The following is a 57671-nucleotide window of genomic DNA, read 5'->3' on the forward strand; positions in this document are numbered from 1 at the left end:
TTATGAAAGCGACTCTGATGCGGAGTCGTACTCTTCTTTTTATTTTGAATAAATATATTTAATTATTTTTGAAGATATTAATGCTATTTCATAATTTCGTTAGATGCTTATACATTACTTTTCTGATGATTGATGCTTTTTATCCTATGCTTTTTGCATGATTGGAAAATCTTTACAGTACCTTCAATGCTATCATAAAGTGTGATGAGTAATAACACACTCTCTTTATGAATATATGGTAAATCATTTCTGCTATTTTATAGATTTCCAGCGTATTGTCACTGTAGTTTCTTCATCATTTGAAGATTACTTTATATGTCTTATAGTATGAAAAATGACAATATGTAATGAAAAATTTGTGAATATAAAAGAGTATAAGAAAGTATAAGAGAATATAAGACAGTTTAAGCTGAACGAGAGCTAAGATTATGTAGAGCTTTAGGCAAAATCTTACATCGCATGAAGACGTAATTGTTAGAGATTTATTTATTGTTTACTCAAATTTGAGAAGATATTCGCTTCATAAGATATCATCTAACTTCAAATAGAAGTCCTTTTTAAGTTAAGGACAATTTTTGATACTTCACTATGCGCTTCGAAAAAGAATATAGAACAAAACACTTTTTTGAACTTACTCAATGCATAGATAAAGCATATTAAAATGCATTTTTAATACTTGTATAAAATATATCAGTGATAAAATTACGAATGTAAGAAAAGGATTTTTCTAGATATTTCTGCGCTTTTTATATATTTTTGCGTGAAGGATAGCGAGAAGCGCTATAGTTTCTACTCTTCAAAGAAGGGTATGCCACTTTTTTGATATCTGTTGAGGATGTATCTTCGATTTCGCATCGAGAGAAACGTTATCAAAGCTGAAGTAGAAGTTGAGATTTAAAGATATTCTTCAAAACAAGACATAACCATCACTAAGCTTCTATTTGGTGCCGTTAGTGAGAATCGAACTCACGACCTCTTCATTACCAATGAAGTGCACTACCACTGTGCTATAACGGCTACTATTACTTTATAGCCTTTGCTTTTTCAATCACGCTATCGATTGTACCAGCCATGAAGAATGCGCTTTCAGGCATATCATCAAATTCTCCATTCAGCAATCTTCTAAAGCCTTTGACGGTATCTTCTAATGGCACAAAGACCCCCTTTACATTTGTGAATACTTCTGCAGTATGAAATGGTTGAGAGAAGAATCTTTGTATTTTACGCGCTCTATTCACTACAGTTTTGTCTTCTTGTGACAACTCATCGATACCGAGTATTGCAATAATATCCTGTAATGCTTTATAACGCTGTAAGACTTTTTGCACATCTCGTGCTGTATTATAGTGTTCCTCTCCTACTATTTCCTTTGACAAAATTGTTGAAGTACTGTCAAGAGGATCGACAGCAGGATATATTCCTAATTCAGCTATCTTACGACTAAGGACAGTAGTAGCATCAAGATGCGCGAAGGACGTAGCGGGTGCAGGATCGGTTACATCATCAGCTGGTACGTATATTGCTTGTACTGATGTAATAGAACCGCTTACTGTAGAAGTAATGCGCTCCTGCAGCATAGCCATCTCAGTAGCTAGAGTTGGTTGATATCCTACAGCTGATGGCATTCTTCCAAGTAAAGTTGATACTTCACTTCCAGCTTGAGTGAATCTAAATATGTTATCGATAAAGAGAAGTATATCTCTTCCTTCATCTCTGAATTTTTCGGCTATCGACAAAGCTGAGAAAGCAACAGTAGCTCTAACTCCTGGCGCTTCATTCATCTGACCGTATACAAGAGTTGCTTTTGACTTTGTTAGATTCTTCTCGTCTATCACGCCAGAATCGATCATTTCATGATACAAGTCATTACCTTCTCTCGTACGTTCTCCAACTCCAGCGAATACTGAAAAGCCACCAAGTGCTTTTGCAATATTATTAATCAATTCCATAATGATCACAGTTTTACCTACGCCTGCGCCTCCGAAAAGGCCTATTTTACCTCCTTTAGGGTATGGCGCAAGCAAGTCTATAACTTTGATACCAGTAACTAATATTTCAGTATCAGGCGACTGTTCGGTAATGGAAGGCGGAGGAGAATATATCGATCTTCTTTCTGAAGCTGCGATTTCTCCTCTATTGTCCATTGGCTCGCCTAAAACGTTCATCAACCTTCCAAGTACTGCTTCACCTACTGGTACTGTGATTTGTGTGCCAGTATCTAAGACTTCCATACCTCTTGACAGCATTTCAACTCCTCCTAGTGCGATAGCTTTAACAACATTATCGCCAAGGTATTGCGCTACCTCCAGTACGAGAGTCTTACCATGCACTTCGCAACGTAAAGCATTTTTCAAATTCGGAAGAGTTCCTCCTTCGAACGAAACGTCTACGACGGAATCGAGTACCTTTACGATTCGCCCTTTATTCTTTTCCATCAGCAGATAGTAAAATTACTTAGAAATTCTTTATCTCTATTTCTTTGATGAAGTTTCTGATTCCAATTTTGCACGTGCTTCATCAAAATCCAACTTCACGTAAGGGACTTTTTCATTGAGTTTAGCTATCAATTTATCTGTTACATCTACTTCTGGTGCAGACCATAATGGTCCTGCAACTATAACTTTCTTCTTCTCTTTCGAAGCTACCTCTTTCAAAGCTTCATCCCATGCTTTTTGCATCGTACCCATACCCTTTTTAAAAGCGTAATCTATTATCCTACTATTTTTTACAAGCGTATTTTCATTTGCGCTTATTTTCTCTGAAAGCTTTGCTATTTTAGCGTCATTTTTAGAATCACCTGCTACTTTTGATTTATTCAAAGATTCTCTTTCTTTGGATAGATTCTGTATTGATTCTTTTATCTTAGCATTTAATTCTTTGTCTTTTTCTTCCATTTGACTGATAATTGCCTTGTATCCACTGGATGATTGAAATATTTTTGATGGATCTGCAACGGCCACACTAGAATCTTCAGAAAAGGCAAGTGCAGGTTGAACTGCGAGGAAGCAAACAGTTATAACACCTAAGAATTTGTTTTTCATGTTTTTATATAGAAGATATATATGTGCAAAGGCTATATATTTTCCGTTTGAAGTTCAAGCTAAATGATTTACATTACGTGTTTATTAATAGAATTTTGGAAAACCGAGCGTACTCATAATGGTATCTTCGGTTGATTCCATTTTATCAGCATCATTTTGATTATCATGATCGTAACCTATAGTATGCAATATTCCATGCACGACTAATTGAGTAAATCTATGCAGAAATGTCATATTTAACTCATGTATCTCTTCCTCAATTGACTTATAGCATATGTATATATCTCCTACGATTTCATCGCTATTTTCATCATTTTTTATTACTTGCGAGAACGATAGTATATTTGTACTTTTATCGAGATTTCTATACGTCTTGTTTAAAGCGTGCATCTTCCTTGTACCGCACAGCACTATCGCTAATCGTAATTGATGATGATGCGTACTGATGCTGTTTAAGTGTTTGAAGGCGAAATTTACTACCTCATAGGTATATCTCTTAATGTCGCTGAAGCCCGTACTAGAAAGTTGTAAGTTCTGAAAATCCTCCGATTTAAGTATAACTTTCTTACGCCATGCGCAGCACGTGACATGTACGTCGATTTCTTTTAGCATATGACTTAAAATTCGTGGCACGCCTGAAAGGATTTGAACCCATGACCTTTAGATCCGTAGTCTAACGCTCTATCCACTGAGCTACAGGCGCTACATACAAGAAGCGAATCGAAACTTGATTTCACCGTAACATAGTATTACGCTCTGCGATGTTAAAGTAAAGAGTGATAAGTATTGTATTTGAAGTTTTGAAAAGTTGATGAATTTGATACTGATTGATAGTGCTTCAGAGCACGAGTGTAGAGTTGCTGTATGCAAAAAAAGCGGAACTGAAATGGTACTTGAGGCTTTATATCAGCAAAATACTCGAATCCAAAACATAAAAGGCAATATATACTTAGCGAAAGTAGTACGAGTAGAGAACGCACTGCAAGCAGTTTTTGTGGATTATGGAGGGCAGTATAATGCTTTTCTGCCTTTGTCTAATGTGAGTAATGAGTACAAGACAAGAAGTGCGCACAATAAGCATCTGAAAAAGGATCAGTTGCTAATAATACAAATTGTGAAAGAGCAGAAGGATGAAAAATGTCCGCTAGCAACGACTTATATTACGTTAACTGGTCGTTTTATATCTGTGATATCGCACTCTTCTCAAGAAAGAATAAGGTTCATGAGAAAAATTGGCAGTGATAAAGAGAGATTGAAAAATATAGGCAATGAGCTATTGAATAGCGTAAAGAAGAATGATCGAGGACTGTCGATAGTATTCAAGAATGAGTCTGAAGGAAGAACGAAAATTGAGTTAAAGAGAGATTTTCAATATCTTGTAAAGTTGTTGGATAGTACTTTACAGCACTCAGAGAATAAAAAAAGTCCTGTCTTTCTGCATGCTGAAGGGAGTTTTGTCGAATGCGTTATTAGAGATACATATAATAACGATATCAAATCGATTATTGTAGAAGGAAAAGAAAAGTACAAGCAAGGACTAGCATTTATGAAAATGTTTTTGCCGACGCACGTAGATAAGATAGAACAGTATGATCGTAGTACTCCAATCTTTAAGTACTATGATATAGAGGAGAAAGTGACAGCGTTATATAGTAATAAGGTACTTTTACCTTCTGGAGGTTCGATTGTCATATCGTATACGGAAGCAATGATTACCATAGATGTGAACTCAGGAAAGAACATCAGCGAAAGTAATGTAGAAAATACTTCTCTCAAAACGAATTTAGAAGCGATTAAGGAAATTATTATTCAGATAAAGCTACGTGGTTTATCCGGTACTATTGCAATAGATTTTATAGATTTGGAGTCTACCAAAAATAGAGATCTGCTTTTTAAAGAAGCGCTTCAGCTTGGCAAAGATTACAATTTATCTCTTAGAATATTGCCACTGAATGAGCTTAGTATAATGCATATTACAAGGCAAAAGACACATAACTCTTTTTGTGAAATCAATTTGACAAAGTGCGATAACTGTAGTGGTACGGGATATATTAGAGCGGAGCATGCTACCATAAGCGCTATATGCAGAGCGGTGAAACAAGAGATATCTAAGAATGCTGAATTAACTAATATCACTGTTGTTGTAGGTGCGAAGCTAGCAACTCAGATCTTGAATTATACTGCTGTGTATGACGATATTATCAGAAAAACCTCTGATCATGATATTACTTTTCGTTTTATGATAGATTTATCAGTACCGGAAACGATGTTCTCACTTACTGCTTCTTCTGAGGTACGGCAACTTGCAAATGCGGTAGTGCCATTTTCCAAGCTGGAAGAGCAGTCGTATTTTGATGAAGAGAATGGCAGTACTGCAGTACGTGCAGAAAGTACTGAAAATGTTGTATCTAGAAATAAGAAGCGTTTCAGTAAATTTGGAAAGAAAAAAGCGAAAATTTCTGCAAAGGATTCTATAAAAGAAGAGGCTACTAGTGGATTACGTACAGTTATGCGAAGAATTTCTTCTCTTATAAAATCAAAGAGTTCAAATTAGCTTTGTTGTCGTTTTTTTATGATATTTATGTGAATTGATATGCTAAAGATCACTGATAAGGCTATAAGCAGGATAAATGAGCTTATAGAGTGCGAGGAGCGTAAAGATGGTACGCAGAGCTATTCTTTTAGAGTAGAAGTGATTGGAGGTGGATGTTCTGGCTATCAATATAAATTTAGTATTGAAGGCAGAGAGCGAGATATGGCAATAGATGAAGGAGATTTTACGCATCAAGAATGCCATGCTTTGATAATGGATAGCGCATCGATGAAAATGTTAGATGGCAGTACTATGGATTTTATAGATGAGCTTGGAGGAGCGTATTTTACGATTAGTAATCCTAACGTAAAGGCAAAATGTGGATGCGGTAATTCTTTTTCTATTTAAGTTCGCTATAATAAGAAGCGATGCTATTGTAAAAGAAAAATGACTTAAAGAGAGTTTCTCTTTTTGACGATTTCGTCTCAAGTATTTATATTGATCAATTTTACGCTTGCGGATAGAGTAAAGTCTGATGTTATTAGCATTCAGTTATAAACTTATCTAAGTACGAATGTCACTTGATTCAGCTGCGATTGAGATAGAGAAGAGGTACGAGCATATATCAGCTTCATTAATGCAATCTTCTTTGCTGCCGATTGATGAAATGGTGAAGTTAAATCAAGAATATGCCACCTTAGAACCTGTAGTAGCAGTAATCAGAGAAAGAAGAAATTTGCAGAGGATGAATGAAGAGATCGATGCTGAGTTATCTGTTACAAATGATTCTGAATTTAAAGAAGCTTTGCAAAGTGAAAAAGCTTTGCTATCGCAGAAGCTAGAGAAAATAGAACATGACTTCATGCTACTTCTCATCCCGAAAGATACTGATGATGAGAAGGGAGTTATTATGGAGATCAGAGCTGCTGCAGGTGGTGCGGAAGCTGCGCTATTTGCATATGATTTGATGAGGATGTATTGTAGATATGCAGAGCGTCAAAGTTGGAAGGTGGAAATATTATCTATGAGTTCAACTGGAATAGATGGAGTAAAAGAATGCGCAATATGTATAAGTGGACGCGGTGCTTTTGCAAGACTCAAGTTCGAAGCAGGAGTACATAGAGTGCAAAGAGTGCCAGATACGGAAAATAATGGCAGGATTCATACTTCTACTGTTACTGTAGCTGTGCTACCTGAGATACAAGAAGTAGATATCAATATTAAGGAAGAAGATCTGAAAATAGATGTATATAGAGCAAGTGGCGCAGGAGGGCAGCATGTCAATAAAACGGAGAGTGCAGTGAGGATAGTGCATATTCCTACCGGAATAACAGTCTGTCAGCAGGACGATAAATCACAGCATCGAAACAAAGATAAAGCAATGAGGATATTAAGTGCAAGACTCTACGAGTTAGAAAAGAGTAAAAAAGAATCTGAACGTTCTCAGAACAGAAAAGCACAAGTAGGTACCGGAGAACGTTCAGAAAAAGTAAGAACTTACAATTATCCTCAAAGTAGAGTGACAGATCATAGAATCGGAGTAACGATACATAATATTTTAGATGTAATGGATGGTAATATACAGAATTTCATCGATCATCTAATATCTCTTCATAATGCAGAAAAGTTAGCGAATTTTTCGGAAAAAGAGTTATGATGCGTTGTCATCTTTAGCAAGTTGAAATAAGTGCTTTTTCTCCTCCATATCGCTGCAAATTTTGGTATTTAACTCGTACTTAGCTAATCTATAAGCTACGCTTAGTGCATTAGTTATCCCTTCTATATCAGCACCACTATGACTCTTGACCACGATACCATTCAATCCTATTAGCATAGCGCCATTGCATCGAGATGGATTGATAGTTCTAAAGACTTTTTTCAGATGTGAACGTAATAAAAAGCTGCCTATTTTACCTAATAAGCCTGCTTCGATCACAGTCTTTTTCATGATCTTTCCGATAAATTTTGCAGTACCTTCGGCTGATTTTAGAAAAATATTACCTGAAAATCCGTCTGTTACTACCACATCGACATCGCCATTAATTACTTGATGAGGTTCTATAAATCCACAATAATTGATGTTTGAATTTTTCAGCAATATATGTCCTTTTCTCTCAATAGTACGTCCTTTATTATCTTCATTACCTACATTAAGCATACCTATTCTTGGAGATTTAATGCCATACTCTATTTTTGAGTAAGAGCTTCCCATAATTGCAAATTGTAATATTATCTGTTCATTAATCTCAGTATTTGCGCCAAGATCTAGTATTACAATATCGTTCTTATATGTAGGGAATGGTGCTATTATTGCGGGTCTATTGATGAAATTCAGCGTATGTAGCAACATCTTTCCAGTTACCATAAGTGCACCAGTATTACCGCATGATAAAGCCGCATTGGCATTATTCTTTTGCACTTCTTCTATTGCTAATCTCATGCTTGAATTCTTCTTAGCTCTAAAAGCATGAATAGGATCATCATCATTTTTCACTGATTCACCAGAATACACGATATTCACAATATGTTGAGATAGAAGTGGATATCGAGATAATAAAGGAGATATTTCCTCTTTAATACCGCACAGTATGAAGCGAATTTCCGAATTTTGCTTTGCATACTCGTTCATAGCACTAATCACAAAGTGTGGTGCGTTATCACCTCCCATAGCGTCTACACTAATTACTACGTGATTTCTGCTGTTCATTATCTCATCCTATGTTTTTCTTAGTAACTAGATGATAATATGATAAAGCTGTCAGTTAGTACAAATAAAATTTCTGCGTATATCACCTACTTTTTATTGGATGAATTTGAAAGTATTGTAATGGCTTCTTTTATTGAATTCATATTTAGATCTTTTTGTTCGATTAAATATATATTGCCGTGATGTGCTTTGATATATCTTGCATTTAGAAGCTGATGTTCGTCTGTCGAATTCGGCAATGGCACAAGTATGGCTTTTTTATTTAATGTTAAAATTTCTCCTATGGTAGAGGAACCTGCCCGTGATATTATGATATCTGATTGTGCCATTATGCTGCAGCAATCAGCGAAAAAATGCCTAATATCGCAAGATTGAATCGCTTTATTTTTAGCGTATAGTGCTTTGATAGTTTCGACATCATTATACTTTGATATTTGCTGATATACGCGAATATCGGTATCAATATGAAGTTTCGATATTATTTCCGCCAATGTCATTGTGAGAGTAGCTGCGCCCTGACTGCCGCCGAGCATGAATAATCGTAAGCAGTCATCGAGCTTCGAGTGCGTTGTTTCCTTATAATGTTTAAATTCTTCACGTACTATGAATCCGAGATGTACTACTGGTACATTGGTACGCGGTAGCACGATGTCTTTGTAAGTAGTGAGCAATGTAGTATTTGGAAGGTAATTTGCAAATACTCGATTGACTTTTCCGAGTGTTGCATTTTGTTCGCACAGCAGAATATTAAAAGTACTGAAGCGTAGTAGATTGCATAATGTGAATGCAATAATAGGCATTGCAGTAGCATATCCTCCCATCCCTATGCATACGGAGTAGTTATATTTGATAGCAATGCGCACTCCGATGTAAAGCTGCTTTATTAAGTCGAAAATAAATTTCAGCTTCGCAGAGTGATGAAGAGTAGTGACGTTGAATACAAATTTTCTATCGTATTGTTTCGCTATTTTTTTTAGCAATTCTAGTGTATTCTCTTCGATATATGCATGACCTCTTCTGTCTACCATTAATACTACATCGCAGTGTTGTAGGGCATGTTTCGCTATTTCAAGTGCAGGAAATACATGTCCACCTGTGCCACCAGTACTTATTATAACACCTTTATGTAAGAACTTGTTTATGATGGAGAACATGATGAAGGAAGTACACTCGACTCTACAGCTTAAAAAATACTTGATTAAATCACAAATCTCAATATAACAGTATGTACAGTTTGTTGTATTATCTTAGTTTGATGTGTCTCGTATAGTAGGTGTTGATATTCCGTCCGGTAAGAAACTCTTTATCGCTTTGACTTACATATACGGTATAGGTTTGTACAGAGCACGTGAAATATGTAAAGCCGCTGGAATAGATGGAGAAATGAGAGTCAGTAGCATGACAGAAGATCAGTTGGCTAAGATCGGAAAGTACGTCTCTGAGTATGAAGTAGAAGGTATGCTAAAAGCACGCGTTGGTACTTCCATCAAGAGATTGATAGAGATCAATTGCTATAGAGGACTACGTCATCTTAGAAAGCTACCGTTAAGAGGGCAGCGTACTCGCACTAATGCGAGAACGAAGAAGGGCAAGAGAGTACCTATTGCAGGAAAGAAAATGGCTACAAAATAGAGTATTTATTATAATTATTGTTAATCAATTTATCCTATGGCGAAAAAAGTTGTGTACTCCGGTATTGTTCACGTAGTGGCGTCATTCAATAATACTTATGTCTGCGTGACTGATCTGAATGGCTGCGTGATAGCGTGGTCGTCATCCGGCGCTAACAATTTTAAAGGTTCAAAGAAATCTACTCCGTATGCCGCACAGATAGCTGCACGAAGTGCGATAACGAAGGCTTACGATCAGTACGGATTGAGAGCTGCAACGGTGAAGATCTCCGGTCCTGGTGCGGGACGTGAATCAGCAGTGAGAGCTGTGGCTGAAAAGGTGATTGTGACGGCAATAGAAGATAGAACGCCTGTGCCACACAATGGTACACAACCACCTAAAAGAAGACGTATTTAACGGCTAGATGTCTGTTTTGGTTAATTTTTTCATTTAAGTAGTCATGCAAGAAATAAGCAAGTCGCTTACGCGTAATTGGAAAAGTTTCCCTGATGCAGTATGTACTTGTACATATATGCACCAGGGAACTTCTATATTTCAGATTTCTCCACTCAGAAAGGGCTTTGGCATTACTATCGGAAATGCATTAAGACGTGTTTTGATGTCTTCTATATGGGGTAGTGCTATGATTTGCCTCAGAATAGAAGGATTGGAACATGAATTCTCTCAAATACATGGAATGAGAGAAGATACCGTGGATTTCATACATAATTTGAGGCAACTCAGCTTTATTGTAAAAGATGGAGGTACACATAAATGCAGCTTGAAAATATCTAGAGGAGGAGATGTGACTGCGCGTGATGTATCAACTCCTGATGATGTTGTCATAGTTAATCAAGATGCGCATCTGTGTACACTTGCGCCGACGTTTAATGGCGTATTGGAAGTGGATTTCGTAATAAAAGGCGGTTATGGCTACTCTACATCTGATGAAAATAGAGCATTGCATCCAGACCTTTTTCAAGATACTCCGATATATTGCGATTCTTCTTTTTCTCCGGTACGTAATTGTTTCTTTGAGATAGAAGAGGAGATTTTGCATGATACTCTGAAAATTACCTTAGAGACAAACCTTAGTATTGCTGCGGATATTGCTCTTGGAGTAGCTGCTCGTATACTACAACATAATTTTGCGCCAATTATCAATTTTGAGGAATCTAAGAGTGAAGAAAGCGTTTCTAAAACAACTGCGACACAGACATTTGATAAGAAGCTTTTTACTCTTGTGAGTAACTTGCAATTATCTGTAAGATCTCATAATTGTCTATCTCATGCGAATATCAAGTATATTGGAGATCTCGTGATAAGAAGAGAAGCAGATTTATTAAAGATGACTAATTTTGGTAAAAAATCTCTATCTGAAATAAAAGGTGTACTACGTCATCTCGGCTTAGATCTTTGTATGACAATAAGTGGTTGGCCTCCAGAAAATGTGGATGCTATCGCTAAAAGTGCTTCAAGTGACAATAATATAGATTTGTCTATACTATAGGGAAGGTCTTTTGCTTATTGTGGTAGATGCAGTTCTATTTCCGTGGCGAAAGCGCGGCGTGTGTGTAGATTTGTACTTTTCGATAAATTAATGCGTGATTGATGCGTATTTACTCATGCTATAAGAGATGTCTTCTGCAAGCTAATTGCGTTGCTGTATAAATGTAGTGCTATTTCCATAGCGAAAGCGCAGCGTGTGTGTAGATTGACTTTTCGATAAATTAATGCGCGATTGACGCGTATTTACTCATACTATAGAGAAGGTCCTCTGCAAGCTAATTGCGTTGCTATGATAGATGTAGCTCTATCTCCGTAGCGAAAGCGCAGCATTGACTTTTCGATAAATTAATACGCGATTGACGCGTATTTACTCATACTATAGAGAAGGTCCTCTGCAAGCTAATTGCGTTGCTATGATAGATGTAGCTCTATCTCCGTAGCGAAAGCGCAGCATTGACTTTTCGATAAATTAATGCGTGATTGATGCGTATTTACTCATACTATAAGAGATGTCTTCTGCAAGTTAATTGCGTTGCTATGATAGATGTAGTGCTATCTCCGTGGCGAAAGCGCAGCGTGTGTGTAGATTGACTTTTCGATAAATTAATACGCGATTCTAAGAAGAAGATGTTGCAGAAATGTATCGCACAGCGGCTTTGTATATTTTTATCTCTCAAAAAGTGCGATGTTATTTATCACGCGCGATTTTCACTTGATAAAAAGCACTGCATCGTCTTTTCTCATTTGAAATTATGTCATCCTTGAGATTATATACCTACCTTAGACTATGCTTCATATCTTTTTTTAGAATATGTTCTATTACTTAAGATTCTTTCGATGAAAATAGTCTTCTCATTGTATTTGTTAGATGCTAATTAAGAGGATTATGCTGTAATCTGCATAGTTGCTAATATTTGCTCTATAGTACCGTTATAGCATCATAAAGTAGTTTTGGATAAACAGCATTATGTTAGTAAAAATATTCATTTTTTATGTATAAAAGAGAACGCACCGCTTCTAAAGAAAGTATGTTATATGCAGATCTGTAGAAGAGAAAAATTCAAGATTTTTAGAGTTGGAAACTTTAATGAATGTCTCGCGATTCAAATCACAGTGATTTCTATGTCGAATGAAGAAGCGCATATTGTCGCTATTATTGAGTAGATTACTTTCCTTCGTTGAAAAATAAGACAGTATCATGAGTAAATGCGAATTACTTAAGAATTTTTCAACGTCTATAATGCTTCTTCATATGATGCTTTGTCGTACTTTATATAGACAAAAGTACTAAGCGCACAATTATAGAATATGCTTTATATATAGTTGTAGTAATTAGCTTTTCCTAAATTCTTCTTGAATTTGAAATGTTTTCAATATAGACGTAATATCAGTGTAATTATTTTTTGCCGCGACAGACATAGCTGTTTCTCCAGCTTTATTAGCTATTTTCAGCTGTTCTCCACCATATTCAAGTAGTAACGACACCATTTTAATATCTCCGTTCTTTACTGCTAATATTAAAAGAGTATTTCCATTTTCATCCGTAATTGTTGGCTTTATGCCACTTTTGATTATGTACCTAACGCTACTCAGCAGTCCCATTCTTGTAGCATCGATTAAAGCTTTTTCCTTGTTTGTATACATACTAAATACTTGTATACAAAAACTTGTATCGCTTCCTCTCAGATATGAGAGTGGCGTTTTACCATCTTTATCTTTAATCAGAACATCAGCATTATAGTACAATAGCAAAGACGTACATTCTAAATTTTTAGATTTTATAGCGATATGTAACGGTGTTTCTTTATAAGAATTTTGTAAATTTATATCAGCACCTTTTAATACAAGATATTTAGCTGCTTCTACTTTATTATTCTTTACCGCGTACAACAATACGCTATCTCCGCCAGTAAGTTGCGCGTTTACATTACCTCCTTTCTGCAAAAGCGCTGCTATCGCAAAGCAGTCATTCTGAGAAACAGCATGAAACAACATCGTTGAGTATTCTATGCTATAAAATGGACTGACGCGTTGCTCACCAGAAGGTGATACATCATTACTATAGTATTTTCTCGAACTTATATTCTCTAACATTTTTACTTCTTGGCTTGAGACTACGAAATCTGGTAGCGGTTTTGAGTGATTTTTATTCTTAAATCCTACTTTAGGTTTTTCTTTTCCATGAGGTTTCTCTTCTCTATTTGATGTGATATTTCTATCTTCATGCTTAGTAGTATGTTGATGATTCTGTTCTGATTTTGTCATAGAATCAGTTCTATTGACATGTACTGAATTACTTAGCTTTGATTCTTTGCTATTTTTCGCGCTTATTTGCGCATCTGAATTTACGCTTGTGTGATCATCTGTTATTTTTGGCTGCTCTTTTAGATCAGCTTCGATATTGGATGAGTGAGGAACTGCGATAGTAGTTTTCTGTGTGGAAATAATAGTATCGCTTTTTTCGGTAATATTTTGCTTGTGACTTTCTGTCTCTTTTATTTTGGAATCTTTAGCTTCAATTGCGTTGTTATTATTGTCTTTATGAGATTCATCTATTTTTGTCGAATCTTTTGCAATACTATGATCTATTTTTAGTTTTTTTTGCATTTTTTCGTCAATCTGCGTGTCTCTTTTAGAGTCTTTTGCACTGGAACGATCATGAACGTTTGATGCGCCAACTTGCTCCTCGTGGCCAAACTTTTCTCTCATGGATTCTATATTCATGTGCACCTTCTTATGTTTCCGCTTTTCTGAGAAATGTTTTCTTTCTAGATATCTTTTATACTCGCTTTTGCTTTTTGTTGCATTCTTATGAATTTTCTTTATTTCTTGAGGTGGTACATCTTCAGCACAAGCAAATACTGTGAAAAATAAGAAACACAGTTGTAATAATAGACATCTTTTCCACACTACCTTTTTTGTATCTGTTTAATGAATACTGAAACTATTATGAAGTGTTTTGATGTAAAATCAATTATATGTGTGCTTATAGGTAGAGAAACTAATAATTGCTATCTGAAGTCTTATACAATTCCAGCAATATTAAGCATTCTCCGTTATCCATTTTTATTGCGCCGCTGGTGACATCAAATGCAATAACATCACTTGTATCAGTGCGTGCAACGGTAAGGTTCGTATTTACTAGGGGTGCTATGAAATTTTCATGATTATCCATTATTTCCATTGCACCGTTCAAACTTGCAAAACTTACTTTAGATGCGGTGCATTCTGCTATTTTACCATGCGGAGAAGAGATATATATTCTCATGTCGATACATGCCTACGTACTCAGTTCATAATGTAAGCTTATAGCAGAGTACTATAATAATCCACATTGTTTTATATAACTCATAACTTCGTCATATTTGATAATGCCTTCTCTTATTAGTATAGGATTTTTATCGTTCGTAATGTCCAATATTGTGGATGGTATACCATGCACAACCAATTCTTCATCAAGAGTGTGATAGTGCACATTCATATTATCACCGATATGGTGATGCAGCGTTATTTGTTTTTTTAAGTCTTTTAATGAAGTTGCTGGTGTAGCACCAGAGAGATTTGCGCTTGTGCCTACGATAAGCATATTCTCCTTCATACTTTTTAAAGCACGACTGCTATTTGGTATTCTAACTGCCACTTTTTCCTCTGAACTTATAATGGAAGTATGAATGTAATCAATAGCCGCAGGATTAGTTTGTCTTCTTGGAAGAAGAAGTGTGAGTTTACCTGGCCAGTACCGATGGATTAATCTTTCAGCAAGAGTGCTTATTTCAAAGTGTTTAGCAGCTACTTCTACTGATGGTGCGAAAATTGGCACACTTTTATCATGCAGTCGTTTTTTTAGATAGAACAGTTTTATGACTGCATTTATATTTGTCGCATCGCATGTTAGTCCCCATGTTGTATCTGTTGGAAGGCAACATATTTCACCATCCTGTAAATGCAGATGCAAGTCTTCACATGCGCTGAATGAAACTTTCACAGTAAGAAAAAATATGAAGACTCTCGCATCATAGCGCTATATGTGAAAATTTACGATTCTAATCTAAAGCTTCTTCTTTCATTGCAGTTTTACTATCGGTGCTACTGTCCTTCCATGTACTCAAGAAAACTTTTACATCTTTTCCAGTGATAATTTTATTATTATTTGCGAGAAGAGATTGTACAGCATCCATGTACATTTTAGTTTTGATAATATTTTTCGATGCAGCGTACTGCTTTTGCATTAACTCGAATCTTATTTTTTCGCCTAAAGCCGCTTTTATTGTTGATTCTTTATATCCAAGTGAATGTTGTTCTATTTCATCTGCATTTCCTTTTGCTCTATGAAGAGCATCGTTTCTATAAGCTTCAGCTTGGTTAATTAACTTTTGTTGATCTGCTTTTGCAGCTTGTACATCTCTATATGCATCACGCACTTCAGGTGCAACATAACTGTATAAAATACCTAGACTTACCACTTCAATACCACTTTCATAAGAGTTTAAAATATCCTGTAACATGTTATGCGTTTGTTGCTCTATATAACTTCTCCGTTCAGATAGTGCATCATAAAGGCTTACAACTCCTATCACTTGCCTCATAGCGCTTTGTGCTGCTAGTTTTACAGTTTCATTCTCTTTTTCTGTTGTGTTTTTGATTTTGAAAATATAATTTACCGGATTTGATATCTTCCATTGCACAAAAAAGCGCAAATCAACCACATTTTCATCTCCTGTTAGATGGTAACTTTCGCTTGGTAAGCTTTCGTTATTATCAGTATCAGATGTGGTATCAGTTCTTCTTAGTTTCATTATTGTCAGCATTGAGTCTCTGTCTTCCTCTGAACTGACGCTTTGAAATCCTATATGCTCTCTTCTTATTCTCGTAGTATTGACGACATCCAATTGTTCTATTGGTGCAGGTATTTTCCAGTGTAAGCCAGGGCCGCTTATTCTATCATATTTTCCAAATCTCACTATTACTCCTATTTCGTTAGGTTCTATGAGATATAATCCGCTTCCTACAAAAATTATGATGAGGAGTAACGCAATTCCAAGCCAAAATCCGCGCATTCCAGTCAGATTTGGCGCATTCTTTTTGAAGGAATCGTATATCTCATCTAAGAAATTTTTTTGCGAAGACTTAAAATTTGACTTATTATTGTCACTCTTGTTGTCAGTCCACGGATTATCAAAGTTAAAAATTGCGAACATGCGTAGGTATAATTGAATTATTCAGAAGAATAGTATCAATACTGCATACGTGCAACTGTATCTTTAAAATAGTTGACATATCCGCTAACAGTTGTACCATTCGTGGATTGATACATTCAATCGGTAAAATGCTGAAATTAAGCAATCTGTGTAAGTTTTTTTCCGAAGAATTGGTACTTGATAATGTGACGCTTGAAGTAGAAAAAGGAACAATATGCGCTCTTATGGGCGCTAATGGTTCTGGTAAATCTACATTAATGAAATGTATTTCAGGTGAGTATGAGGTTAGCAGCGGAAAGATGTTATTTAGCGGGTGCGATGTTACGAAATCGAATACATTCAGAATGTTGAACACTAGTACCGTAACGCAGGATATTGCTAGTAGTTTAGTTGGTGAAATGACTGTGTTTGAAAACATCTTACTCGCTGTTGGTAAGAATCGAAGTGCAGGATTAAGATTTATTTCTCAAGATAAAGAGATGATATCTGATATCTTATCAGAAGTTGATATGGGGCTAGAAAAACGCATTTATGATAGAGTAGCAAATCTTTCTGGAGGACAAAAACAAGCGATAGCAACTGTTATGGCTATGATTAATATGCCTCCTTTGATATTGTTGGACGAGCATACAAGTGCACTTGATGTCAATACTCAGCAGAAAATACTCTCGTATACACTTTCGAAAAGTAAGAGAAATTCTTGTACAGTTATTATGATAACGCATAGCATTATGGAAGCGATGGAATATGGAGAACGCATTATTGTATTAAGCAAAGGAAAATTGAAGCACGATGTCTCGTTAAGTGAGAAAAGCTCTCTTACTTTTCATGAGTTGTCAGAGTTGTTGCGTGAGTACTGAAAATGACATATATGATTACCGATTTATTAAGTGTAGGTTTCCTACAAAGTTTAATCTTAGCAGTAGTATCGATTGGACTTGCTATTCCGTTTAGATTCATGAAGATACCTGATATGACGGTAGAAGGTGCTTATTTGCTTGGTGGAGCGTTGTGCTGTTCTTTTATAAGAGCACATGTTAATGAGTATATCGCAATAGTTGGATGTTTTATCGGTGGTGGTATTGCAGGAATGTTAACATGTACGATGATATTAAAATTGCGAATTGCATCACTGCTTGCCGGTATTATTACTAGTACAATGCTTTACAGCATATCGTTGTATATTCTAGGAGCGCCGAATGTACCGCTATTTCACTATCATACATCTTTAATTGGTGGAGATTACTGTATGAAAATTGGAATTGTAGCATTTATTCTAATTGCAATATCTGTTGCTTTGATAGCTTTTTTATTTACTGAAAAAGGGCTTAGAATGCGCGCTACGGGCTATAATATAAAATTTGCTAAAAAATACGGAATACCAGTGTCGCAATATTATATTCTTGCACTATTTCTAGGTAATGGGTTAAGTAGCGTCGCAGGCGCTATCACCACGCAAATTCAGTTATATAGCGATATTGGAATGGGCTTCGGCATTTTAGTACATGCACTTGTGTCGTTAATGCTTGGAGAAGTGATAATAGGAGGTATAGGGATTGTTAGACAAATATTAGGACCAATAATCGGCGCAGTCGTATATCAACAAATACAAGGAGTGGCAATGTTAGTTGGAGTTGCGCCATCATGTTTGAAATTGTTGACGGCTTTAATTTTGATACTACTTATTGCAATAAAGAGAAAAGATAAACTACTTCAAGTATAATCGGTTACTGGTGAGCACTGAAAAGTGGTACCTCATTAAAGAGGCTTTTCTTGCATGATGCGTGTTTTATCAAAGTTTCTACGAAATTTAACACTCTGTCATACTGCCAAAGACACCATTCACTTGTGAAATGTGGTATCGCATATATATCAGAGATATATAGATTTTCCTTTTCATCTATAAAAAAGCGAATTTGCGCAGTATCACAGAGTTTATACGTACGACATATGATTTGTACGCTGCGCTTTAGTTGTTCTAGAAGATGTATTGAGAGGTTAGGCTGATACGATAGAACTTTATAGGGTACGTTATTATGAGAGTGAGTAATCCCACCTCTTATTTCAGATTCTACATAACTCATACTAATGATAGTAACTTCTGAATCTAAAATATGAAGTACTACATCAAGTTCTTCCCAGTGATGATATTTCTTCTCTAAACATAACTTATAATTTCCCGTGGTAATGAAAGCTTTCAGTTTCTCGAACTCGTTATAATTATCAAAAGCGTAAAATTGCTGCGATATTTCACATTTCAATGATCTTGCGATGATGATACCTGCACCGAGTAATGTATCGACATCTTCATATTTCGTCTCTTGATCAAGTATGACGTACTTTTTGCTTAGCACACCGAATGTACCCAATACTCTGTACATTATATCTCTGTTATAAAGTCCTAAAGTATCGCAGAGATTGTTTCCAATGTATTTCGTATTTGTGCACTCGATGATACTTTGTAGCATCATTGCGCCTTCATCATGCGGAGATATTAAGGAAAAAACTACTTCATATTTAAGAAAATGAGCGCCTGCAACGAACTTTAAGCCATCAGAAATGAATAACTGTACCTCTTGACAGTTCAACATATTAATATCATTGAACTCCCTAAAAATGTTTAACTCAGAGTGATTGAGAAGATAGCATTTCTTAGAATGTGTAAGTGATACTATTGCAAAATTGATGCCTCCTTTTTGCATGAGATTTGCAACGTTCTGTGCGGAAGCTATAGAAGTGTGATGATTAGAGTTAAAGCCTCCGCACAACAATAGTACGACACCTTGCATCCCACAAAATCACCTATAAAAAGAGTACAATAGTTACATACGTTAATCAAAACATTCGTGCAAGAACTTTCGAACATATGGCCTTGAGAAGAGTGCGTCACTGATATCACGATGTTATGGTATATCCACAATACGTTACGTCATTTTAGATATACTGCTTCATACTAATCATTAAATTAGAATTATGTTATTGTACAATCATTACCATATTCATCAGTTGCAGATACATTGCATTATCTCGCTAAATACCATCAAAATCGGTAATTACGCTAGTACTCGTATGCTACCGGTGCGTAACTTTATCACTGTGCGTTTATGATTCTCCTCAACTTGTAGAAGCATTTCTCCCGCCATATTTATGCCGAGAAATTTCCCTATCTTCGTCGTGTTGTTATTATTTCTCCATGTAACGTCTTTTCCTAGATATTCTGCTCTTTGCATCCATAATTTTTTTATTGGTGTAAATCCGTGTTCTTTCCACAGTTTATACATTTTCCTTAACTCGTATAGTATCCTTTTCTCAAGTTGAATTTTATTTACCTGTAGGCCTTCGTTTTCAATTGATGTGGCTTTATACGGCATATTGCATTGTTCGTGTAATTCAACAAGATTTGGAAAGTGCTTTATATTTATACCAATTCCAACAAGTAGAAACTGATTTCGATATATCTCGCATAATATGCCGCAGCACTTTTTATAATTTAATAAAATATCGTTTACCCATTTATACGATAATCTTATATGTTCTAATGCGCATTCTTGCGCTATTGCTTCTCCTACGGAGATTGCACCAATATAAGAGAACTGCGGTATAGAGTCTGTACTCATACTCGGATCTAAGCGAAAAGCGACAGTCATGAACAAGTTACCGTTCTTTCCTATCCAGCTATTGCTTCCTGTGCCAATGCCATCAACTTGTGCATCTGCAATTACCACAAATTCACGCTCTACCTCGCTGAAAGCAATAAGCTTCCTTGCATACAGTTGCGTGCTATCTACAGTTTTTAACCTAAATATCTGAAAATCCGCATCATACACTACATCGTCAATCTCGGTACTCATATATATGCTACTCCTTCAGTTGCATGCGTACGAATTTTGCTACTTTTACGTTTCCTTTTATATCTGACAGAACTTCAGAAATCTTCTTAGAGTTATCTACGATAAATTTCTGTTCTAGTAGTACTGATTCTTCATACACTTTTTGCATTCTCCCTGCGACGATTTTTTGTATAATACTCTCAGGTTTTCCAGCTTTTTTAGCTTCTTCTTCTGCTGTAGCTTTCTCTTTTTCGATGAAATCGGTAGGTATTGATTGAATATCTACAGAGACAGGAGACGCAGCTGCTATATGCATTGCGATGTTTTTTCCAAGTGTTTCAATTGCTTCGCTTTTTACATCAGAATCGATAGCAACGATGGAGCATATCGTACCGCAATCACTACCCATATTACCGTGAATATATTTGTATAATTTTCCTGAACTATTGGCAATAAAAGTCACTTTACTTACTACGATATTTTCTCTTAAAGAAGCTGCTAATTCTTCAAGAATGTTTCTTACTCCTACTCCGTTATAGGTATATCCAAGAATTGTATCGATGTCGTCGCTAGGGGCATTATTAAGTACTATGTTTGCAATTTGAGAGGCGCCTTTTAGAAAAGCTTCGCTTCTCGCGACGAAATCAGTTTCACACTGTATCCTTGCTACTACCGCTTTCTTTCGATCTTCACTCATGCTAAGGCATACTACTCCTTCCTTTGTTGCTCTATCGGCGTTCTTTGATAGTATCGCAGCACCGCTTTTCTTCAAAAACTCTGCCGCTTTGTTGAGATCGCCATTACATTCTTTTAGCGCTTTTTGACACTCAGAGATTGGCGCTTGAGTCATACCACGGAGAGTCTTGATTAGATCGTTTATATTCATATGCGTTCTATTGACATGTCATAAGTATAGTTTAAGTATAGCACTAACTGCAAATAGTCAAGTATTCTTGAAAAGTGAGCAAGTATAGAAAGTTGTTTTTACCCGCGCAAGATTTCTCTTTGAATGAGAATATACAGCTATCAGATTTGGATTCTAATCATATCAAAAATGTTTTAAGACAGGAGATTGGTGACGAGATACTAGTGCTAAATGAGACTGGAGATAGATGGCTTGCTTGTATCGAGGAAATAAGAAAAAAAGTCATAATTCGGATAACTGAAAAGCTTGAAAATCATAGTATTGGCGCTGTATATGGTAGTACTCATATAATATTCTGCCCTATAAAATCGTATAATCTTCAGTTTTTTATCTCTAAAATTGTGGAATGCGAAGTGGAGAAAGTGACAATTATGTTATCAGAACGTACTGTTTGCAGAAAAATACCGGAAAAAAAGATACCTATTTATGTTAAAGGTGCGGTAGAGCAGTCTGATAATATTAAGATACCTATTGTAAGGATTTCAAATACTTTTGCCGAAGCTGTTAGCGAAGTGATATCTTCTGATGTGCTGGTAGTGTTATTACATACTCAGTTGTTGCAGTACCAACATGTTCATCAGTTTCAAAAATTTCAGCACTTGAATGAGTATGTAGTAGAAAATCATATAAAAGATGTCGTTTTTATCGTAGGAGCCGAAGGTGGATGGTCAGAAAATGAAATGCGTTCCTTTGCATCTTTAGCAAAGCAATCTCCTCATATTGGCGTATGGAAAGTTGGCAATAGTGTAATGAGAGCTGAAACAGCTTTCATGTCAGCGTTGTGTGCTTCCAACATACTTATGAAAAAATGGTAAAATTAGTTCGAATGCGTAATGACTTTAATTACGTCATTTTATAGAATTCAGTCATAATTTTTGAATTGCTGAATTATGGTAAGGACTGCAGTATACCCTGGTACATTTGATCCATTTACAAACGGGCATCTCGGTGTCTTGTTACGTGCCGTTAAACTTTTTGATAAGATAATAGTAGCAGTAGCATCGGATACTGAGAAAAGATTGCTTTTTTCAGTGGAAAAAAGAGTATCTATGGTCAAAAGTACGATTGCGCCGTATCGTGAGATAAATGTCGAAGTCTTACCTTTGCCGCCAAAAGTTTTGGTAAATTTCGCTTATGAGCATGACGTTATCGCGATTGTACGCGGAGTTAGATCTTCGATTGATTTGGAGTATGAGTTTAAGATGGCGCATGTGAATAGCGTTTTAAATAAAGACATCATTACTGTATTCTTACCCTCTGCGAGTGACTCAAACTTCGTTTCGTCTTCCGCTGTCAAGGAAATTGCGAGGTTTAATGGAGAATTAAAGCCCTTCGTTTCAAAGGAAGTTGAAGACGAATTGAGAAAAGCTTATCAAAAATAAAATTAAGTTTTTACAGATTATGCAAGAGTTTCTAGAGCTATTATCCGAAGCACTATCAAATTTTAGAGAAGAAATATGCCGTGTTACGACAACGGAGGAGGTAGAAGGTATAAGAGTGAAGTATTTAGGTAGAAGTGGCGCTATTTCAAGCATTGCATCTTCAATTGCGAAAGTGCGCGATCAGGACAGAAAGCAATTCGGACAGGCAGTTAATACTGCTATCAAAGAGGTAAATGATGCCATTTTAGAGCTGAAAAATCGTTTGAAGGTTTTGGAAGCAGATGTAAAAATGAAGAAAGAAGAAATAGATGTGACAATTCCTGGTAGATTAAGCGGTAATTATATAGGTAGCGAGCATATAGTATCTTCCACAATACAAAATGTGACGGAGATATTTAAAATTTTAGGATATGGCATGTTAGAAGGTACAGAAGTAGAAAATGATTGGTATAATTTTACTGCGCTTAATATGCCAGAAGGACATCCTGCGCGAAATATGCATGATACTTTCTATGTATCACATTCAACTAATGGACTTTTATTACGTACTCACACTACTACTACTCAAATTAGATACTTAAGTGATGAAAAGACTTTACCTTGCAAGAAAGCTTCAATTGGTAAAGTCTATCGTTCTGATTACGATGCAACTCACACACCGATGTTTCATCAATATGAGTGCTTCAATGTACAGTGTGAAAATGTAAGCGTTGTAGATATGATACGATTTGTAAAAGCATTTTTATCAATGTTTTTTCAGACTTCTGATCTTCCAATTAGATTTCGCTCATCTTACTTTCCGTTCACAGAGCCGTCTTTTGAGGTAGATCTAAAATGCTTTATAGATCAGGATAGCGGATCTATTCAGTATCACAAAGAAGGTAATAAATGGATAGAGCTTTTAGGCTGTGGCTTGATACATAGAAATGTACTTACTGCATGTCAGATCGATTCGAAAAAAGTTCGCGGCTTTGCGCTAGGAGGCGGTATAGAAAGGCTTGCGATGCTAAAGCATCAAATTTGCGATATAAGACAGTTCTTCAATTCTGATTATAGGTGGCTTACAGGGTTATAGTAACGTTAGCGCTAAATTCTACTATCTCCGAAGTTTCTTTTCCTTGTTCTGTAGTACAGAATTGCTTCTTCTAGTTCTTTACTACTGAAATCCGGCCATAACGTATCTGTAAAATACAGTTCAGAGAAAGTTGAAAGCCATGTCATGAAACCGCTTAGTCTTTTATCTCCTCCAGTGCGGATCATTAGATCCATTTCGGGGATGTTATGCGGATTGATATATTTATTCAAATCTTCCATTACGAGATTATCATCTCGATGCTTTGCTAGTAATGTTTTTACACCATTGTAGATTTCATGTTTGCCATCGTAGTTTAATGCGATATATAGTCGCATGCTTCCTTCATTTCTAGTTTTCTCCGCTAAAGCAATCTTACTTTTGATAGAATCGCTTAAGCTGCTAATTTCTCCTATAAAGGTGATTTTCACTGTTAAACATACGTCTAGAAGGTTATCGATAAATTGTTCGCCTATACTCATTATCAGATCTACGACGCTTTTATTACGTTTCCAATTATTTATGGAAAATGCAAAGAGAGTAAGATGCTTTATTTCGATTCTTATACATTCTTTGATAGTGTTGATTGCGACTTCCGCTCCTCTCGAATATGAGTCTTTCAGATTGATGCAATTTCTCGTACTCCATCTGCCATTTCCGTCCATTATAATCCCTACGTGCTCAGGAATGCTGTTCATATTATCGTGAGAAAAATGCTTGCATGGAGTAAGTGGTGCGATCGAAAAGACTCGAACTTTCAATTCCTTGCGGAAACAACGACCTCAACGTTGCGTGTCTACCAATTCCACCACGATCGCATTATCTCAGATACTAACCATAAGACTTCAATTCTTCAACTATGATTTTAGCATGCAATCTCTCATTGTGAGTTATGACTTTATAATGCTGTAAAGCGATTGGTATCAGCTTTGTATTCTAGCATTTCACCTGTTGCAATATCAAAAAGCCATCCATGTATGAATAGCTTTTGCTGCATTACTCTTTCTTTTATCCAAGGAAATGTATGAAGATTTTGTATAGATTTTACAATACCGCGTTCTTCACATAGCAAAATCTTCTCCTCTATCGACATCGAAATACCATCATTTTCTACTTCTCTTTTTACATCTTCGAAAATACTCATCCATTTTTCCAAAAATGCCATGCTGTTGTTATTACGATACTTGGTAGTCATAAGTTTTTCGATACCTCCACATTTTCTATGTCCAAGTATTAGTATGTGCGCGATATTTAAAGCAGTTACTCCGAATTCTAATGCTGCACTAGTACCGTGATAATTTCCATCTTTCTCATACGGCGGTACTATATTAGCTACGTTTCGTATTACAAATATCTCACCTGGTGAGCATTGCATTATAATAGATGGCTCTACTCGAGAGTCTGAGCATGATATTACTAACACGCTTGGATTTTGATTTTGTTGATATAACTTACTAAATAATTCTTTATGTTGCGGTAAATAGGTGTTTTTAAAAATGTGATATCCTTCTCTGAGATTCTCGATATTTTTCCTTCTGTTCATACTGTTATGATAATATGATATCTTCGAAACTTTATAAATTTGACCGTGCTTACAGATAGTAGTAGGCTATAACAATAATTTTCGTTTAAAGTCAAATATGTTCTTTATAGATGAAGTGAAGATACATCTGAAAGCTGGTGATGGAGGTAATGGAGCGGTGAGTTTTCATAGAGCAAAGTTTATTGAGTTTGGCGGACCAGATGGAGGTAATGGAGGTAGTGGAGGCAACATAGTTTTGATTGCAGATGATAGTATGACTACGTTAGCTAGTTTTCGTTATAAGCAACATTTCATAAGTACTAATGGTGCTAATGGAAGTGGTAATAATAAGACTGGTGTGAGTGGTGATGATTTAATTATTACAGTGCCGACAGGTACTCAAGTATTTGATGACACATATTCATATTTAATGCATGATTTAGAAAAAGACGGAGAGAGAGTGATGATAGCTAAAGGTGGTTTAGGAGGTGCAGGTAATGCGTGTTTCAAGAGTTCTACGTCGCGCGCACCTACGAAAGCAATAAAAGGAAAAAAAGGTGATACATTTTCAATATGGCTTAGTTTAAAGCTTCTTTCAGATATAGGTATTATTGGACTTCCTAATGCGGGAAAGTCCACATTTCTTTCAATGGTGACTGATGCAAAGCCGAAAGTACGCGATTATCCATTTACTACTCTTTCGCCTCAACTTGGAGTATTTAGAATAGATATGAATACAGAAGTTGTACTTGCTGATATACCTGGACTAATAGAAGGTGCGAGTGAAGGTTTAGGCTTAGGAGATAGATTTTTGAAGCACATTGAAAGATGTAATGTGCTAATACATGTTGTAGATGCCACAGATCAGGATCCAATTGCTTCATATTATACCATACGTAATGAGCTTGCAAAATACTCTCCAACTCTTGTGGAGAAGAAAGAATTAGTAGTGCTTAGTAAATGCGATCTGATTTCAGAGGATGCAGTTACCGTATTGCAAAATACTTTTATAAATAGTATCTCACGTGAAGTAATGCAGTGTACGTATGTAGCACGTGATACAATGCGTAAAGCAATTCTGAAAGCTATAGAATTAATTGAGTGCCATGATTAATAAAATACTTGTAGCGAATAGAGGGGAGATAGCGTGTCGCATAATACGTACTGCTAAGCGTATGGGTATTAAAACAGTTGCAGTCTATAGTGAGAGTGATTTCGATAGCATGCATGTATCAATGGCAGATCAAGCTGTATATATAGGCGCTTCTACAGCGCAGCTAAGTTATTTAAATGCAAAGAAGATATTGTATGCAGTGAAAAGCACAGGTGCAGATGCAGTCCATCCAGGATATGGCTTTTTGTCCGAGAATGCAGGATTTGCAGAGTTAATGCGAAAAAATGGCATAACATTTATAGGTCCTTCTTCGGAATCTATAAGAAAAATGGGAGATAAAGTACTTGCAAAAAAGATAGCTGCAGAAACAGGAGTCAACATAGTGCCAGGTGGACAAGGGCAAGTAAAGAATTTGGAAAATGCATTAAAGATAGCGAAAAAAATAGGCTATCCGGTAATGTTGAAAGCTGCTGCGGGAGGAGGGGGAAAAGGTATGAGAGTAGTCAGTACTCCTGAAAGTATGGAAATGGCTTTTGGCTCTACCAAGAATGAAGCAAAGAATAACTTTGCAGATGAGAGAGTGTTTATAGAAAAATATATTAAAAATCCTAGACATATAGAAATTCAAGTAATTGGAGATACGCATGGAAATTACGTATGTTTATATGAAAGAGAGTGCTCAATACAGAGAAGGCATCAGAAAATTATCGAAGAAGCGCCGAGTATTTTTGTAGATGAGAAAATGAGAAAAAAGATGTATGGACAGTCTATAGCACTTGCTAAAAAAGTTGGATACTACTCGGCAGGAACTGTTGAGTTCATTGTAGATGAGAGGAAAAATTTCTATTTTATGGAGATGAATACTAGATTACAGGTAGAACATCCTGTCACAGAGTTGATCACCGGTGTAGATTTAGTGGAGTTGATGATAATTGTAGCAAGAGGTGAGAAACTGAACATTAAACAGAGTGATATAAAATGTAACGGATGGGCACTAGAGAGTAGAGTATATGCTGAAGATACTCTTTCCGGGTTTATTCCATCTACTGGTAAAATACTAACTTACGTAAAGCCGGAGAAAAAGGATTGGTTAAGAATCGATGAAGGCGTCAGAGAAGGCAGTAGTGTCACTCCTTTTTACGATCCTATGATCAGCAAGGTATGTGTATGGAGTGAAGATCGAGAGAGTGCAATAGAAAAGATGAGGATCGCGCTAAGCGAGTACGTAATCACGGGAGTGTCTCATAATATCAGCTCATTTCTACAAAAAGTGTTCTCTCATCCGAAGTTTATTACTGGCGAGATATCTACGAATTTCATAGATGATGAACTATTTATACAGGAAGATACTTTTTCTATAGAAGATGAGAGAAATGCTGTTTTATTAAGCGCTGCAAGCTATATATTTCTTACATACCATAAAAGAAATCTCGCAACTGCGTATAGAAGAAAGCACGGAGATGTCACTTGGATTGGTACAAGATGGGTGATTTCCATGCGCAATCATCTGTATCCAGTAGTAGTGCATGAGATTCAAGATGGCTATAAGGTTTCCATAGAGAATCGTAGATTTGATATTTCCGCAAAATGGATGGTAGGTAGCCATTTGTTTCAATGTACCGTCAATGAAAAAGAGTATAGTTTACAGGTTATTTCTCATTATAATTCTTCTAGTGTTCAGCTGACTTTCATGGATTTTACTGTAGATACCAAGATATATACTCCGTATGCAGCGGAAATGCTAAAATATATGAAAGAGCCTAAGAGTGATGAAGATTCTGGCAATATTATCGCAAGTATCTCCGGTATTGTAACGAATATCTTGATTCAAGAAGGAGATGATGTTGTGAAAGGGCAGCCTGTAATAGCTTTGGAAGCTATGAAAATGGAAAATGTGTTACATAGTGCAGTAGATGGATGTGTCACTTCAATTAATGTTGAGGTAGGTGATTCGGTTTCAGCTGGAGATATATTGGTAGAGTTAGAGAGTAAAAAGTGATTTGAAGGACTTCCAGTATAGAGTAGTAGCTGTTACAGCTATGAAAGTGCATGCATATTTTATACATCGATAATAGCTACTAAAAAGAAGTTTTTTGATACACAAGTGCAGATGTATGAAAAAATATCAGAGATTAGCAATAGGATATGTGCTATCTTGTTTAAAAATATCACTGCTGCAGTTAACGATGATAGTGGAGAGCAGGTATGTTATATTGCTTCGATAGTGGAGATTCTTGGTAAGCTTTCTGCAGTTCAATGCAATTTCTATAAATCACTCTCTAATAATAAGGATTTCGCGCCAGAAAAAAGTGATTGTAATAATGAAATTAATTACGATGATATTAAAATCTTAAAAGAATATTTAGAAAGATTAGAGAAGAATTCTTGAGATTTCCGCGCATTATACATTTTATAAGTAAAAATTTCTAGACAATATTAAGATAATATATTAAGATATTACTACAATATATCTTTTTATGTTAGAAAATTCAGTCGTACTATATAGAGAGATATATACTATTTCGTAGATGTTAATTATTTTTCTATATTTTTTATATCATGTTTCTTTCTACTACTAAAACGCTTTCTTTTACACTTCATCACGATAGTAAACATTCTCCATGTAAAGCTTCGATCTTTGAGACACCTAGTCCTTATTTGAGAAATATAAATGAGAAGCTGTCTTCGATTTACTGTGATAGTTTATCGTATCGTGATTCTTCTATTAACGTGAAGCAACTTCAGCATTTACTGAGTAAGCATTACAATGAATTGAATGATTTTAGTGATGGTACAATATTCTCGCGTATTGTGTCTAACGTATATCAATCTCAATATTATGCGCATTTAAGAGGCACATTTGATTTCGCAATATTTGAAGCAAAAAATTTCGAATTTACTCAAAGTGGCGCTCTATCTAAGATAACCACTTTTGTGCAGGATCTTTATAAAGAATCTCTGAGTAAAGAATTAAATGTTGCTGGCAACATGTTAGACGCATTAGGTGATAGTTATGGATTGTCTGCATTTAAAAATCCAAAGAGTACCGCACAGAAAGTACGTGATTCTGTTTCAGTATGTGATGCACAAGAGAAATCTACACTCTGTAATGCGCTTTCTGATGGTATGAAATCATTATCGAAATTACTTGATAATGCCGCTACTACGGGAAAAAGCCTTTATGGTAAGAATGATCCAATTCATAAAGTTATTATTGGAAATACGGTAAATATGATAGAAAATCTCCATTTTTTGAGAGAAGAGGTTGTAAATGCAATCGAAGAAGAAGCACCAGTAATGCCAGAATTCTTATATATTACGGAAACGGAGATATAATATAGAAAAGCACTATGCAATTGCAGCTAAAACATTTGTTTAAAAGTTCAAAATGCTGTATAAACAGCTACATAAGGTAAATATAGGCGCGCATGATAGATAAATTTATCGGTATCTCGAAAGCAGAGTCAGTAGCTGCAGAAAAACAGCATGTTAGAGGTAAGTTGAGTGCAAGAGAGAGAATACAAGTCCTTTTAGATCATAATTCTTTTGAAGAAGTAGATGCATTTGTACATCATAGATGTAATAACTTCGATATGCAGAATTCAGTCACGCTTGGTGACGGTGTAGTAACAGGATGGGGAACTGTTAACGGCAGAAATGTAGTCGTATGTAGTCAAGATTTTACTGTGATGGGTGGATCGTTAGGCGAAATGCAAGCGAAAAAGATCAATAAAATGCAAGATTTAGCGGTAAAAATAGGCTGTCCTCTCGTATTTATCAATGATTCCGGTGGTGCAAGAATTCAAGAAGGAGTAGATTCTTTAGCGGGATATGGAGAGATCTTTCTTCGTAATGTCAAAGCTTCCGGAGTAATTCCTCAGATTTCCGTTATAATGGGGCCATGTGCTGGTGGCGCTGTTTACTCTCCCGCGCTAACAGATTTTATATTTATGGTAGAGCAGACATCGTACATGTATCTCACTGGACCTGATGTAGTGAGAAGTGTAACTAATGAAGATGTTACTCATGAGAAGCTTGGTGGTTCCAAGATACATACAATGACGAGTGGTGTCGCGGATTGTAGATTTGAAAATGATATTGAGGCTTTGAAGCAAACTAAAAGGTTATTAGATTTCCTACCTTCAAGTTATAATTCGAATATGCCAATTCGTAGTACTACAGATCCGATAGATAGACCAATAATGGCCTTAAATAAGATTATTCCGGAGAGTTCATCACGTTCATATGATATGAAGCATATAATTGAAAAAATAGTAGATGAAGGAGATTTTTTTGAAATAAAGAAGGATTTTGCAAAGAACATAATAGTAGGATTTGGCCGTTTTGACGGTAGAACGGTAGGTATAGTAGCTAATCAACCAACTCAAATAGCAGGGTGTTTAGACGTTAATGCTTCTTTGAAAGCTGCAAGATTTGTGAGATTCTGTGATGCTATGAATATTCCAATTCTAACATTAGTGGATGTGCCAGGTTTTTTACCTGGAGTAAAGCAAGAATATTCCGGTATTATAATGCATGGTGCAAAGCTTCTCTTTGCGTATGCTGAAGCAACAGTGCCTAAAGTAACTTTGATAGTAAGAAAAGCTTATGGTGGTGCATACATAGTGATGAGTTCTAAACACTTAGCAGGAGATATAAATTACTCTTGGTGCAATACGGAGATTGCTGTAATGGGCGCGAAGGGTGCTGTATCGGTGTTGTATAAGAAGCATAATCTTTCTGAAAAAGATGCAAATCAGAAAATACTTGAGTATCAGCAAGCGTTCGCTTCTCCTGAAATAGCAGCTTCAAGAGGTTTTTTAGATGATGTGATAGAGCCTTATAAAACTCGCTCTAAAATATGTAATGCTTTCGCTATGTTGAGTGATAAAAAAGTGCAACAAATAGATAAAAAACATAGCAATATGCCATTATAAAATACTTTTCTAAACTAAAAGTATAAGCAAAATCTTCAAAGAGAGAAGTGTATCGTCGTTATAAGTAGCAAAGTCCATAAGAAAATTGCTTTTTTCAATAAATTGTATTGCTTTTTCTGTTTAGCACTAAAAGAATCTATACAATGTATTTCTGTATAGATAATAAATTACGTAATAATGTATTTTGGAAAAAAAGGTGCTATAGCTTATTTTTGCGTACTAGCTTTGTTATTACCACTCTCTTCATCGGCTATACAGTATGATAATTCTCTTACAATAGATAGGAGGATTCAGAAATTCGTCTACAGTCCGAATCAAGTTTTTCCTCTCGTTCTATCTCAAGGATATCAAACTAGTATAGAATTTGGAGAAGGAGAGATACTACAAACTTACTCATTAGGTAATAGCTATGCATGGCAACTCTCCGTTGTTGGTAATACTCTGTTTATAAAGCCGATAGAAGATGATGTTACGACAAATATGACAGTTATTACTAATAAGAGAAAATACTATTTCGAAATTGAAACTCGTAATTTTGCCAATCAATTGGATGATAGTTTTGCATATGTAATTAGATTCTTTTATCCAGATACAAATCAAAATGATGATAAAAAACTTCTTACTAAGCAGATTGAGCAATCAGAAGAGCCTGTGAAAGAGATTGTGCCTTATAACTTCAATTATCTAATGGTAAGAGGAAATAAAAATGCTTATCCTTCCACTGTTTTTGATGACTCTAATAGTACGTACTTTCAATATAAAGCTTCAACTCAAACTCCTAAAATTTTCCTATTAAATGGACAAGAATTGAAGCCTTTAACAGTGCAAAAGGTGAAAAATTATTACGTTGTAAATACAGTGGCAAAGAATTTCTTTGTCAAGATTGGTGATGAAGCGGTAGTCATTCAAAATCTTCGTTAAAAGCATATGAAAAATAATACGCAAAACGAGAAAACAACTAAATCTCAAAATGTTGCAGAGGATAAAAAAGATAACAAGCAGCAAGTAGTGAAGAACTCATTAAATAACACTGTTCTTGCGAAATTTCTCAACCTTCCTCTCTCTCATCAGATTGTAGTTGGATGTATCATAGTTCTTCTTGTGATCATTCTTTATTCGCTATTTTTTAGAACTAAAGAAAAGCCTAAAGCGCCAGTGGTAGATGCCGCGGTATTGCAAGCAGAAGTTATCACTTTACCTGAGCAACCAGCGCCTCAAAGTGTCGCACCTACGCTTGCGCAATTAGAACCTCCAAAAGTCTCTGTGCCGTTACCTCCAGTTGCAGCTATAGTATCAAGTAATGAAGAATCTCAAGATAATGCGCCAGAATCTGTAAAAGTGCAGCATAATAATGAAAATGAATTGCAAAGTATGCCGGTTACACAAAATGCTGAAGCAGTAGGTAAGGCTATAAAGGGAACAAAAGATATTTCGAAGCTTCTTGGAGAGAATATGATAGTATTTGGAGGAAGCAGTAAAACACAAGATAAGAACTCTAATAATCAGCAATTTCTTGGTTTTGATGGAGGAGTAATAGATAAGGTCAAAATGAAGCCTTCCGATTCTCCAAAAACAATGGCAATGAAATTGTCAGATTTAGATAGAACTCTGTTACAAGGAAAAATTATTGAAGGAGTATTAGAGAATGCGATCAGTACTGCACTTTCAGATCCAGGCATTATAAGAGCAGTCATTTCTAGAGATGTATATTCTGAAAATGGTAGAAATGTTTTAATACCGAAAGGATCAAGAGTAGTAGGAACTTATTCAGCGCAAGGTACCGCAGGGCAGGTTACAGTTGCGGTGATATGGAATAGATTGATTACACCTACTGGTATCGATATTAAGATAGATGCGAAATCTAGCGATAAATTAGGGCGTTTAGGTGTACAAGGATATATGGATGATCATTGGGCAGGGCAGCTAGCAAGTGCGTTTTTATTATCTTTCATAGTGCCTATCATAACGTATAAGATGACAGATCAAAGTGATTCTGAAGTTGTATCGAATAGTGGAGGTAACAATAATGGAGTCACAACAACCACTACTGCACTTTCTCAAGCACTTTCTCAAGCTTCTAGTTCATTTCAAAGCGTCGCAAACAATGTTGTTAATAATCGATTTCCACAGCAGATTATCATGAAAGTCGATCAAGGTGCAGCTATTAATATATTTGTATCCAAAGATATGTACTTTGGAGATGAGTAGTAATAAATACTTGGTGGATAGAGTGTATTGCGTTTAAAGTGGTTAGAGGTATAATTTTTGTATTATAGTATTTGTGCTGTACTTATGCATAAGAGTGACGCTGTAGATAAAGTGAAGCATATGCTTTCTTCAGGAGTGCTAAAAGGAATAAGCGCTGATGTGTTAGAGCTGGATGATATTGTATCAGAGCCTGATATCGAGGTGCAGAACTCTAATTATAGATCGGTTATTTTATATGAGATGAAGCTTAAGAAATTACTTTCTTTGCTGAAAGAAGTATTATCTATCACTTCTGCTTCTAAATTAACAAAGCATAATGTAAAGCATATTAAGGAAGTAGTAACGCAATGCACTAAAGAGATTCAAGCTACTCTTAAGTAAGGGATGGCTGTGACGGAAGGGCGTTTACTTTTTATTATGTCGTGTGAAATTGACCTATCTTAGGAGGTGTGGCTTTTTTCGCTAACAGATATGATTTGTCTTGCAGATAGAGAACTGGTATTGCCATGGAGTCTTGTAATCTGCGATTTTGCACGTTGTAGTAGTACTGATAATTCGGTATCTTGTTTCTCTTCTAAGATCTGTAATAGAGAGGTATCTACGTTTCTATGATGAAGGCGAGATTTTCTCAAATTTGCGTTAATTTCTATGATAAAAAATCGGTATAACACGTTTTGTAATTCATTTAGTAAAGTATCGAGTTTTACGAGAGGATGTTCGAGATACAATGTAGTACGATGAAGTGAAAATTCTTGATGAAGATAGTGTAACGCTAGACGTAGCGTAATAGGATATATCATATCTTCTAGTTGCTGAAGCAAGAATGGTTTGTCTAGAATAGCAGTAGTAAGTTTCTTCTTATCGATAATAGGCGGAAGTGGTGCATTTCTTTGCGTAAGTGCTTTTAGAGTTGCAAGTCTTTTTGTGAGATTGATTGATTGACCATGCTGTTTTTGTAATATGAAATCGTTGATATTTTCATCAGGGAATCGCTTCCATGCTTCAAATATTGACTGATATACGTGAGATATCTGAATGTTATCACTTATAAGTACAGCCTGATCGCCGCAAAATGCAAGTACTTCTTCAACTAATAAAACTTGTAATACGATGTTCGAAAGCTCATCCATAGAATAACAGACGCCGCCTAAATCTCTAATAGACGATAGTATGGTACTCTTACCGCTACCAATTTTACCTGTAATAACAGAAAGCTTCATAAGGTACTACAGAAACAAGCAAATCAAGAACTACAATGCGTAGTTCAAAAAAGCTATAGCGCTTAACTTACCTTCTTTTTACAAATACTGGTAATCATAGTTTTTACTCTAGCGATGTCGCGTCTGACGAACTTATAGCCAGCAACATTCTTTGATAAACGCTTTGCTAGAAGTGTACCTCTCAGTTCTAGTTCTATCTTCTTCAACTCTTCTAGAGTTTTACCATGTAGCTCGCTGAATTTCATATAAATAATATTAATTTACATTAAACATATGCTTGACAAATTTTGTCTTGATAGGCAGTCTTGCTTCTGCAGAGCTGAAGGCTGCCCGTGCCTGTTGTTCAGTAACTCCATCGAGTTCGAACAATACCTTACCTGGCTTGACTCGACAGACCCAGTACTCTACACCACCTTTACCGCCGCCCATTCTTACCTCAGCTGGCTTCTTTGATACCGGAATATCAGGAAATATTCTTATCCATAACTTTCCAGCACGTTCAAGCTTCTTGTTTATTGCTACCCTTGCAGCTTCAATCTGTCTTGCTGTTATGCGCTCCGGTTCAAGCGCTTTCAATCCGTACGAGCCAAAAGAAAGCTCAGTGCCGCTTGAAGCTGCACCTTTGATTTTTCCTTTAAATGCTTTACGAAATTTCGTTTTTTTAGGCGAAAACATATCTAAAAAAAAACACTACGAGTCTGATAATACGGGAAAAATTTTTGCAGTCAATCATCTTATGGCGTAATTAAAGCGTCTAACTCATGTTTGTGATATTCATAATTTCCTTAAAGGTATCGCTTTGTCTATAGTATCCATCGTTAAAAACACATATTACATCTTTTCCGTTTCTCAACGTAAATCTATTTGCCACTCTTTCCACAACGACGTATCCATAACTGATTCTGTAATTTACCATAGCTTCTTCTAATTTATCATTTACTGCAAATATCGCAGGTATAGAACCATTCATTTCTTTAAATCTGAAATAAGTAAAATATCCATCGTCAAATATCAGTACTGGTTCTATCGACATTGCAATACCGCTTATCTGATATCTAAAGTTATAAAGAGAAGGTTTACTCAAATCCGGCGGGGTATCTACGCGCTGATGCATTGCGCCCGTTGTACTAGAAGATGCATTTGACGGAAAATCTGTTATAAGCTGCGCATAAACAAACTTTGTTACAAACGCTATATTAGGATCATCTACTCCTTTAGCTTCTTCGGCATGCATTTCGAAAAAGTACATCCTCATATTGGTGATTACAGTCATGTTCGTTTCTGCATTATCATTAATAGGTTTGAGAAATATCCTATTACCTTCAGGATGTAACTGCCATCCACTTGAAATCCCCATCAATATAGTTTCGATTTTCTCATCAGGTGCAAATTCTATGATTGAATTATACAAGTAATGACCTACGAACTTTATTACAGAGTTCGGTTTATAGTGTATAAGCTTTATGCGCCCGTCTTTATTAAGAGGCATTGGAGTGATATTTGCAGCGCTTGAGTACGAAAGTGAAAAAGCACTACATACTACTAATAGTGCAATAGTTTTCAGAAATTTCATGAGCTTCACTAAGCTTGATTATATTGCGAGTATGATAAAGCCATATTATTACATTATCAATTATGATTTAATTGCGAGATTATGCTGTAGCTTTGTTAATGTGATTGCGTTTTTCATGAGGCATGCCACAGTCATAGGGCCAACTCCTCCAGGTACGGGAGAAATGAAGGATACTTTCTGATATAAATCATCAAAATCTACATCTCCGTATAGTTTAGAATTGTACCGTGTTATGCCTACATCTATCACGCATGCACCTTCCTTTATCATATGTGATTTGACAAAATGTTTCTTGCCAATTGCAGCGATTAATATATCGGCATTTTTTGTATGCTGTACTATATCCTTTGTATTACTGTGCAATATGCTGACCGTGCAGTTTTCGCGTAATAGCATATGACTCAATGGTAATCCAACAATTTTCGATCTTCCTATGATTACCGCATTCATTCCTTGAATATTGCTGTGAAATAGCTTCTTTAGCATATATATTATACCTTGCGGAGTGCACGGTGATATATGAGATGTGCCGGATATGAGACCGCCGATATTGTATGTATTTAAAGCGTCGATATCTTTATGTGGCGATATCATATTAAGTAGCATGTGAGAATCTTCCAGCATATGCTGCGGTAAAGGCATTTGTACTATTATACCGTTTACTTTAGAATTTTCGTTTACCTCAGATATAGTATCGGATAGTTGCTTCAATGAAGCATCTTCTCCAAATTTCAGTATATGAAATTCTATACCAAGTTCTTTTGCTTTAGCTTTTTTTATTCTGACATAAGTATCGCTGCTTGGATTGTCACCTACCATTATAGCAGTGATGCAAGGTACGATATTAAGTTTTTTGAGATTACGTATTTCCTCTCTCAATAGCGTAAAAATTTCTTCTGCATAACTAGTACCATTTATAATTTTCGAAGATTGCATGTTAGTAACTTAAATCGTGTAGCATTGTAGAAAGACTTTACGAGAATTATAAAACTGATGATATCGTTATACAACTGTAAGAGTTTTTGTTAATGTTTCTTTAATCATGAGAAAACTGCAATATCTCTAAAGTTTTGAGTAGCTGAAGTCCTATTATGACGGCTTCCTGGATCTTATTACTGCGTTTATAGAGTATCTATCACCTTCGATGCTCTTTTAGAAGAAAGTGGATGTATAAGATGTTCAATCGTTTGTTAAATCGCATTATACGCGCTACTCTTGGTAAACATGTAGCGATGTTAAAGGCGCGCTTTATAGATCCGCTTATTAGTAATAGCGATAGAGACGATTTCATCCTTAGCTCTTCATCTTCAAAAAAGTCTTCCGTCAGCTTACCGAAGGAAATAGAAATACCCGTAGTATATGGACGATGTAGAATGCAGTGTCATGTGATTTGGGCTGATAAAGTAGTTAGTATCAGAGATGAGGAGGATAGTAGTGGTTCATCGTACGTTTATGTAAAATCCTTTGCAGTAGGTATATGTAGAGGACCTATCTTTAATATCGGCCACATACTAGTTAACGGACAAAATATTGGTATTCAAAAAAATATAAGAATTAGAGTATACTACGGCACAGAAGACCAAACGGTAGATCCGCTGATAGCGATGAGATTGCAGCACCTTTCTACACCTTATAAAGGGCTAGCTTATATTGTTATTCAAAACTTTCCAGCGTCTGACTATAGCCCCTCGATTAAAGTAGAAGCAGAAATCTCCGGTATATATGACGCAGAATACAGAAGGCGATATGCAATGGATGCTATAAATCTGATCGGTAATGGAGAATTTACATATGATACATTATCAAACACTCGATACCTTGAATGTCCCGAAGGAGCAGGTACTTGTCAGAGAAGAGATTATTTTCAGATAAATGAATATCATACTGCAGGATCAGCAGATGTAATAGTATCTCTTCACGAGCTAAAACGTGCTATGCCAGGCATTAGATGGGTTTGTGTTACAGTATATTGGTTTGCTACTACATATGACATAAAGGATGCAGATATAAGACCAGGAGTAGAATTCAGAGGTGATCATACTGCTACTAATCCAGTCACGTGGGTAGTATCTAAGTATACAAGAGATACTGCTGAGCTTATAAAAAAAGATGCAAATGGTAAATTAATATATACCGGTACAGCAGGTACTATATGCGTTGACAGAATAGTATCAACTTTGAAACAGAGAGGATATAAAGTTATGCTAAAGCCGATTTTGTTAGTGAATAGAGAAGATAAACCATGGAGTGGAAAGATGGTATGTAATGCATCTGATGTGAGTAATTTTTTTAATAAAGAGGAGGGTTACAATAACTTTATTACTCATTATGCGAGAGTGCATAGTGGCTTGCTCGACGCCTTTCTTATAGGTTCAGAGCTTGTAAGTCTTACATCATGTCGAGATAATGATGGAAATTTTGTCGCAATAAAAGAGCTAAAAAAACTTGCAGATATAGTAAGGGTACTGATACCAGGTAATGTTATGGTGTCGTATGCAGCGCATTGGTTAGAATATCATCATACTGATGGTGGATGGTATAATTTAGATCCATTGTGGAGCGACCCAAATATACACTTTATTGGTATAAATAATTACATGCCTCTGACGGAAGATACAACATCTAGCTATGACATAGAGTATCTTATAAAGTGTTTTGATAGTGGAGAGGGGTACGATTATTTTTACGAATATACAGATTCTGGTAAAAAAAAGCGTCCTCTTGCGGAAAAATACGCGTGGAAGAATATTGAATGGTGGTGGAGTAATTTGCATTATAATCCCGATGGCGCTGTAACTTCGTGGATTCCGGAAAGTAAGAAAATTTGGTTTACGGAATATGGTTTTCCATCGGTGCATTTAGCTACCAACAAGCCAAGTGCATTTTTGCCTTCTGATGAGACTTCATCTCTTCCAATACACTCTAACGGTAAGTTGGATTTCCGAATGCAAAAAGTTGCTATTTGCGCAATGGAAAAAAGATGGCAGGATTCGAAATGCGTTCAACGGAAGTTTTTACAATCCTGGGATGCTAGGCCTTATCCTACTTGGCCTGAGAGGCTTGATGCGTGGAATGATACTGAGATGTGGGAGAAAGGGCATGATGTGCAAGGAAAGTTCGATACGTGTTATCTTGCTATAATTATTGAAGATTTGTGTGAGAGAGCGCAGATACCTAAGGACAAAGTAGTAACTTCCGAACTCATCGACAAAACAGATGGATTTTTCATCTTACAGAATTCGACGTGCGAAGAGATAATTCAGCAATTGAAGGAAATATTTTTATTCGATATCGTCGAAGATGACGGTAAGATACACTTTATTTCTCGTAAAAATGGGAAAAAAGTACCAATACCAGTAGAGCATATTTTACGAGGTGGAGGTAGTTTTAAAGCATCTAAGATATGTGAATTTAATGAGATACAGAGGTATGCAATTTCGTTTATTAATACTACATTTACATATGATAAAGACATCATGCAGTATAACAGCGAAAGTAAGACAAGATCTTTAAGTCTCTTATATGAAGCGAATCTTGTGATAAATCGTGTATGTGGAAAACATCTATTAAAAAAGATAGTAGAGAATTCATTTGCGTACTTAAGGCAGTATGAGATTTGTATGGGGTTATCACTACATATTATGCCATCCGATATACTGATTGTGAAGATTGGCGGAGGTGAGGTATCACTGAGAGTTATTATGGCAGTAAGGTATGAACATCACTTATATCTGTTTTGTTATGAAGAAAATATTGTTAAGAATCTTCCCTTTGATGAAGAATAATACTTCTTCATCTTATTGGAAAAAGAAATATTCTGAATTATATATTTTAATCATATAAATATTATGTACAATCTTGATATACAAAGTGAAGTGCAGTTTGGATGAAGTGCTATACGATAGCGTTTGTTATAGTACTGATTTTGCTATCGAGTGCAGTGCGTTGTGCGTATGCAGAGAATATTAATAAAGCACAAAGAAGCTGCGGAGATTTTAATGGAATATACTTTGGTAACTGTAATAGCGATATATTGCCTCTTCATCTTCGTCGATTGACAGGTGGTACGATAGAGGTTACTTCTCCTGATCCGTTTGATGCTTCGTATCAATTATTGATTTACGAATGCGTTTCGTATAAATCGCCAATATCTCCTACTAAATGCGGCTTCGATGCTCTAAGAAGTAGGAAGACGATTACATTCAGCCCGTCTCAAGTAAATGATATTAGATCATATTCCGGAGGTTCATTATGTAAAAGTGGTATTTATTACAAAAAAGCAGGAGGTTTGGTTGCTTGTTTGTACTCGTATCCTACAGATGGTTTTGATAGCTCTACATTAACATCAGATCAATCTGATGTGTACACTATATTACAGTCTTTCTCGCAAGTATGTGATGCTTCTACCCCGCTTGGATGTGTGTGTGGAATAGTAGAAGATCATTACCTTCAATTGCACAGTGTATTTCGCACAAAAAATGTAATTGGATGCGTACCAATGATCATTCTTCCTCCACCTCCGACTTTTAATCAGATTCTTACTCCTCCAGTAACAATTTTCATTCCAGGACAATCGCCAAATAGTACTTTTGATATGCCTACAGTACAAGTCCAGTCTTCTCCTGCAAATTCAAATTCTTCTGGCTCAACGATAACATTGCAATATTCTTTCAGCGCAAAAACTCAAACTTGTCAATCTCTACCATCTATAATGGGCTCATTTTGTCCATCTATTTCTAGTGATGGTAGCGAAATATGCGTTACTCAGAATTTCTCCAATGGTTGGCCTTCAAATTCGCTAGGTTGTATACCGCGTCCTAGTATCAGCCAAAGTTCGAACATAGTAATTATACCATACTATGATTATAGCAATACCACTGCGCAGTCAGTTGGAGTTGCGATACTACAATCTACAAATGGTCCGATTACGCCAATTTCTGGATTAGTACCAATAGGGTATGATAGTAATGGCGATGTATTATCTCTTGATTCGAATTATAATTTAGTTGCTACGCCAACCGATAGTACGCAATCTCAGCCTGCAAAATGTAGTCTTGGGACAAATCTTAATCCAAAATTTCCTCTTCCAGCATGTACATTATCCAGCGGCTATAAGGTATATGGCGCAACTCTTCTTGAAAGTGACAGTGCATCGTCTACAAATAATATAACGGAGTATGTTATTGCTTCTAAGCAGTATGATGCTGTTAAAACGACGACCGTGTATGAGAAGAAAGGTACTCCTACTATAAAACGATACTATAGTTATACTCAACCTATCGTAGCATTTGAGAATTATGCAAATGAGATAGCTACTAACATTTATAATCTGAACATTAAAGCGTTGATTTTAAGTAGTAATGCACAACAGCAGTATATATATCTTACTTCATCAGATGGCGAGTGTGGTAGAAATTGCGAAATATTTGATACTTTTGACGATAGCAAAGCATCTGCGAAGATCTCAGCATTTGAGTCTAAGGTACAAACGGCGTTAAGCGAAATAAAACCAAAAGTAGTGTTTTATGCACAAGAGATAAAACTTGATATAAAAAATAATCCTCAAATCATTACGAGTTCTGAAGTGGAAAAACTCACAAAACTCTTAGATTCTACAGATCGTGCGAAAGCTAAGGATAATTTTAATAAAGTGAAAAATATCTTAGAAAGTAAGATGTGTCCGCCTAGACATTGTTGGAATTGTTCATCTTGGAAAGTTGATAACACGGCATCTGATGCGATACCATTTTACATACCTGGTGGCTGGATGAGTAGAAGAGCGGAATATTGCTATTGTGGAGATGGAAAGAATGAATGTCCTATGGTTGATAACCAAGAGTTACTTGCTCTTGCACAAAGTAATCAGAGTGGAATCGAAAATTTAGAAAGTGAATACAAGCATGATAAGAGTAATGCGCAAAATAAAATGATGGAAAATATTTCATCGGATGCGCAGGCGATAGTATCAGAGGATAACTATTGTTCTTGCGCGTTGTGTATGAGAAATACTACTCAAGAGAAGGCAGATCTGCAAAGTCTTTATAATAAGTACGAGCAACATCTACCTTCGATAAGTGAAATACGTTCTTATTTCAATAAGAATCAAGGAAATTCTGAAGTGAGTGCGCAAATCTTCATTGATAGAGCTGCTTGTCCAGGTCTTTATAACGGTCCTAATGATCGACATACAAGCATTCCGGATAAAATGTGCATAATGAGTTCCGGTAATGGATGGGATTTTATATCAGGGAATAATTCGCAAAGTGATGCGGCAAATACTGTTGCATTATTACCTCCTCAGCCTGTATGTGTCAGTCTTCCGCAGCAATGTACGGTGCCAAGTACAGTTGCAAACGCTACAATACAAAAAGTTATGCCGTTTCCAGTAGAGTTTTATAATGCGGATGATCAGCAAGTGAGTGTTGCACAGTTAAAACAAACATCTACATCTTCTTCCAGTAGTGAATCCTCTACTAGTACGACAACACTCCCTTTAAGTGTCAATGTAAATACGATGGTTGGTGTTCAGTGTAGCGATGGATATAGTGCAGCGCCTGGTGCTGCTACTTACAGTTTGATTTTACCACCTTTACCTTGCAATAACGATACAGCAAGTGCGTCTACTAGTACCACTCAAACAGCGTCATCCACTACAGGCACCGCAACAGATGCTACAACAAGTAGTAATACGATAATAAATGCATCATCCATTACCATTCAAACAACAAGTCCTACATCTTCATCAGATATGACAAGTAGTATTACTGTTACAAATACGTCTTCTACTACGTCGACTCTCCCGATCCTTATGCAACAAACTTGTGCTGTGACGGCAGGCTATATAAATGATACCACTGTTGTTCTCACAGCAAATCAAGGCTGCACTTTTTTCCCTAGTAACAATGGGGAAGTAACAACGATATACTACTACACAGATTCAACAGGTCAATGTGATACTTGTAGCAGTACCACACCAACTATAAGAGTGGCGTTTTATAGTGATTTAGTTGTAACTAGTAGTTGCACTGATAGCGGTAGAACATATTATGTTGATATAGCGCCTATCTCTTCGATATATTATAACAATTACGTTTTAGGATTAGCGTTGCAGCCTCTACCACAGGTCAATATAGTAGACGGTACTGTAATCTTTGCTGGTGGTACTTCATCGCTCTTCTATTCTACATCTTATTCAAGTGTTGTAGATCAAATCCGAAACAATATGGATCAGTATGGCAATACGTATCAATACGTATTGCCTTGTGATTCGCAGGGGATACTGCCTGGTTACTTTATGCTGTCTTCTGATTCATATCTTCAGGTGGAAATATCTCAGAGTTTTCAGAATCAGATAACGCAGTATGCTACAAGTAATGCTGGTACTCCACCTTCAGGAGAGCTTACTTTTACGTTGTATGGTACAGTAGCAGATACAAATATTGCCAATCTCTCGTCATATATACCTGCTTGGGTAGCAGATCCTACTTGGCCTGCACTTACGGTAAGCAGCAGTGGTGATCAAATCAGTTCATCTCTTACTGTATCTTCTCCTATCAGTCAAGAAGCTATACCATCTTCTCCAATTCCTCTTATTATGCAGTCTACTTGTAACATGACTCAGAATCGCGAGACAATTTCTGTACAAAATTGCGGAGCGTTTCTCAGTAATTCAAATGATTCAAGTACTATTATCTTCGAATATGTCAATTTCTCGCAAATAGATGGCACCGTACCTGAACTGCGTATAGGGGATAATAATACTGGCACTAATAGTATGCTATCCTTAGTTAATGATACCTCTTTCTCAGTCTCTGCTCTAAACAATGTAAATGATAGTAACACTACGGTAGCATTTTTATCAGAGTCATTCACTTGGAATGGAAATTCTTACGCTATTGTAATGGTACCGAGTGCTAGATTTACATTAAAAGAAATAACTTCAACTTCAGCAATATTTGGTGGAGGAGTTTCTGTTGGTGTTATGAATGAAGATGGATATATATATGCTACGTATTCTCCACTCAATGCTTGTTTTAGTGATGATTCTGGATGTTTACCGTTCATAGCTCTTTGCGATGGTGTACCATGTGTGACGTTTTCTTCTGATACTTATTTAGCAATAGAAATGCCGTTAAGTCTTACAAGTAGTTTAGAGAATCAAGATTATACTGGTTCTGGCTCGGTTACCTTTAGTTTGTATGGCGCTATTAATAGTACTAATATTCCAAATCTTTCATCAATATTACTAGGTAAAGCGAGTAATCTTCCAACACCTACATCTACCACTACTCAAATAAGTACAGCAGCACAGACATCATCTACTGCTGCAGCTCCTCCGCTTATTATGGAATCTACATGTAATAATGATACAACTCCGTTTGATTATATTGATGGTTATTTTAACTTTGGTCAAAGTTGGACAGCGTTTTTCAGTGAGATTGGAGGTATTACCGGTGTAAATATTGATTACTTACCTCCAACATATACTGGTGATTCGATGCCAATGCTTACTCTACTTGCTAATGGTACGGTTTTTACTAATTGCAGTGGACAGGTAATTGGTTCGGGTGCTGCAGTCTTTTTGTCTAAGTCATTTTGTTTTGGAGGAAGTTGTGGATACTACATCATTATGGTACCTAATACTAATATTGTACAAACGAGTACTACATCAAATTCGGCAATATTTACAGGCACAGTTTCTATAGGTATAGTATCGTATAGTACTTTCTTAGATGGACGTACTATCAACACTTGCGCAACTGATAACACTTTATTCAATAGTTGCGATACGCTTGGATCTTCGTGCTCGCCATTAACGCCATGCTATAATGGTGGTCCGTATGTAACGTTATCTTCTGACGCGTACTTTCAAGTAGAGATGCCATTAGGTTTAGTTGAAAGCTTGAATACGTCTACGTCGTCTAGCACTATAAGTCCTTCAGGTACAACTATATTTAGTTTATATGGTACGATAAATACCAATATTCCGAATCTTGCCTCGATACTACTTGGTACTGTCAGTAATGCTTCATCAGTAATGTCCAGTACCACTACATCGACACCAGCGTCCAGTACTACTACATCAACGGCGAGTACTACTACATCAACGGCGAGTACTACTCAAGCATCAACATCCAATACCGGAAAATGCGATAGTAGTACTGCCGCAGAAAATGCAAAGCGTGAAGGAGCAGTGAAAGAGTTTCAAGAGCTTGTATCAAAAGCTAAATCAGAAGGGAGAAATGTCGTTATAAGTGATATAGAAAATACACAATATTTAAAGAATTTCAAAAATTATATAAAATGTACAGGCGCTGAAATGAAATGCATTGGAGGTATGTTTTATAGTCAAGATGTATGCGTAAAGACCAGCGATCTTCCTACTAATGATTTTTGCATTGCGCATACAGTACCGAGTAGTACAGATTAATGTAGTATGTCCTATTTGCGAGTGGTAGGCACTTTCCTAGGCTCGGAGGTAAATTCAGTTTTTATTTTATTAAATACTTGCTTCAGATTACTGAATCCTTCCACTTCAATAGATGTACGCAATTCTGATTTCGCAACATTTACGAGATTTTCTTTCGGTATGATTGCTTTCTTGAAGCCTAATTTAGACGCTTCATTTAGTCTGTTATCGATATAAGAGATTGGACGTAATTCACCAAGTAATCCTATTTCTCCTATGAAAACGGTGTCACGCGTGATTAATATACCGTAATATGCGGATAATAAAGCTACCGCAACGGCTAAATCTATGCCTGTTTCGTTAATTTTCAATCCTCCTACGACATTGAGATATACTTCTTTATCCATTAATTTGATACCTATTCTTGAATTTAGTATTGCTATTATCATACCGAGTCTAGGGCTATCCCAGCCGATAGATAATCTTCTCGGATTTGTGAAAAAAGACTGCGATGTAAGGGCTTGTATTTCTACGATAATACTGCGAGAGCCTTCATGGAAAGCTGCAATACATGAGCCCGCTACCCCTCCATCGTATTGTTGTGTAACAAATAATTCAGATGGATTTTTGACTTCCATTAAGCCATCGTTTGACATTGTGAATATCCCTATATCATTTGTAGCACCGTATCGATTTTTGATAGATCTGATGATTCTATGTTGCTTCATGTTTTCTCCTTCAAATGACAGTACTACATCTACCATATGTTCTAGTAGTTTAGGCCCTGCTATTTGCCCGTCTTTTGTAACATGTCCTACTATAATGACTACATTTGAAAGCTGTTTTGCGAGTTTTATTAGTTCGAAAGCGCATGCTTTTACTTGACTCATACTACCAGGCGTTGCACTGATCTCATCCAGGTATATCGTTTGTATAGAATCTACTATAAGAACGCAGCTTTTTTTATTACTGTTTACAGTGGCTATAATTTCTAGCAATGAAGTTGTAGTGAGTATTTTTATATCATCTCCTTCAATCTTTAGCCTTTGTGCGCGTATTTTTAGTTGATTAAGTGATTCTTCAGCGCTGATATATATACTCGGTATTCCCTTTAGCGCAAGTTTATTACAGAGTTGCAGCAAAAGTGTCGATTTTCCTATTCCTGGCTCGCCACTCAAGAGAATTGTGGATTGCGCAACTATTCCTCCTCCAAGTACTCTATTCAGTTCTTCAAATCCAGTATCATATCGTGATAGTAGTTCTGATGCTAAAGCAGTAAGTTCGTTCATTGCTATTACTCTTCCTAAAACATCTTTTTTAGAAAGATTTTGAGAAAGTCCACTTATGTTCAGATCCGTTAACTCTTCTAGTATTGTATTCCAAGAGCCGCAGCCATCGCATTTACCAACCCATTTAGCATACTGTGTACCGCATGTTTGGCATATGTAAGTGACTTTATTTTTCGACATTTTGCAGTGTTAATTTTCGGCCATTTTGCACCTGTTTGAAAAATATTTCCACTATACTATAGATGTTTTATCGCTTTATACTCTCTACTCAGCGGGAAATTTGTAAATTTCAAAATATTTTATCTCTGAAATTAAAAGTAAATTTAGGTCGATAATCTTTTCTGTGTATGACTGTAGTTATTGGAAGAAGAAGTATATCTATGAAAGTTTTAAGCATCATCTTTCCTTTAAATTCTATCTCATTTCTCTGTATATTAGCGTTTCCTTCTCCAATGATTGTGAACATATCACTTTCTATATTGCATCCGATCAAAGATATCTCATTCGCATTCAGTGCAGTAATATAGCACTTACTGTTCTGTATCCCAATTTGCTGCTGCATGGTGATAATCTTAACAATATTTATCATGCTAGGATATAAAGATAAAACGCGCAAAGCTGTATTTATCAATTTATTGTTATGGATATCGAGATTCGACACCTGTAGTACATTTTCATCTATGTATTGACTTTGTCCAATTGTTTTAAAATTTACATCAAGTATCACGTTACCTTTTTTAAATTGTTTAAGGCTAGGAACTTTTTTCACCAATGATGTAACATTTTGTAGACGGATTGATAATTTATCATTTGCATAAGCAATTTCGTAACGTCCGGTATTGCCAGTGCTGTTTGTGAGACATGTAAATTTTGTATCTTTGTCATTATTGCCGCGAATGTAGCGCAGCATAGTATTGTAAAGTTCGATCCTTTCGCCAAGTAATATATTCTCTATATCAAGTAATACTGACATGGTGCGATTGTCTTTTTTACTGCTACGTAAGTTTAAAAGATCTGTAATAGTCAATCCTGAGAGATTAAGAGTGTTCTGTTTGACATCAATAGATATATTATCCTTACTCTTCTTTATTATCGTTTTTTCTTCCTTTGAAGTAGCATATGCGGGAGTGATGACAAAGATTTTCTCATCATCTTTATCTTCGATAGCGATGGTGCCATCATACGAAATTGCAGAACTATTTACTAAGAATTTATAAATACCGTTTAAATTATGCGTTACAATGCTAACATTAGCGATATTTACTGGATTATTGCTTCTATATATCGAAGCGTATTGGCATTTTATACTAGCTGATTTAAGTGCTATTTGATCGTCTATGCTTAGCGCAATTAAAGTGTTGAGTTTATTTCGTGGTACAATTTTTACGTCTTCAAAATACACTGGACTATAAATCGACGAAAGAACGACAATTTCGTTCATGCCATTCGATTTTGTGAGTGGCATTTGCTTTACTGCTAGATCTTTTTTCTTAGCGAGTGCTTGTACTTTTTCTTTGTATTCGGAAAAGCCAATATTGTTGTTCTTTCTTATTTTTTTTGCGTTTATCTCATAGTTAAGGAAAGCTTGATGTACGTCTTTCGCATTACGAAATTCACCATACGCTTGAATGACATTTTCATGCCAAGAAAGTAGTACATTATCGAATTTAACGTTTAATCCTAATAACTGACGTATTTGGTGCGTATACGAGGTCTCTTTTAACGATACATTATTTGCGTGTCCGTTTATTTTAAAAACAGGATTGTTGTCTTTTTTAAAAAGATCAAATTTTAGATTCATTAGAAATGTTCCTCTCGTATTTTGCACATCAAAGTTATCGTCGATTATATCGATAATGCGTTCTACGGATTTTTGAGTGAAAAATGTCTTTATGACGTCTAAGTACGAAATTATTTTACCTTCGGTGTAATACGTAATATCAGCAAAGTTATTGTCGGTACCGAACGTGATATCAGCTTGTCCACTTGATATATATAGCGGATTGCTTTTTGGCAATTTATGTTTCTCCAGTATTTTAGAGAAATCTGCATATGCGTTTTTAGCGTCTAAATGCACATTTGTTTCTTTATTGGAAAATTCTCCGCTGACAGCTACATTTTTTCCAAAGATTACTGGAAATTGTAGTGATAGTGGAGCGAATTTGGAATTAAGCGTATTTGCTTTCCACGAGAAATGCTTTACTTCATCTTCTGCATATAAAAGTGTAAGTTCACTACCTTCTACTATGCTATCGAAAAATACATTTTCTTGTATAAATTTCTTTGTATTTTTCCCAAATTTCTGAGGCCAGTATGTGAAAAAGTCATTTCTTGAGATTGGAGAAGTATTTTTTATGGAGCAATTCAGTTGTGGTATTTTATGTTGATATTGTAAATTAAATTTAGCTGTTACTCCATTATCTGTAGAGATATTGCCATTATTGATATTGAGAGTCTTATTTTGTACGTCGAAATAACCGTGACCAGTAATGATGTCCAACGTTTGGCTATTATGAGAGAGGATATTTTTTATATATGCGTCGTGAAAATTAAATGATATTTCGAAAAGATGAAGAGCATTTTGATTGATGGAAATTTTGTACTCAGTTTCGAGAGGAGTGTGTTCTTTGGATAGCGCATATTTTGCGAGAGTGACGTTTATTGCGCTACTTACGTATTTACTGTTATTAAGTTGAGGTTCAATAAGCGCATTAAGTTTTGCTACATATTGCTGGGCATTATTAATAACTGTACCAACACTCTCTATATCGTATTTTTGATTACTTTTCTTTATGCTTAAAATGAATTTTTCGAGGAATACTTGCTTATTTGTCTCGTACTGTAAGGTGATATTTTGCAACTCTATCTTTTGAGGCATTAACTCGAGTGATTTAGAAAGTATTTTGAAATTACTGTACTTGGAATCAGTAGTTTGTATGTATTGACTCAGTATAGGGAGAGTTTCCTTATCAAGCTTGCAGTCTGACATTGATATGGAATCAATCTTAAAAAATGACCATGGTAAAAGTGAGAGCGATACTTTTGTATTTGGCAATGTGTATTGAAAATGTGAAGTCGCTTTATCTGCGATAAAAGCAGCGCATTGAACTTCAACAGAAAATGGTAGATTTTTAAATCTAAGATCTACGTTTTGCAGTATTAGTTCTTTATCATGAGGTAACTTTGTGTATTTTGTTACAATGCTTTGTATTAATAGTTTTTGATGCTGTGTAAGTCGAATGTGTAGTAATGTGAGAAGCGATGTGAAAAGTACCATTAATAGCAATGCTATTGCGATACTCTTTACTAGAATCCATATGTGATACGCAAAAGTTCTTCTCATAGAAAAAGTTACCTATTTTGAAGAAATGTTTTTCAATATCAGTATTGTAGATCTTGCATCATAAGCGCTATGGATGATACTGCTTTGAAATGTAAACTTTTCAGAAGCTTCATCGATTTCATTTGCTACATTTTCTCCTTTTAATAGAAAAATCTCTATGTTTGAAAGTTCGAAGCTTTCCATGCATATACTTATTAATTTCTTCACTCTTGAGAATGCTGATGCTGTGATTATGATACGATTGTCTTCATTTGTGCAAACCTGCATTGTATCTATCTCCTCTATTCTACTATTAATAATCTTAGCATCTAAATGCAACTTTGATACTATCAATGTCAAAAATGCACACTTTTTAATATTAGAATCTACCATTATCACTCTAGTGCCAAGAATACCTAATATAATACCAGGTAATCCGTTACCGCTTCCAATATCCAGTATTGTAGAACATTTAGGATGAGATTGTAATATAGTGAGATATAATTCTACCGAACGCATTACATATCTCAGAAGTTTATTGAGTGGTAATTTTGAAGAATATAGGTTAACGCAGCTATTTACTTGTCGCATTATGGTAAGATACTGCATCGCCTGCTCATAAGAGTTGATGCGTATGCTATTCATCAAATCTATATCTGCTGCTTTCATGCAGGTGTTATATTAAAAGATACCGATACTGATGAATGAAATTCTAACAGAAAGTACAATTGACAACTAGTAATTTTTACGCTGTAATCCTCGGTGATTTTATTAGTGTAGAGAATGCTGATCGTATGCAAGCAGTAGGCGCTTTTTTTGCTCATATTGGAAGATTACCTTCTTTCATCCTTTGCGCAATTGGAATGATGTTCACGAAGAGGATTTCGATTGTGATGTTGAGAAGCTGTATCTTGGAATTTGGCTTCTTCTCCTTACCTATCATCAGTTTGACTGCTGCATTTACAGGTGCTGTTTTGGCGCTACAAAGCTATGCTGGCTTATCATCGATGAATCCGGAAATGCTGCTTAGTACCATGATTGTTGTGTCGATTACTAGAGAATTAGGACCTGTGCTGAGTAGTTTGATGTTTACGGGGCGAGTAGGGGCTAAGATAGCAGCGGAGATCTCAAGCATGAAGAATAGCGAACAAATAGATGCAATATATACGTTAGGCGTAGATCCGATTCGATATCTTGCTATACCACGGATAGTGAGTGGAATGATTTGCATGCCGTTTCTTGTAGTAGTTGCTGATGCAATAGGAATAATAGGAGGAGGAGTCGTAAGTGTGCTGATTCTTGATTTCAATTATGAGACATACGTTAACAGCTCAATGAATGCACTGAAGTTTGTAGACTTCAGTTCTGGACTCATTAAAGCGGTATTTTTCGGACTGATAAGTACTTCTGTATCTTTTTATCAAGGGTTTAATTCTGATTACAGCGCTTCAGGTATAGGAAAAGCTACTACCGAAGCAGTAGTGTGGTCTTCGGTATTAATCATGTTTGCAAATTATATTTTAACAAACATAATGTTCAACGCTGCTGTATAATCGATAAAGAAAAATCATGTCTCCTTCTTATGTAAAAGAAGCAAGTCAGTCTAATAGTTGGGTATTTAAGGAGTCATTTGGTCTACTAAAACACATTGGCAATAGTATTCCTTCAAAAGGATTTGTGCTTTTTTCAACAGGATATGGTCCATCCGGTTTGCCGCATATAGGTACCTTTGGAGAGGTAGTGCGTACTGTGATGGTACAAGAGGCTTTTAAGAGGATTACGAATTTTCCTACGAAATTAATCTGTTTTTCAGATGATAAAGATGCGATGAGAAAAGTACCTGATTTCATCTCCAATATAGAAGAATATCAGAAGTATATAGGGTTGCCGCTAAGTAATGTGCCTGATCCATTTGGTAAAGAAGCGAGCTATGCAATGGCGATGAATAAAAAATTATGTAAATTTTTGGACGATTTTGGCTTTCAATACCATTTTATGAGTGCTACAGAATGCTATCGAAGTGGAATGCTAAATAGTGGAATAGTAACTCTACTTCAACGTCATCAAAAAGTGCTAGATCTAATGTTACCTACTCTTGGTGAGGAAAGAAAAAAAACGTATAGTCCATTTCTTCCAATATGCAAACGTACCGGCGTGGTGTTACAAGTAAAAATAGAGAAAATAGACGTAGAAAAAAATACTGTCAGTTATGTAGATCCATTAACTAACGAGATGGTAGAAGTATCAGTTTTAAATGGAGATTGTAAAGTGCAATGGAAGCTTGATTTAGCATTGAGATGGAAGGTATTGCAGGTGGATTTTGAGATGTATGGTAAAGATCATCTTGTCAATGGTGCGATATATTCTAAAGGATGTAAGATTATTGACGGCATTCCTCCGCGACAGATGTATTATGAACTATTTTTAGATGAAAATGGCGAAAAAATATCAAAAACGAAGGCAAATGGTATTACGGTAGAGCAGTGGTTAAAATACGGACCTACTGATTCTCTCGCTTATCTGATGTATGTATCTCCTACTTCTGCAAAAAGAATCTCTCTCGGATTAATTGTAAAGTACATAGATGAGTATATTAGAGATCTTGGAAAGTACTTTGAGCTTTTAAGAAAAATTGAAAAAGCTAATGATTCTGAAAAAAGTGAGTATGTGAAACTTCTCTTTATGAATCCCGTTTTTTACGTGGAGCTTTCAAAGCAAGACGATATACATTTTGGCAAGATAGATAGTTGCCTTGATTGCTTGAAGAGGTACGTGACGAGTGATATTGAAGCTTCCGTGATGTTAAGTTTCTTTGAAGCAAAGATCGATTACTCTATGATTCTCAATTTAATTGATGCATTTCGTTCTTCTTCATATGAGATGATTTGCGCTTATGTATTGAAGTACATAATGAAGCATAATCCATCCATCGCTACAAATGTGAATATGCCGCATATGATTGTGCTACTTATAAAAAAAGCACTCAACTTTTATGAAGATGTATATAAAGTAAATAAGCAATATAGGCAGCCTAGCAGTATTGAAAAAGATGCAATGCTTATATTATGTGGTAAGTTTGAGCAGATGATTGATACGGATTTCACTGAAAGTGACATTCAGAATGCGATATACGATTCTGCGAAGATGATGAGTATACTGCCACAGACTTTTTTCGTTGGACTATATGAGACCTTATTAGGTACTGATAGAGGGCCAAGATTAGGTTCTTTCTTTTATATATACGGATTGAGTAATGCAATAAATTTAATAAAGAAATGCTGCGCTTCAACAGAGCAATGATATCATTTGGATTAATTTTTGATTATAAAATTTAAGATCTTATTTTTTATAAAAATTACTTTCTGTATTTCTCCTTTGATGTATTTTAAAATTCCATGAGAGAATTTAGCTTGTTGTTCTACTTCCTCTTGAGAGCAGTCTAACTTCATTTCAAGAATATCTCTTGTTTTTCCATTTATCTGTATAGCTATCTTAGCCGTTTGACTTTGCGAGTACTGTATATCATATTTCGGCCACTCCATTTCTGAGAGAGAGTGTGCTGAATTAGTGATTGTACGCAATATCTGATTACATTCTTCTGTAATATGAGGTGCAATTGGATGCAGTAGTCTAATTATTAACCATAAAGTCGCAGCTTTTAATTTTCTTTTTTCTGTAATTAGTACGGTATTAGAAAGTTCTCGTATGAAGGCGATTACTTTATGAAAGGAATGTCTTTCATAGCTTTCAGTGACAAGACGAATTGTTGTATGAATACGTCGAAACATATCAAGATCGTGACTCGAATCTTCTATATCCAATTCTGCATATCTCATATGTGAATTTTCGTTTAGTGCGTATTCTATGTTCTGAGTGCTGATATTAATGATTTCGCGGTATATCTTATTGAGATACTTACGTGTACCGTCGATACCTATATGTGACCATTCAATGTCCTTATCCGGGGGAGAATCGGACAGCATAAACATTCTAACAGCGTCAGCGCCAAACTCTTCAATAGCATCATTTGCATCAATGCCATTCAGCTTTGATTTACTCATCTTCTCCACACCGACAAAATGAACTTCTTGTCCATTTCTACAATCTATGTATTTTCCTGTTTCACTTACTTTTTGTACATATTTGATATCTACCCATCTTTTTGCCGCATCTTTATATGCAGCATGGCATACCATACCTTGATTTAACAAGGCGATGAACGGTTCTTGAAATTTTATATAACCTAATTGATGTAATGCTTTTGTAAAAAATCTTGAATATATCAAGTGCATTACTGCATGTTCAGCGCCACCTACGTATTGATCTACCGGAAGCCAGCGAGCAAGTTGATTATGTATTGTCTCATCTTTCCATCTTTTAAATGGCACATTAGGTAGTATAAATTTTAAAAAATACCATGAAGACTCAACAAACGTATCCAGTGTATCAGTTTCTCTTGTAGCATCGGAATTACAAATGTGGCATTTGGTATGTAGCCACTCTGATTTACATAAGTTCTTATCTTTCGGAAGTAATATTGGTAATGATTCTTCATTTGCCGCTATTGTGCCGCACTTTGGACAATATATTATTGGTATAGGACATCCCCAATATCTTTGTCTAGAGATACTCCAATCTCTCAATCTAAAATTGACTGCACGATTTCCTATTTTATTATCTTCCAGATATTTGACAATTGTACTCCTTGCTTCTTCAAGTGAAAGTCCAGTTAAAAAATCTGAATTGACTACTGTTTCGTCTTGTATTACCGAGACGATGCGAAAATTATGTATTTTGGCAATTTCAAAGTCTCTTTCATCGTGAGCAGGGCATCCGAAAACAGCATTTGTACCGTATCCATCTATGATGTAATTTACAATGATTAATGGTATTTTCCCATTATGGATAGGATGTAAAAAATAGAGATCGGTAGTAATACCAGCTTTTTCCTTAGTAGCGTTTTCTGCTTCTATAGTACTGGATTTTTGCCACTCTTCAAGCATTGCACAGATTTGTGCATCGTTTTGTGCAAGCTTTTTTGCTATAGGATGAGAAGGGCCGATTGCAATGAATGTACAGCCGAAAATAGTTTCCGGCCTTGTTGTGAAAACGGTTATACTATCTAAATCTTTGTTAGTGACTGTATCTGAAGAAATGTGAAATACTATCTCGGCCCCTTCTGATCTTCCAATCCATTTCTCTTGCATCGATTTAATTCGAAGCGGCCATTGATTAAGAGATTTAAGAGAGTGTAATAAATCTTCTGCGAAATTTGTGATCTTAAAAAACCACTGCGTAAGCATTCTTTTCTCGATAGTAGCGCCAGATCTCCAACCTTTACCATCTATTACTTGTTCATTTGCTAATACTGTTTTATCTATAGGATCCCAATTTACTTCACTTTCCTTTTGATATAAAAGTCCATGCTTTAGCATTTCTATAAAGATGTACTGCTGATCTGCGCAATAATCTGAAGAGCATGTCATAATTTCTCTACTCCAATCATAAGAAAAACCGCATTTTTCAAGCTGTTTCTTCATTACTTCTATGTTGTCCAATGTCCATTCTTTTGGATGTACATTATGCTCTATCGCTGCATTCTCAGCAGGTAATCCAAACGCATCCCACCCTACAGGATGCAGAACGTTATATCCAAATGCGCGTTTAAATCGCGCAATTGCATCAGATATAGAATAATTTCGTATATGTCCTACATGCAGTTTTCCGGAAGGGTACGGAAACATCGAAAGTATATAGTATTTTTCTTTATTTGTTTCAGTATTTAGTACTGTGAAAATCTCATTTTCCTTCCAATACTTTTGCCATTTATCGGCAATTTCAGAATGATTGTAGCGTGGCATAATTACTTATAAAACGTCGTATATGACGTATGTGAACAATAATAACAATAACTTGCTGTCGCGCAACAATTCTTGCGAAATTTATGCGCGCAAAGCACGTATTTTTATATAGCTGGATAGTTTAGTTGTGTGCTTTGAAATGTTCTCATAACTTCTTCTATTATTTCATTCATGCATGGATAAGAATGGATTAGAAGTGACATATTGTCTATGCTGATACCATTTTGCATTGCAAGTACTATTTCTCCAATCAACTCTCCTGCATTCTGACCTACTATTGCTGCACCAAGTATTTTTGAATCTTCTCCTGCAAGTATTTTTATAAAGCCTTCATTGGAAGATGAGAGAATCGCTCTGTGATTATCTTTGAAGTATGCTTTTGCGACTTTATAGTTGATTTCCTGCTTTTTTAGTTCTTTTTCAGATAATCCTACAGAAGCAATTTCTGGCTGAGTGTAAACTACAGAAGGTATTGCACCATATGATATTTTATAATCTTTGTCATCATATATCTTGCTGACAACGAATCTACCTTCAGCTGCGGCTTTATGCGCAAGCATTATGCCACATACTACATCTCCTATAGCATACACGTTCTTTACGTTAGTTTGCATGTTACCGTTCACTGCAATCGCGCCCCTTTCATCGAGTTGTACTTGTGCATTTTGTAACTCAAGAGTATCTACGTTTGGAGTTCTTCCTACCGCTACCAATAGTATATCCACATCCGTAAGTTGCGCATGATTATCTGAAGATACATAATCGATGATCAAAAAATTATCATTCGTAACGTCGCTGATTTTTTGTTGCTTACTAATTCCAGTAATTGAAGCATTAGAAAAAATCTTAATATTTTTAATAGTTTTAAACTGCGTTTGCGCGATTGACACTACATCATCATCCATGTTGTTAAGTATATGATTGCCATGTTCTAGTATGATAACTTCAGTACCGATTCTTCCAAATGTGATTGCTATTTCAGCGCCTATTACACCACCGCCTAATACAGCTATTTTCTTAGGCGCAGTTTTGATATTGAGAATCTCCTTAGAAGATATAATAGTACTTCCGTTCATTTTAATGTTACTCATCTCTCTGCTTTTCGAGCCTGTAGCGATTATGATGTTTTCTGCTGTTACTTTTTGTCCATTGGTAACTGATATAGTATTTTTATCAATAAAAGAGCCAATGCCTGTTATCTTATCTACTCCGTATTTTCTAAAAGAATCTTCGATCTTTTTTGAAATGCCAAGGACAATATCATTCTTATGATGGCACATATCATGCATTGAGAATGTGACGTTATTGTATTGTATTCCGTTGCGAATGTTATGGTGCGTGCTTCGATAGTAATGACTTGTAACGTTTAGAAAGACTTTAGATGGTATACAGCCGTGATTTACATACG

Annotated in this window: 47 protein-coding genes and 3 tRNA genes (1 of these 50 cut by a window edge); 23 read left to right on the forward strand and 27 right to left on the reverse strand. The window is 35.9% G+C overall.

The genetic code is table 11. The features are described 5' to 3' along the window. Positions 1 to 942 precede the first annotated feature (942 nt). From Fsol_RS00820 to Fsol_RS00840, 5 genes are all read right to left on the reverse strand, one after another. A tRNA-Thr gene (locus Fsol_RS00820) sits at positions 943 to 1017 on the reverse strand. A gap of 5 nt (positions 1018 to 1022) precedes the next feature. Next, on the reverse strand, positions 1023 to 2435 hold the full coding sequence (gene atpD / locus Fsol_RS00825; RefSeq protein ID WP_108673016.1) for a F0F1 ATP synthase subunit beta: 1413 nt from the start codon (positions 2433 to 2435) through the stop codon (positions 1023 to 1025). A gap of 36 nt (positions 2436 to 2471) precedes the next feature. Continuing rightward, a complete protein-coding gene (locus tag Fsol_RS00830; RefSeq protein ID WP_108673017.1) occupies positions 2472 to 3041 on the reverse strand; it encodes an OmpH/Skp family outer membrane protein in 570 nt (189 codons plus the stop codon). Between the two features lie 84 nt (positions 3042 to 3125). After that, positions 3126 to 3653 (reverse strand): rRNA maturation RNase YbeY, encoded by a 528-nt coding sequence (gene ybeY / locus Fsol_RS00835; RefSeq protein WP_108673018.1) that lies wholly within the window; start codon positions 3651 to 3653, stop codon positions 3126 to 3128. A gap of 15 nt (positions 3654 to 3668) precedes the next feature. After that, positions 3669 to 3744, reverse strand: a tRNA-Arg gene (locus tag Fsol_RS00840). 108 nt (positions 3745 to 3852) lie between these two features. On the opposite strand from Fsol_RS00840, the gene Fsol_RS00845 reads away from it, so the two are divergent. The 3 genes from Fsol_RS00845 to prfA all read left to right on the forward strand — a co-directional run bounded on the left by Fsol_RS00845 (position 3853) and on the right by prfA (position 7231). Next, on the forward strand, positions 3853 to 5595 hold the full coding sequence (locus tag Fsol_RS00845) for an Rne/Rng family ribonuclease (protein WP_108673019.1): 1743 nt from the start codon (positions 3853 to 3855) through the stop codon (positions 5593 to 5595). Between the two features lie 39 nt (positions 5596 to 5634). Continuing rightward, the gene (locus tag Fsol_RS00850) at positions 5635 to 5982 is read left to right on the forward strand and encodes a HesB/IscA family protein (protein ID WP_108673020.1); all 348 of its coding nucleotides are present in this window, start codon (positions 5635 to 5637) and stop codon (positions 5980 to 5982) included. A gap of 166 nt (positions 5983 to 6148) precedes the next feature. Then, entirely contained in the window at positions 6149 to 7231 is a 1083-nt protein-coding gene (prfA, locus tag Fsol_RS00855) for a peptide chain release factor 1 (RefSeq protein WP_108673021.1), read from the forward strand. On the opposite strand, the gene plsX is transcribed toward prfA, so the two are convergent. Together plsX and Fsol_RS00865 are read right to left on the reverse strand one after the other, a co-directional pair. After that, positions 7226 to 8281, reverse strand: coding sequence for a phosphate acyltransferase PlsX (plsX, locus tag Fsol_RS00860; protein WP_108673022.1), 1056 nt, complete (start codon positions 8279 to 8281; stop codon positions 7226 to 7228). The two genes, prfA and plsX, sit on opposite strands and share 6 nt — an antisense overlap. An 86-nt stretch (positions 8282 to 8367) precedes the next feature. Beyond that, a complete protein-coding gene (locus tag Fsol_RS00865) occupies positions 8368 to 9435 on the reverse strand; it encodes a UDP-N-acetylglucosamine--N-acetylmuramyl-(pentapeptide) pyrophosphoryl-undecaprenol N-acetylglucosamine transferase (RefSeq protein ID WP_108673023.1) in 1068 nt (355 codons plus the stop codon). 103 nt (positions 9436 to 9538) lie between these two features. On the opposite strand from Fsol_RS00865, the gene rpsM reads away from it, so the two are divergent. From rpsM to Fsol_RS00880, 3 genes are all read left to right on the forward strand, one after another. Further along, positions 9539 to 9913 (forward strand): 30S ribosomal protein S13, encoded by a 375-nt coding sequence (gene rpsM, locus Fsol_RS00870; protein WP_108673024.1) that lies wholly within the window; start codon positions 9539 to 9541, stop codon positions 9911 to 9913. 36 nt (positions 9914 to 9949) lie between these two features. Beyond that, positions 9950 to 10309 (forward strand): 30S ribosomal protein S11, encoded by a 360-nt coding sequence (gene rpsK, locus Fsol_RS00875; RefSeq protein WP_108673025.1) that lies wholly within the window; start codon positions 9950 to 9952, stop codon positions 10307 to 10309. A 115-nt stretch (positions 10310 to 10424) separates the two neighbouring features. Further along, a complete protein-coding gene (locus Fsol_RS00880) occupies positions 10425 to 11402 on the forward strand; it encodes a DNA-directed RNA polymerase subunit alpha (RefSeq protein ID WP_158521593.1) in 978 nt (325 codons plus the stop codon). Positions 11403 to 12733: 1331 nt separating this feature from the next. Here the strand turns inward: Fsol_RS00880 and Fsol_RS00890 are convergent. From Fsol_RS00890 to hflK, 4 genes are all read right to left on the reverse strand, one after another. Continuing rightward, positions 12734 to 14125 (reverse strand): ankyrin repeat domain-containing protein, encoded by a 1392-nt coding sequence (locus Fsol_RS00890; protein WP_145958098.1) that lies wholly within the window; start codon positions 14123 to 14125, stop codon positions 12734 to 12736. 277 nt (positions 14126 to 14402) lie between these two features. Next, complete coding sequence (locus tag Fsol_RS00895; protein ID WP_108673029.1) at positions 14403 to 14669, reverse strand: hypothetical protein; 267 nt, start codon at positions 14667 to 14669, stop codon at positions 14403 to 14405. A 51-nt stretch (positions 14670 to 14720) separates the two neighbouring features. After that, positions 14721 to 15356, reverse strand: a complete 636-nt coding sequence (locus Fsol_RS00900; protein WP_158521594.1) for an L-threonylcarbamoyladenylate synthase — start codon at positions 15354 to 15356, stop codon at positions 14721 to 14723. An 88-nt stretch (positions 15357 to 15444) separates the two neighbouring features. Then, positions 15445 to 16599 (reverse strand): FtsH protease activity modulator HflK, encoded by a 1155-nt coding sequence (gene hflK / locus Fsol_RS00905; RefSeq protein WP_108673031.1) that lies wholly within the window; start codon positions 16597 to 16599, stop codon positions 15445 to 15447. A gap of 128 nt (positions 16600 to 16727) precedes the next feature. On the opposite strand from hflK, the gene Fsol_RS00910 reads away from it, so the two are divergent. Together Fsol_RS00910 and Fsol_RS00915 are read left to right on the forward strand one after the other, a co-directional pair. After that, a complete protein-coding gene (locus tag Fsol_RS00910; protein WP_108673032.1) occupies positions 16728 to 17459 on the forward strand; it encodes an ATP-binding cassette domain-containing protein in 732 nt (243 codons plus the stop codon). A gap of 2 nt (positions 17460 to 17461) precedes the next feature. Beyond that, the gene (locus Fsol_RS00915) at positions 17462 to 18322 is read left to right on the forward strand and encodes an ABC transporter permease (RefSeq protein WP_108673033.1); all 861 of its coding nucleotides are present in this window, start codon (positions 17462 to 17464) and stop codon (positions 18320 to 18322) included. A gap of 4 nt (positions 18323 to 18326) precedes the next feature. Here the strand turns inward: Fsol_RS00915 and Fsol_RS00920 are convergent, their stop codons facing one another. From Fsol_RS00920 to tsf, 3 genes are all read right to left on the reverse strand, one after another. Next, positions 18327 to 19388: a hypothetical protein gene (locus Fsol_RS00920; RefSeq protein WP_108673034.1), complete on the reverse strand. Its 1062-nt coding sequence runs from the start codon at positions 19386 to 19388 to the stop codon at positions 18327 to 18329. Positions 19389 to 19652: 264 nt separating this feature from the next. Further along, entirely contained in the window at positions 19653 to 20450 is a 798-nt protein-coding gene (locus Fsol_RS00925; RefSeq protein WP_108673035.1) for a biotin--[acetyl-CoA-carboxylase] ligase, read from the reverse strand. 7 nt (positions 20451 to 20457) lie between these two features. After that, entirely contained in the window at positions 20458 to 21315 is an 858-nt protein-coding gene (gene tsf / locus Fsol_RS00930) for a translation elongation factor Ts (RefSeq protein ID WP_108673036.1), read from the reverse strand. 119 nt (positions 21316 to 21434) lie between these two features. On the opposite strand from tsf, the gene Fsol_RS00935 reads away from it, so the two are divergent. From Fsol_RS00935 to pheS, 3 genes are all read left to right on the forward strand, one after another. Then, positions 21435 to 22169 carry an RsmE family RNA methyltransferase gene (locus Fsol_RS00935; RefSeq protein WP_158521595.1) on the forward strand — a complete coding sequence of 245 codons (735 nt, stop codon included), beginning with the start codon at positions 21435 to 21437 and terminating at the stop codon, positions 22167 to 22169. Positions 22170 to 22244: 75 nt separating this feature from the next. Further along, positions 22245 to 22736: a pantetheine-phosphate adenylyltransferase gene (gene coaD, locus Fsol_RS00940; protein ID WP_108673038.1), complete on the forward strand. Its 492-nt coding sequence runs from the start codon at positions 22245 to 22247 to the stop codon at positions 22734 to 22736. 19 nt (positions 22737 to 22755) lie between these two features. After that, a complete protein-coding gene (pheS, locus tag Fsol_RS00945; RefSeq protein WP_108673039.1) occupies positions 22756 to 23811 on the forward strand; it encodes a phenylalanine--tRNA ligase subunit alpha in 1056 nt (351 codons plus the stop codon). Between the two features lie 11 nt (positions 23812 to 23822). Here the strand turns inward: pheS and uppS are convergent, their stop codons facing one another. The 3 genes from uppS to Fsol_RS00960 form a co-directional block, all read right to left on the reverse strand. Beyond that, positions 23823 to 24506, reverse strand: a complete 684-nt coding sequence (gene uppS, locus Fsol_RS00950) for a polyprenyl diphosphate synthase (RefSeq protein WP_108673040.1) — start codon at positions 24504 to 24506, stop codon at positions 23823 to 23825. A 33-nt stretch (positions 24507 to 24539) separates the two neighbouring features. Beyond that, positions 24540 to 24626: transfer RNA gene (locus tag Fsol_RS00955), tRNA-Leu, on the reverse strand. 80 nt (positions 24627 to 24706) lie between these two features. After that, positions 24707 to 25351 (reverse strand): carbonic anhydrase, encoded by a 645-nt coding sequence (locus Fsol_RS00960; RefSeq protein WP_108673041.1) that lies wholly within the window; start codon positions 25349 to 25351, stop codon positions 24707 to 24709. A gap of 97 nt (positions 25352 to 25448) precedes the next feature. On the opposite strand from Fsol_RS00960, the gene cgtA reads away from it, so the two are divergent. The 8 genes from cgtA (at position 25449) to Fsol_RS01000 (ending at position 33970) form a co-directional block, all read left to right on the forward strand. Beyond that, the gene (gene cgtA / locus Fsol_RS00965) at positions 25449 to 26444 is read left to right on the forward strand and encodes an Obg family GTPase CgtA (RefSeq protein WP_108673042.1); all 996 of its coding nucleotides are present in this window, start codon (positions 25449 to 25451) and stop codon (positions 26442 to 26444) included. Further along, positions 26437 to 28443, forward strand: a complete 2007-nt coding sequence (locus Fsol_RS00970; protein ID WP_199405096.1) for an acetyl-CoA carboxylase biotin carboxylase subunit — start codon at positions 26437 to 26439, stop codon at positions 28441 to 28443. The genes cgtA and Fsol_RS00970 overlap by 8 nt, the downstream gene beginning before the upstream one ends. 111 nt (positions 28444 to 28554) lie before the next feature. Continuing rightward, a complete protein-coding gene (locus Fsol_RS00975; RefSeq protein ID WP_108673043.1) occupies positions 28555 to 28833 on the forward strand; it encodes a hypothetical protein in 279 nt (92 codons plus the stop codon). 170 nt (positions 28834 to 29003) lie between these two features. Next, the gene (locus tag Fsol_RS00980; protein ID WP_108673044.1) at positions 29004 to 29780 is read left to right on the forward strand and encodes a hypothetical protein; all 777 of its coding nucleotides are present in this window, start codon (positions 29004 to 29006) and stop codon (positions 29778 to 29780) included. Positions 29781 to 29872: 92 nt separating this feature from the next. After that, positions 29873 to 31381, forward strand: coding sequence for an acyl-CoA carboxylase subunit beta (locus Fsol_RS00985; protein WP_108673045.1), 1509 nt, complete (start codon positions 29873 to 29875; stop codon positions 31379 to 31381). 177 nt (positions 31382 to 31558) lie between these two features. Then, positions 31559 to 32302: a TrbG/VirB9 family P-type conjugative transfer protein gene (locus Fsol_RS00990; protein WP_108673046.1), complete on the forward strand. Its 744-nt coding sequence runs from the start codon at positions 31559 to 31561 to the stop codon at positions 32300 to 32302. Between the two features lie 6 nt (positions 32303 to 32308). Then, a complete protein-coding gene (locus Fsol_RS00995) occupies positions 32309 to 33589 on the forward strand; it encodes a TraB/TrbI/VirB10 family type IV secretion system protein (protein ID WP_108673047.1) in 1281 nt (426 codons plus the stop codon). A gap of 84 nt (positions 33590 to 33673) precedes the next feature. Then, positions 33674 to 33970, forward strand: coding sequence for a hypothetical protein (locus tag Fsol_RS01000; protein ID WP_145958099.1), 297 nt, complete (start codon positions 33674 to 33676; stop codon positions 33968 to 33970). Positions 33971 to 34029: 59 nt separating this feature from the next. On the opposite strand, the gene Fsol_RS01005 is transcribed toward Fsol_RS01000, so the two are convergent. The 5 genes from Fsol_RS01005 to Fsol_RS01025 all read right to left on the reverse strand — a co-directional run bounded on the left by Fsol_RS01005 (position 34030) and on the right by Fsol_RS01025 (position 37318). Beyond that, positions 34030 to 34809 carry a hypothetical protein gene (locus Fsol_RS01005; RefSeq protein WP_108673049.1) on the reverse strand — a complete coding sequence of 260 codons (780 nt, stop codon included), beginning with the start codon at positions 34807 to 34809 and terminating at the stop codon, positions 34030 to 34032. Positions 34810 to 34871: 62 nt separating this feature from the next. Continuing rightward, positions 34872 to 35054 carry a 50S ribosomal protein L29 gene (rpmC, locus tag Fsol_RS01010; protein ID WP_108673050.1) on the reverse strand — a complete coding sequence of 61 codons (183 nt, stop codon included), beginning with the start codon at positions 35052 to 35054 and terminating at the stop codon, positions 34872 to 34874. A gap of 10 nt (positions 35055 to 35064) precedes the next feature. Next, positions 35065 to 35484, reverse strand: coding sequence for a 50S ribosomal protein L16 (gene rplP / locus Fsol_RS01015; protein ID WP_108673051.1), 420 nt, complete (start codon positions 35482 to 35484; stop codon positions 35065 to 35067). 79 nt (positions 35485 to 35563) lie between these two features. Then, positions 35564 to 36382 (reverse strand): TrbG/VirB9 family P-type conjugative transfer protein, encoded by an 819-nt coding sequence (locus tag Fsol_RS01020; protein WP_108673052.1) that lies wholly within the window; start codon positions 36380 to 36382, stop codon positions 35564 to 35566. Between the two features lie 60 nt (positions 36383 to 36442). Continuing rightward, complete coding sequence (locus tag Fsol_RS01025) at positions 36443 to 37318, reverse strand: bifunctional 5,10-methylenetetrahydrofolate dehydrogenase/5,10-methenyltetrahydrofolate cyclohydrolase (protein ID WP_108673053.1); 876 nt, start codon at positions 37316 to 37318, stop codon at positions 36443 to 36445. Between the two features lie 239 nt (positions 37319 to 37557). Between Fsol_RS01025 and Fsol_RS01030 the strand changes: the two genes are divergently transcribed. Further along, on the forward strand, positions 37558 to 40167 hold the full coding sequence (locus Fsol_RS01030; protein WP_233485219.1) for a baseplate megatron protein TIM-barrel domain-containing protein: 2610 nt from the start codon (positions 37558 to 37560) through the stop codon (positions 40165 to 40167). A 101-nt stretch (positions 40168 to 40268) separates the two neighbouring features. Beyond that, positions 40269 to 45812, forward strand: coding sequence for a hypothetical protein (locus tag Fsol_RS01035; protein WP_108673055.1), 5544 nt, complete (start codon positions 40269 to 40271; stop codon positions 45810 to 45812). Between the two features lie 11 nt (positions 45813 to 45823). Here the strand turns inward: Fsol_RS01035 and radA are convergent, their stop codons facing one another. The 3 genes from radA to Fsol_RS01050 form a co-directional block, all read right to left on the reverse strand. Beyond that, the gene (radA, locus tag Fsol_RS01040; RefSeq protein ID WP_108673056.1) at positions 45824 to 47260 is read right to left on the reverse strand and encodes a DNA repair protein RadA; all 1437 of its coding nucleotides are present in this window, start codon (positions 47258 to 47260) and stop codon (positions 45824 to 45826) included. A 109-nt stretch (positions 47261 to 47369) separates the two neighbouring features. Then, positions 47370 to 50423: a hypothetical protein gene (locus tag Fsol_RS01045; protein WP_108673057.1), complete on the reverse strand. Its 3054-nt coding sequence runs from the start codon at positions 50421 to 50423 to the stop codon at positions 47370 to 47372. Positions 50424 to 50435: 12 nt separating this feature from the next. After that, the gene (locus Fsol_RS01050; protein ID WP_108673058.1) at positions 50436 to 51071 is read right to left on the reverse strand and encodes a 16S rRNA (guanine(527)-N(7))-methyltransferase RsmG; all 636 of its coding nucleotides are present in this window, start codon (positions 51069 to 51071) and stop codon (positions 50436 to 50438) included. Between the two features lie 59 nt (positions 51072 to 51130). On the opposite strand from Fsol_RS01050, the gene Fsol_RS01055 reads away from it, so the two are divergent. Both Fsol_RS01055 and lysS read left to right on the forward strand, forming a co-directional pair. Beyond that, the gene (locus Fsol_RS01055; protein ID WP_108673059.1) at positions 51131 to 51955 is read left to right on the forward strand and encodes an MlaE family ABC transporter permease; all 825 of its coding nucleotides are present in this window, start codon (positions 51131 to 51133) and stop codon (positions 51953 to 51955) included. A 16-nt stretch (positions 51956 to 51971) separates the two neighbouring features. Beyond that, the gene (gene lysS, locus Fsol_RS01060; RefSeq protein WP_108673060.1) at positions 51972 to 53702 is read left to right on the forward strand and encodes a lysine--tRNA ligase; all 1731 of its coding nucleotides are present in this window, start codon (positions 51972 to 51974) and stop codon (positions 53700 to 53702) included. A gap of 11 nt (positions 53703 to 53713) precedes the next feature. Here the strand turns inward: lysS and leuS are convergent, their stop codons facing one another. Together leuS and lpdA are read right to left on the reverse strand one after the other, a co-directional pair. Further along, positions 53714 to 56263 (reverse strand): leucine--tRNA ligase, encoded by a 2550-nt coding sequence (gene leuS / locus Fsol_RS01065; protein WP_108673061.1) that lies wholly within the window; start codon positions 56261 to 56263, stop codon positions 53714 to 53716. 104 nt (positions 56264 to 56367) lie between these two features. Continuing rightward, on the reverse strand, positions 56368 to 57671 hold the 3' portion of the coding sequence (lpdA, locus tag Fsol_RS01070) for a dihydrolipoyl dehydrogenase (RefSeq protein ID WP_108673062.1). 124 nt of this gene lie beyond the right edge of the window; only the last 1304 of its 1428 coding nucleotides appear in the window; its start codon lies off the right edge, out of view — the gene reads right to left on this strand; the stop codon is at positions 56368 to 56370.

The organism is Candidatus Fokinia solitaria, assembly GCF_003072485.1.
GTDB lineage: Bacteria > Pseudomonadota > Alphaproteobacteria > Rickettsiales > Midichloriaceae > Fokinia > Fokinia solitaria.

Coding starts and splice junctions, on each gene's coding strand:
- Fsol_RS00850 (WP_108673020.1), top strand. CDS start 5,635: ATGCTAAAGATCACTGATAAGGCTATAAGCAGGATAAATGAGCTTATA.
- prfA (WP_108673021.1), top strand. CDS start 6,149: ATGTCACTTGATTCAGCTGCGATTGAGATAGAGAAGAGGTACGAGCAT.
- lysS (WP_108673060.1), top strand. CDS start 51,972: ATGTCTCCTTCTTATGTAAAAGAAGCAAGTCAGTCTAATAGTTGGGTA.
- radA (WP_108673056.1), bottom strand. CDS start 47,260: ATGTCGAAAAATAAAGTCACTTACATATGCCAAACATGCGGTACACAG.
- Fsol_RS01025 (WP_108673053.1), bottom strand. CDS start 37,318: ATGCAATCTTCGAAAATTATAAATGGTACTAGTTATGCAGAAGAAATT.
- leuS (WP_108673061.1), bottom strand. CDS start 56,263: ATGCCACGCTACAATCATTCTGAAATTGCCGATAAATGGCAAAAGTAT.
- Fsol_RS00845 (WP_108673019.1), top strand. CDS start 3,853: ATGAATTTGATACTGATTGATAGTGCTTCAGAGCACGAGTGTAGAGTT.
- atpD (WP_108673016.1), bottom strand. CDS start 2,435: ATGGAAAAGAATAAAGGGCGAATCGTAAAGGTACTCGATTCCGTCGTA.
- Fsol_RS00970 (WP_199405096.1), top strand. CDS start 26,437: ATGATTAATAAAATACTTGTAGCGAATAGAGGGGAGATAGCGTGTCGC.
- Fsol_RS00975 (WP_108673043.1), top strand. CDS start 28,555: ATGTATGAAAAAATATCAGAGATTAGCAATAGGATATGTGCTATCTTG.
- Fsol_RS00915 (WP_108673033.1), top strand. CDS start 17,462: ATGACATATATGATTACCGATTTATTAAGTGTAGGTTTCCTACAAAGT.
- Fsol_RS01035 (WP_108673055.1), top strand. CDS start 40,269: ATGAAGTGCTATACGATAGCGTTTGTTATAGTACTGATTTTGCTATCG.
- Fsol_RS01050 (WP_108673058.1), bottom strand. CDS start 51,071: ATGAAAGCAGCAGATATAGATTTGATGAATAGCATACGCATCAACTCT.
- Fsol_RS01045 (WP_108673057.1), bottom strand. CDS start 50,423: ATGAGAAGAACTTTTGCGTATCACATATGGATTCTAGTAAAGAGTATC.
- Fsol_RS00995 (WP_108673047.1), top strand. CDS start 32,309: ATGAAAAATAATACGCAAAACGAGAAAACAACTAAATCTCAAAATGTT.
- plsX (WP_108673022.1), bottom strand. CDS start 8,281: ATGAACAGCAGAAATCACGTAGTAATTAGTGTAGACGCTATGGGAGGT.
- ybeY (WP_108673018.1), bottom strand. CDS start 3,653: ATGCTAAAAGAAATCGACGTACATGTCACGTGCTGCGCATGGCGTAAG.
- Fsol_RS00980 (WP_108673044.1), top strand. CDS start 29,004: ATGTTTCTTTCTACTACTAAAACGCTTTCTTTTACACTTCATCACGAT.
- cgtA (WP_108673042.1), top strand. CDS start 25,449: ATGTTCTTTATAGATGAAGTGAAGATACATCTGAAAGCTGGTGATGGA.
- Fsol_RS00960 (WP_108673041.1), bottom strand. CDS start 25,351: ATGAACAGAAGGAAAAATATCGAGAATCTCAGAGAAGGATATCACATT.
- pheS (WP_108673039.1), top strand. CDS start 22,756: ATGCAAGAGTTTCTAGAGCTATTATCCGAAGCACTATCAAATTTTAGA.
- Fsol_RS00880 (WP_158521593.1), top strand. CDS start 10,425: ATGCACCAGGGAACTTCTATATTTCAGATTTCTCCACTCAGAAAGGGC.
- tsf (WP_108673036.1), bottom strand. CDS start 21,315: ATGAATATAAACGATCTAATCAAGACTCTCCGTGGTATGACTCAAGCG.
- rpmC (WP_108673050.1), bottom strand. CDS start 35,054: ATGAAATTCAGCGAGCTACATGGTAAAACTCTAGAAGAGTTGAAGAAG.
- Fsol_RS01000 (WP_145958099.1), top strand. CDS start 33,674: ATGCATAAGAGTGACGCTGTAGATAAAGTGAAGCATATGCTTTCTTCA.
- uppS (WP_108673040.1), bottom strand. CDS start 24,506: ATGAACAGCATTCCTGAGCACGTAGGGATTATAATGGACGGAAATGGC.
- Fsol_RS00990 (WP_108673046.1), top strand. CDS start 31,559: ATGTATTTTGGAAAAAAAGGTGCTATAGCTTATTTTTGCGTACTAGCT.
- Fsol_RS00830 (WP_108673017.1), bottom strand. CDS start 3,041: ATGAAAAACAAATTCTTAGGTGTTATAACTGTTTGCTTCCTCGCAGTT.
- Fsol_RS00865 (WP_108673023.1), bottom strand. CDS start 9,435: ATGTTCTCCATCATAAACAAGTTCTTACATAAAGGTGTTATAATAAGT.
- Fsol_RS00925 (WP_108673035.1), bottom strand. CDS start 20,450: ATGAGTACCGAGATTGACGATGTAGTGTATGATGCGGATTTTCAGATA.
- coaD (WP_108673038.1), top strand. CDS start 22,245: ATGGTAAGGACTGCAGTATACCCTGGTACATTTGATCCATTTACAAAC.
- Fsol_RS00890 (WP_145958098.1), bottom strand. CDS start 14,125: ATGAATATAGAATCCATGAGAGAAAAGTTTGGCCACGAGGAGCAAGTT.
- Fsol_RS00895 (WP_108673029.1), bottom strand. CDS start 14,669: ATGAGAATATATATCTCTTCTCCGCATGGTAAAATAGCAGAATGCACC.
- Fsol_RS00920 (WP_108673034.1), bottom strand. CDS start 19,388: ATGCAAGGTGTCGTACTATTGTTGTGCGGAGGCTTTAACTCTAATCAT.
- Fsol_RS01030 (WP_233485219.1), top strand. CDS start 37,558: ATGTTCAATCGTTTGTTAAATCGCATTATACGCGCTACTCTTGGTAAA.
- Fsol_RS01020 (WP_108673052.1), bottom strand. CDS start 36,382: ATGAAATTTCTGAAAACTATTGCACTATTAGTAGTATGTAGTGCTTTT.
- Fsol_RS01005 (WP_108673049.1), bottom strand. CDS start 34,809: ATGAAGCTTTCTGTTATTACAGGTAAAATTGGTAGCGGTAAGAGTACC.
- Fsol_RS00910 (WP_108673032.1), top strand. CDS start 16,728: ATGCTGAAATTAAGCAATCTGTGTAAGTTTTTTTCCGAAGAATTGGTA.
- rpsK (WP_108673025.1), top strand. CDS start 9,950: ATGGCGAAAAAAGTTGTGTACTCCGGTATTGTTCACGTAGTGGCGTCA.
- Fsol_RS00985 (WP_108673045.1), top strand. CDS start 29,873: ATGATAGATAAATTTATCGGTATCTCGAAAGCAGAGTCAGTAGCTGCA.
- rplP (WP_108673051.1), bottom strand. CDS start 35,484: ATGTTTTCGCCTAAAAAAACGAAATTTCGTAAAGCATTTAAAGGAAAA.
- hflK (WP_108673031.1), bottom strand. CDS start 16,599: ATGTTCGCAATTTTTAACTTTGATAATCCGTGGACTGACAACAAGAGT.